General features: G+C 64.1%; 44 protein-coding genes and 1 pseudogene (1 of these 45 running past the window's edge). 22 read left to right on the top strand and 23 right to left on the bottom strand.

Annotation, left to right across the window (positions count from 1 at the left end; genetic code table 11):
• The 11 genes in view from traC to KYX69_RS09595 are tightly spaced (at most 36 nt apart) and all read left to right on the top strand, a layout consistent with a single transcriptional unit that may run on beyond the window.
• On the top strand, positions 1–1,921 hold the 3' portion of the coding sequence (gene traC, locus KYX69_RS09645) for a type IV secretion system protein TraC (protein WP_300496534.1). Its footprint begins 650 nt before the window's first position; the window shows 1,921 of its 2,571 coding nt (coding positions 651–2,571); its start codon lies beyond the left edge, outside the window; the stop codon is at positions 1,919–1,921.
• A gap of 6 nt (positions 1,922–1,927) precedes the next feature.
• Positions 1,928–2,320 carry a hypothetical protein gene (locus tag KYX69_RS09640; protein ID WP_300496532.1) on the top strand — a complete coding sequence of 131 codons (393 nt, stop codon included), beginning with the start codon at positions 1,928–1,930 and terminating at the stop codon, positions 2,318–2,320.
• A complete protein-coding gene (locus KYX69_RS09635; RefSeq protein ID WP_300496530.1) occupies positions 2,317–2,724 on the top strand; it encodes a TrbI F-type domain-containing protein in 408 nt (135 codons plus the stop codon). The genes KYX69_RS09640 and KYX69_RS09635 overlap by 4 nt, the downstream gene beginning before the upstream one ends.
• Entirely contained in the window at positions 2,711–3,235 is a 525-nt protein-coding gene (locus tag KYX69_RS09630) for a S26 family signal peptidase (protein WP_300496527.1), read from the top strand. Before KYX69_RS09635 ends, KYX69_RS09630 begins: the two co-directional genes overlap by 14 nt.
• Positions 3,235–3,879 (top strand): type-F conjugative transfer system protein TraW, encoded by a 645-nt coding sequence (traW, locus tag KYX69_RS09625; RefSeq protein ID WP_300496780.1) that lies wholly within the window; start codon positions 3,235–3,237, stop codon positions 3,877–3,879. Before KYX69_RS09630 ends, traW begins: the two co-directional genes overlap by 1 nt.
• Entirely contained in the window at positions 3,876–4,901 is a 1,026-nt protein-coding gene (traU, locus tag KYX69_RS09620; RefSeq protein WP_300496526.1) for a conjugal transfer pilus assembly protein TraU, read from the top strand. The genes traW and traU overlap by 4 nt, the downstream gene beginning before the upstream one ends.
• Complete coding sequence (trbC, locus tag KYX69_RS09615) at positions 4,898–5,662, top strand: type-F conjugative transfer system pilin assembly protein TrbC (RefSeq protein WP_300496524.1); 765 nt, start codon at positions 4,898–4,900, stop codon at positions 5,660–5,662. The genes traU and trbC overlap by 4 nt, the downstream gene beginning before the upstream one ends.
• A complete protein-coding gene (locus KYX69_RS09610; protein WP_300496523.1) occupies positions 5,659–7,368 on the top strand; it encodes a conjugal transfer protein TraN in 1,710 nt (569 codons plus the stop codon). The genes trbC and KYX69_RS09610 overlap by 4 nt, the downstream gene beginning before the upstream one ends.
• Complete coding sequence (locus KYX69_RS09605; RefSeq protein WP_300496520.1) at positions 7,349–8,182, top strand: conjugal transfer protein TraF; 834 nt, start codon at positions 7,349–7,351, stop codon at positions 8,180–8,182. The genes KYX69_RS09610 and KYX69_RS09605 overlap by 20 nt, the downstream gene beginning before the upstream one ends.
• 1 nt (position 8,183) lies before the next feature.
• Complete coding sequence (locus KYX69_RS09600; protein ID WP_300496777.1) at positions 8,184–9,608, top strand: conjugal transfer protein TraH; 1,425 nt, start codon at positions 8,184–8,186, stop codon at positions 9,606–9,608.
• A 36-nt stretch (positions 9,609–9,644) separates the two neighbouring features.
• Positions 9,645–12,347 (top strand): conjugal transfer protein TraG N-terminal domain-containing protein, encoded by a 2,703-nt coding sequence (locus KYX69_RS09595; RefSeq protein ID WP_300496518.1) that lies wholly within the window; start codon positions 9,645–9,647, stop codon positions 12,345–12,347.
• 12 nt (positions 12,348–12,359) lie between these two features.
• On the opposite strand, the gene KYX69_RS09590 is transcribed toward KYX69_RS09595, so the two are convergent.
• From KYX69_RS09590 to KYX69_RS09555, 8 genes are all read right to left on the bottom strand, one after another.
• Complete coding sequence (locus tag KYX69_RS09590; RefSeq protein ID WP_300496516.1) at positions 12,360–12,587, bottom strand: hypothetical protein; 228 nt, start codon at positions 12,585–12,587, stop codon at positions 12,360–12,362.
• 99 nt (positions 12,588–12,686) lie between these two features.
• Complete coding sequence (locus tag KYX69_RS09585; protein WP_300496514.1) at positions 12,687–15,383, bottom strand: DEAD/DEAH box helicase; 2,697 nt, start codon at positions 15,381–15,383, stop codon at positions 12,687–12,689.
• Positions 15,361–22,509, bottom strand: a complete 7,149-nt coding sequence (locus tag KYX69_RS09580; protein ID WP_300496512.1) for a hypothetical protein — start codon at positions 22,507–22,509, stop codon at positions 15,361–15,363. The genes KYX69_RS09585 and KYX69_RS09580 overlap by 23 nt, the downstream gene beginning before the upstream one ends.
• A 228-nt stretch (positions 22,510–22,737) precedes the next feature.
• Entirely contained in the window at positions 22,738–23,451 is a 714-nt protein-coding gene (locus KYX69_RS23190) for a M48 family metallopeptidase (RefSeq protein ID WP_367280184.1), read from the bottom strand.
• A complete protein-coding gene (locus KYX69_RS09570) occupies positions 23,444–26,827 on the bottom strand; it encodes a type I restriction endonuclease (protein WP_300496509.1) in 3,384 nt (1,127 codons plus the stop codon). The genes KYX69_RS23190 and KYX69_RS09570 overlap by 8 nt, the downstream gene beginning before the upstream one ends.
• The gene (locus KYX69_RS09565) at positions 26,824–28,086 is read right to left on the bottom strand and encodes a restriction endonuclease subunit S (RefSeq protein ID WP_300496506.1); all 1,263 of its coding nucleotides are present in this window, start codon (positions 28,084–28,086) and stop codon (positions 26,824–26,826) included. Before KYX69_RS09565 ends, KYX69_RS09570 begins: the two co-directional genes overlap by 4 nt.
• Positions 28,079–30,508, bottom strand: a complete 2,430-nt coding sequence (locus KYX69_RS09560; RefSeq protein WP_300496775.1) for an N-6 DNA methylase — start codon at positions 30,506–30,508, stop codon at positions 28,079–28,081. The genes KYX69_RS09565 and KYX69_RS09560 overlap by 8 nt, the downstream gene beginning before the upstream one ends.
• A 22-nt stretch (positions 30,509–30,530) precedes the next feature.
• The gene (locus tag KYX69_RS09555; protein ID WP_300496505.1) at positions 30,531–30,761 is read right to left on the bottom strand and encodes a type I restriction-modification system subunit M N-terminal domain-containing protein; all 231 of its coding nucleotides are present in this window, start codon (positions 30,759–30,761) and stop codon (positions 30,531–30,533) included.
• Between the two features lie 477 nt (positions 30,762–31,238).
• Here KYX69_RS09555 and KYX69_RS09545 point away from each other — a divergent pair, with 477 nt between their 5' ends.
• The 4 genes and pseudogenes from KYX69_RS09545 (at position 31,239) to KYX69_RS09530 (ending at position 32,831) form a co-directional block, all read left to right on the top strand.
• Positions 31,239–31,883, top strand: coding sequence for a S24 family peptidase (locus KYX69_RS09545; protein WP_300496499.1), 645 nt, complete (start codon positions 31,239–31,241; stop codon positions 31,881–31,883).
• Between the two features lie 12 nt (positions 31,884–31,895).
• Positions 31,896–32,321, top strand: coding sequence for a hypothetical protein (locus KYX69_RS09540; RefSeq protein WP_300496496.1), 426 nt, complete (start codon positions 31,896–31,898; stop codon positions 32,319–32,321).
• On the top strand, positions 32,318–32,623 hold the full coding sequence (locus KYX69_RS09535; protein ID WP_300496493.1) for a DUF5818 domain-containing protein: 306 nt from the start codon (positions 32,318–32,320) through the stop codon (positions 32,621–32,623). The genes KYX69_RS09540 and KYX69_RS09535 overlap by 4 nt, the downstream gene beginning before the upstream one ends.
• Positions 32,623–32,831 (top strand): annotated as a pseudogene (locus KYX69_RS09530) (hypothetical protein). The gene KYX69_RS09535 and the pseudogene KYX69_RS09530 overlap by 1 nt, the downstream one beginning before the upstream one ends.
• A 19-nt stretch (positions 32,832–32,850) precedes the next feature.
• Here the strand turns inward: KYX69_RS09530 and mobF are convergent.
• From mobF to KYX69_RS09515, 3 genes are read right to left on the bottom strand one after another with little or no spacing between them, the layout of a single operon-like run.
• A complete protein-coding gene (gene mobF / locus KYX69_RS09525) occupies positions 32,851–35,775 on the bottom strand; it encodes a MobF family relaxase (protein WP_300496491.1) in 2,925 nt (974 codons plus the stop codon).
• Positions 35,776–35,812: 37 nt separating this feature from the next.
• On the bottom strand, positions 35,813–38,170 hold the full coding sequence (locus KYX69_RS09520; protein ID WP_300496488.1) for a type IV secretion system DNA-binding domain-containing protein: 2,358 nt from the start codon (positions 38,168–38,170) through the stop codon (positions 35,813–35,815).
• Positions 38,167–38,493, bottom strand: a complete 327-nt coding sequence (locus tag KYX69_RS09515; RefSeq protein WP_300496485.1) for a hypothetical protein — start codon at positions 38,491–38,493, stop codon at positions 38,167–38,169. Before KYX69_RS09515 ends, KYX69_RS09520 begins: the two co-directional genes overlap by 4 nt.
• 438 nt (positions 38,494–38,931) lie before the next feature.
• On the opposite strand from KYX69_RS09515, the gene KYX69_RS09510 reads away from it, so the two are divergent.
• Positions 38,932–39,147, top strand: a complete 216-nt coding sequence (locus KYX69_RS09510) for a hypothetical protein (RefSeq protein ID WP_293682540.1) — start codon at positions 38,932–38,934, stop codon at positions 39,145–39,147.
• Between the two features lie 81 nt (positions 39,148–39,228).
• Here KYX69_RS09510 and KYX69_RS09505 read toward each other — a convergent pair whose 3' ends face one another.
• A complete protein-coding gene (locus KYX69_RS09505; RefSeq protein WP_293682542.1) occupies positions 39,229–39,465 on the bottom strand; it encodes a hypothetical protein in 237 nt (78 codons plus the stop codon).
• Between the two features lie 329 nt (positions 39,466–39,794).
• Between KYX69_RS09505 and KYX69_RS09500 the strand changes: the two genes are divergently transcribed.
• Entirely contained in the window at positions 39,795–40,025 is a 231-nt protein-coding gene (locus KYX69_RS09500) for a DUF6437 family protein (RefSeq protein ID WP_300496482.1), read from the top strand.
• Positions 40,026–40,140: 115 nt separating this feature from the next.
• On the opposite strand, the gene KYX69_RS09495 is transcribed toward KYX69_RS09500, so the two are convergent.
• The 8 genes from KYX69_RS09495 to KYX69_RS09460 all read right to left on the bottom strand — a co-directional run bounded on the left by KYX69_RS09495 (position 40,141) and on the right by KYX69_RS09460 (position 47,682).
• Entirely contained in the window at positions 40,141–40,530 is a 390-nt protein-coding gene (locus tag KYX69_RS09495) for a single-stranded DNA-binding protein (RefSeq protein WP_066672064.1), read from the bottom strand.
• 302 nt (positions 40,531–40,832) lie between these two features.
• Entirely contained in the window at positions 40,833–41,264 is a 432-nt protein-coding gene (locus tag KYX69_RS09490; RefSeq protein WP_066672066.1) for a hypothetical protein, read from the bottom strand.
• A 10-nt stretch (positions 41,265–41,274) separates the two neighbouring features.
• Entirely contained in the window at positions 41,275–41,736 is a 462-nt protein-coding gene (locus tag KYX69_RS09485) for a DUF6878 family protein (RefSeq protein ID WP_066672070.1), read from the bottom strand.
• A gap of 120 nt (positions 41,737–41,856) precedes the next feature.
• Complete coding sequence (locus tag KYX69_RS09480; RefSeq protein ID WP_066672073.1) at positions 41,857–42,810, bottom strand: DUF2493 domain-containing protein; 954 nt, start codon at positions 42,808–42,810, stop codon at positions 41,857–41,859.
• A 293-nt stretch (positions 42,811–43,103) separates the two neighbouring features.
• Positions 43,104–43,523, bottom strand: a complete 420-nt coding sequence (locus tag KYX69_RS09475; RefSeq protein ID WP_066672075.1) for a hypothetical protein — start codon at positions 43,521–43,523, stop codon at positions 43,104–43,106.
• Between the two features lie 12 nt (positions 43,524–43,535).
• On the bottom strand, positions 43,536–44,471 hold the full coding sequence (locus tag KYX69_RS09470; protein ID WP_066672077.1) for a zincin-like metallopeptidase domain-containing protein: 936 nt from the start codon (positions 44,469–44,471) through the stop codon (positions 43,536–43,538).
• 153 nt (positions 44,472–44,624) lie between these two features.
• Positions 44,625–46,616 carry a ParB/RepB/Spo0J family partition protein gene (locus KYX69_RS09465; RefSeq protein WP_300496478.1) on the bottom strand — a complete coding sequence of 664 codons (1,992 nt, stop codon included), beginning with the start codon at positions 46,614–46,616 and terminating at the stop codon, positions 44,625–44,627.
• Between the two features lie 613 nt (positions 46,617–47,229).
• Complete coding sequence (locus KYX69_RS09460) at positions 47,230–47,682, bottom strand: MarR family winged helix-turn-helix transcriptional regulator (RefSeq protein WP_066672083.1); 453 nt, start codon at positions 47,680–47,682, stop codon at positions 47,230–47,232.
• A 75-nt stretch (positions 47,683–47,757) separates the two neighbouring features.
• On the opposite strand from KYX69_RS09460, the gene KYX69_RS09455 reads away from it, so the two are divergent.
• Both KYX69_RS09455 and KYX69_RS09450 read left to right on the top strand, forming a co-directional pair.
• The gene (locus KYX69_RS09455) at positions 47,758–48,642 is read left to right on the top strand and encodes an alpha/beta hydrolase (RefSeq protein ID WP_066672084.1); all 885 of its coding nucleotides are present in this window, start codon (positions 47,758–47,760) and stop codon (positions 48,640–48,642) included.
• Positions 48,639–49,052: a hotdog fold thioesterase gene (locus tag KYX69_RS09450; protein ID WP_066672086.1), complete on the top strand. Its 414-nt coding sequence runs from the start codon at positions 48,639–48,641 to the stop codon at positions 49,050–49,052. Before KYX69_RS09455 ends, KYX69_RS09450 begins: the two co-directional genes overlap by 4 nt.
• A gap of 31 nt (positions 49,053–49,083) precedes the next feature.
• Here the strand turns inward: KYX69_RS09450 and KYX69_RS09445 are convergent, their stop codons facing one another.
• Complete coding sequence (locus KYX69_RS09445) at positions 49,084–50,679, bottom strand: AarF/UbiB family protein (protein ID WP_300496473.1); 1,596 nt, start codon at positions 50,677–50,679, stop codon at positions 49,084–49,086.
• A complete protein-coding gene (locus KYX69_RS09440; RefSeq protein ID WP_066672090.1) occupies positions 50,672–51,148 on the bottom strand; it encodes a MarR family winged helix-turn-helix transcriptional regulator in 477 nt (158 codons plus the stop codon). The genes KYX69_RS09445 and KYX69_RS09440 overlap by 8 nt, the downstream gene beginning before the upstream one ends.
• A 121-nt stretch (positions 51,149–51,269) precedes the next feature.
• Here KYX69_RS09440 and KYX69_RS09435 point away from each other — a divergent pair, with 121 nt between their 5' ends.
• From KYX69_RS09435 to KYX69_RS09425, 3 genes are read left to right on the top strand one after another with little or no spacing between them, the layout of a single operon-like run.
• Positions 51,270–52,397, top strand: a complete 1,128-nt coding sequence (locus KYX69_RS09435; RefSeq protein WP_066672098.1) for an HlyD family secretion protein — start codon at positions 51,270–51,272, stop codon at positions 52,395–52,397.
• 6 nt (positions 52,398–52,403) lie between these two features.
• On the top strand, positions 52,404–53,960 hold the full coding sequence (locus KYX69_RS09430; RefSeq protein WP_300496469.1) for an MDR family MFS transporter: 1,557 nt from the start codon (positions 52,404–52,406) through the stop codon (positions 53,958–53,960).
• A gap of 7 nt (positions 53,961–53,967) precedes the next feature.
• The gene (locus KYX69_RS09425) at positions 53,968–55,449 is read left to right on the top strand and encodes an efflux transporter outer membrane subunit (RefSeq protein ID WP_066672093.1); all 1,482 of its coding nucleotides are present in this window, start codon (positions 53,968–53,970) and stop codon (positions 55,447–55,449) included.
• Positions 55,450–55,768: 319 nt separating this feature from the next.
• Here KYX69_RS09425 and KYX69_RS09420 read toward each other — a convergent pair whose 3' ends face one another.
• Positions 55,769–57,508 carry a strawberry notch C-terminal domain-containing protein gene (locus tag KYX69_RS09420; protein ID WP_300496772.1) on the bottom strand — a complete coding sequence of 580 codons (1,740 nt, stop codon included), beginning with the start codon at positions 57,506–57,508 and terminating at the stop codon, positions 55,769–55,771.
• Between the last annotated feature and the right edge of the window lie 163 nt (positions 57,509–57,671).

The following is a 57,671-nucleotide window of genomic DNA, read 5'->3' as shown; positions in this document are numbered from 1 at the left end:
CGCCGATCCGATAGCGGCCCAGGCGATCCGCCACGACATCGAGCTCGTCGTGCACGAGGACCGGATGCACTTGCGCACCGAGCGCTTCCGCCCGACCGGCAGGACCGAAGGCGGCGTTCCCGAGATCGGCACCGTCTATCCCGACGCGTTCGACGTGCGGCATTTCGCGGTTCGCAACATGCCGCAGCGCTGGGCGCCGTGGGAGTGCGCGCGACTCATCGGCGACCTGTTCACCGACAAGCTTCGCTTTCCCTGTCCGGCCGCGACCATGCTGTGCCTCGTCTATCCCGACCAGGAAGCGGCGAGCGCCAAGGCCGGCTTTAAGTTCATGCGCACGACCAGCCTCGCCGGCGCCAGAAGCGCCCGCTTCCTCCCGCGCATCGGCGAGCAGGCCGCCGAATGGCAGCACGTCCAGGCCGAGCTCCAGGAAGGCCGCCGGCTCGTCCGGGTGTTCTATGGGATCACGGCCTATTCGCCGCTCGGGGCGGGCGACCGCCACGAACGGGCGATCAAGTCGATCTACAAGGCCGCGGGCTGGGATCTCGCCGACGAGCGATATTTGCAGGTCCAGGGCCTGCTCGCGGCCATGCCGCTGACGCTCGCCGACGGGCTCGGCGCCGATATGGAGCGGCTGAAGCGCTTCAAGACGGTGCTGTCGACGACCGCCGCCAACATCGCGCCGATGCAGGGCGAATATCTCGGGAGCGCGCAGCCCCACCTGCTGTTCGTCGGTCGTCGCGGCCAGCCCTTCTTCTGGTCGCCGTTCGAGAACGACGCCGGCAACCACAATGTCGCGATCTGCGGCAAGTCGGGCTCGGGCAAGTCGGTGCTGCTGCAGGAGATGTGCGCGGCGCTGCGCGGCGCGGGCGCCCAAGTCGTGGTGATCGACGACGGACGCAGCTTCGAGCATTCGGTCAAGCTCCAGGGCGGCCGCTTCGTCGAGTTCACGATGAAGGCGGGCTTCTGCCTCAACCCCTTCTCCATGATCGACGCGGCCCGCGCCGAGGAGGACGAGGACTATCGTCTCGACTGCTTCGGCATGGTCAAGGCCATCGTCGGGCAGATGGCGCGGCACAGCCAGAAGCTGAGCGACACCGAGCGCGGGCTCATCGACCGCGCGGTCAACGCGGTGTGGAGCGAGCATGGTGTCGCGGCGACGATCACCGGCGTCGGCGAGGCGCTGGCGGCACAAGGCAACGGGGCCGCAGCGGACCTCGCGACGGCGCTCGCGCCCTACATGGCCGGCGGCACCTATGGTGCCTTCTTCGAAGGCCAGGCGAGCCTCGCCCTCGATGCCGACTTCACGGTGTTCGAGATGTCCGACCTGGCGAGCCGCGAGGAGCTGCGGGCGGTCGTGCTCTCGGCGATCATGTTCATGACCAGCCAGGCGATGACCCGCTCGCCCCGCCAAGTGCGCAAGCTGCTGCTGATCGACGAGGCCTGGTCGATGCTGAAGGGCGGCTCGATGGGCGAGTTCGTCGAGACCTACGCCCGCACCTGCCGCAAGTACGGCGGCGCGCTCGCCACCGCGACCCAGTCGCTCAACGACTACTACAAGTCGGACGGGGCGACCGCCGCGCTCGAGAACAGCGACTGGATGCTGATCCTCCAGCAGAAGCCGGAGACCATTGCCGACTTCAAAGCCAGCAAACGCCTCGACATGGACGACCGAGCCGAGACGCTGATCCGCAGCCTCAAGCGCTCGGGCAGCGACTATTCGGAGGTGTTCATCAAGGGGCCGGAGACCGAGGCGATCGGCCGGCTCGTGCTCGACGACTATTCGGCGACGCTGTTCTCGAGCTCGCCCCAGACATTCGCCGCGATCGATGCCGAGATCGCCCGCGGCCACCAGCTCGCCGACGCGATCGAGCGGATCGCCTTCGCGGGCCGCACCTCAATCCACCCTCAAGCAAGGACCTGAAAACCCATGTCACTCCACCTCGTCACTCCCTCCGAACCGGCGCAGGAGCTTGCCGCGGAGGACGAACTCCCACCGCCCGGCAAGGGCTGGCGCGGCCATGCCGCCGACACCTGCTATATCCTCCTCAAGGCGGGGGGCTTCCTCGCCACGACCTACCTGATGACGCTCGGGCTGCCGCTGCTGTTCTTCCTGATGATCTCGGGCGGCGACGTGGAGCTGTTCTTCGCGCAGCTCGCCAATTTCGCGGACCGCTTCCTCGGCGCCGATCCCGACCGCCAGGTCGGCTTCGTCAATGAGCTCAAGTTCGGCCTCATCAGCCTCGCCACGCTGGTCGCCTGCCTGCGGCTGCCCGGCTTCCTGTGCGAGGTCAACGAAGGACTCCGGGAGGAAAGGCCGTGAAGAACATATTGGCAACATTCGTCCTGCCGAAGTGTCGCTTCGGCGTCAGCCTGACCGCTATCGCGCTCGCGGTGAGCATGGTCGGCTCCACGCTCTGGGGCCTGTGGGCGACCGACAAGCTGCTCGCGCTCGAGAAGCGCGAGGTCGTCACCGTCCAGCTGAGCGGCATCATGGGCGACTTCGTCGAAGCCGAAGCGCGTGCCGGGCGCAGTCCCGAGGAAACCCGCCAGCGGGTCCAGGCCTATCTCAAGGCGGTCGAGGCTTCGGTGGGCCAGCTCTCGCGCGAAGGCCGCACCGTCCTCGTCGCCGAAGCGGTGGTGGCGGGGAGCACCCCCGATCTCTCCGAAGCGGTGCGCGCCGACGTCGCGCGCCGGATGGGGGCCTCTCCCGATGCGCGCCGCTGATGCCTCGGATCGCTTGCCGACATGGCCGCGCCTCGCGCTGTGGGGCGGCCTTGGCGCCGCGGCGCTCGCGCTCAGCTCGCTGTCCGCCTTCGCCCGCGATCACGCGCTGATGATCAACGCGAGCCCGAGCCTGCCCTACTGGGCGGTCTGGCTGACCCGCGGCGCCGTGCCGCAGCGCGGCGACATCATCCTGTTCGATCCGCCGGCCTCGCCGCTGCTCGTGAAGCACTTCGGCCACGAGCCGAAGCCGTTCGGCAAGAGGGTGAGCGGGGTGCCGGGCGACGTCGTCACCGAGAGGAACCGCGCCTTCTTCGTCAACGGCAGGCTGGTGGCGCGGGCAAAGCCGCGAAGCCGGCTCGGCGAGCCGCTCGCGCTGGGCCCGACGGGCACGGTTCCCCGGGGATGCTACTTCGTCACCACCGAGCACAAGGACGGGTTCGACAGCCGCTATGCAGCGATTGGCTGGGTCTGTTCGCCTCGCATCCTTGGCGTCGGGAGGCCGATCCTGTGATCCGCGCCGCGCTCATCGCCGCGCCGCTCCTCGCCTGCCTCGGCACGGCGACCCCAGCGCTCGCCCGCGACTACGGCCAGCAGGGCGCCGTCTGGCCGATCGTCGAGCCCGACCTGCTCGCGCAGATCCACGCCCGGCTGACCCGGCTCGAAAAGACCGGGGAGACGGCGCGGCTCAACGAGGAGCTGAAGCGGCGCACGATCGCGCGCGTCAACCGCCCCGAGCCGGTCGCCGGCCTCGGCCCGGCCTCGGCAACGCGCCGCTGGCGCTTCGATCCGACGATCACCGTCGAGCGCAACATTGCCGACGACAAGGGCCGGGTGATCATTGCCGCGGGCACGCGGGTCAATCCGCTCGACACCGTGCCGCTGCGCGCACCGCTCGTGTTCCTCGACGGCGACGATCCGGCGCAGCTTGCCTGGGCGGCACGCCGCTTCGCAGCGACGCGGGCAAAGCTGATCCTGGTGCGCGGCGCGCCGCTCGAGCTGATGAAGGCCCGCCAGCGCCGGTTCTACTTCGACCAGGGCGGCAGCCTCGTGAAGCATTTCGGCATCCGCGCGGTCCCCGCGACGGTCGAGCAGCAGGGCCGCGTCCTCCTGATCACCGAACGGGCGATCGAGCCGCAGAAGGGCAAGGCCTCATGACTCGCAGGAACCTCCATTCCCGCATTGGCGCCCTGTTCCTGCTGCTGGCCGCTAGCCTGCTGGCCGCCAGCCCCGCGCGGGCCGAGGCCGGGCCGGGCCGCTGCACCGGCAAGTTCGTCAACCCGATCACCGACATCTGCTGGTCGTGCCTGTTCCCGATCTCGGTCGGGGGCTTGAAGATCTGGCCCTCGGAGCGGCCCGACACCGACAATCCCGATTCCCCGGTCTGCCTGTGCGGCTTGAGGCCCGGGATCGCGATGGGGTTCTGGGAGCCGGTGCGGCTCGCCGACGTCAGCATGAAGCCGTGGTGCTTCGTCAACCTCGGCGGGATGAAGCTCGATCCCGGCATCGACATCGGATTCAAGACCATGGCCGGTCCGTCCGCGGTCGGCGGCGCGACGCAGTACAACTCGCAGTGGCACGTCCACTGGTACGCCTATCCGCTCATCTACTGGATGGAGATCGTCGCCGACTTTCTGTGCCTCGAGTCCGGGTCGGTCGACATCCTCTACATCACCGAGATCGATCCGCTCTGGCAGGACAGCGAGCTCACGGCGATCATCAATCCCGAAGCCGTCCTGTTCGCCAATCCGCTCGCGCTCGCCGCCTGCGCCGCGGACTGCGTGGCGGCGACAGCGAAGCTGCCGACGGACGAACTGTTCTGGTGCGCGGGCTGCCAGGGGACGATGTATCCCCTGAACGGCAATGTCTCGGCGACGATCGGCCATGTGCAGGCCTCGCGCCTCGCGCTCGCCCGCTTCTCCTACAAGCTCCACCGCGAACTCGTCGCCTGGGGCACGATGGGCGGCAAGGGGCTGTGCGGCAAGTACCTGATGCCGGTGATGCGCAAGCAGCAATACCGCTTCCAGGCCACCAACCCCAATCCGCAGACGAAGGGCCGCTACGCCTGCGCGCCCATCGGCGCCTCCACTACCTTCATGTCGGCAGGTCAGGTCTATCCCGCCATCGGCGAGGACATGGGCTACCTGGTCTGGCGCAAGCGGAACTGCTGCGCGCTATGAAGACCGTCCTCCATCTTCTCACCGTGTCCTTGCTCGCAGGCGCCGCGGCCTTTGCCGGCGCTGCCGCGCAGACCGCTGACCAGGACCTCGACCTGGAGGCAATCCGCGCCCGCGCCGCACAGGAGACAGGCGAGGCCGAAGCCCTCGCGGCAAGCGCCCGGGCCCGCGCCGAGCAGCTGGCCCGCGAAGCGAAGTCGAGCGCGAACGCGGCCGAGGTCCACGGCCGCCGCTTCGCAGCACAGGCGGCGAAGAGCGCCCGGCCCGATCCGGCGCAGACGTTCGACTTCGACGCGATGGTCGCCGACGCCGGCGCAATGGCCGAAGAAGGCATGGGCGAGGCCCCGCGCTTCGTCGCCTTCGCCAGCACGTCGATGCCGCCCGCCGCGCTTCGCACGATGATCGACGATGTCACCCGAGCAGGCGGCGTGGTCGTGCTGCGCGGCCTGCCGAACAACAGCGCCAAGGCGCTGACCGCCGCGCTGTCAAAGGTGGCGCGTCAGGGCGAGCAGCTGACGGGCGTCGGGATCGATCCGCGGCTGTTCCGGGCGTTCGGGGTCGCGGCTGTGCCCACCTATGTCGTCACCGGCAGCGACTTCGACCTGTGCGACGGCTTCGACTGCGTGAGCGCTGTGCCGCCGCACGACCGCATGACCGGCAATGTGAGCGCAGCCTACGCGCTCGAGACCTTCGCGCGCGGTGGCGGTCCCGGCGCGCTCATCGCCGCGCAGCACCTCGCCCGACTTGAAAGGCCCAATCCATGAAGCCCCTCAGGCTTGCCGCGCTGTCGCTTGCGATTACCTGCCTCACGCCCGGTGCCATGGCCCATGCGCAGACCACGACCGAGGCCGCCAAGGCCGACGGCAAGGCCTTCGCCCGCGACAAGGCCGCCGCCGCGCAGGATGCCGCGACCACGCGGCCTGACACTGAGCGGGTGCCCAATTTCGGCGGCGTGCCGGGCCAGTCGGATTATTTCGACGACCCCGATCGCATGAGCCGCGAGGCCGCGAGCCAGGCGAGCTCGAGCACGGGCTATCGCACGATGCGGGATTCGATGGACCGGCGCGCCCGCTTCGCGCCGCAGGATCTCGACGCCGTGATCGCGCGCAGCAAGACGCTGAGCGAGGACCCGCTCGCCTATACCAGCGGAATGGCGATCGGCGGCTCGCAGGGCCGTTGCGTCCCGCTGCCCGAAGGGTCCGGGAGCGCCGGGCGCTACATGGCGACCTGCAACACCGGCTACACCGCAAGCGAAGAGGTGAAGAGCTGCCCGATCTCGCTCGAGGCAACGACGACGTCCGTCACCGAGTATCTCTACTACTGCCCGCGCTTTGACCCGGACTGCGCGACCTTCGATCTTCCCGCCTGCCGCTACACGGGCAGTCATCCAGGTCCTTGCCTGCAAGGATACAAGGACGCGTGGGGATTGCGTTGCACCGAACCCGGTGACCCGATCAGCGAATATACGTGCTCGGAGCGGGTTCCAGGACAGCGCATTATCAGAACGTCTTCCCGGACACAGCTGACGACGCGGCGCAACGAAAGCGGATGCGCGGACCTCGCCGCCGACAGCAGCTGCCGGCAGGACGCCGAGACCTGCACCGACAGCGACCCGGTCGCCCGCATCGTCAACGGCGTCGCGGTCACCCAGCCGTGCTGGGCCTGGTCGCGCAGCTACACCTGCGCGCAATACACCGAGGCGCAAGACTGCCAGACGCTGGAGAGCACCGCGGGATGCAACGTCGTGCGCGAGGATTGCCTGACCGACGAGCCCTGCCGGACGTGGGAGCGCGTCTACGATTGCCCGGTGCCCGACCAGCCCGCCAGCGCCAACCAGTTCATCTGCGACGGCGACGTCTACTGCATCGACGGTTCGTGTGAGACGATCGAGCGCGAGGCCAATGACGAGTTCAAGGACGCCGTCGTCGCATTGAACGCGATGAACCAGGCCCGGCGCGAGTTCGACCCCGACACGCTCACGCTGTTCAGGGGCACGCGCAACACCTGCTCGTCCAAGGTCTTCGGGGCGCTCAATTGCTGCCGCGGCAAGGGCTTCCCGCTCATTCCGGGCATCCAGCTGCTCATGGCGCTCGGCTGCAGCCGCGAGGAGGCGCTGCTCCACCAGCGCGATGCGCAGGGCCTGTGCGCCTATGTTGGAAGCTATTGCTCGGACAGCTTCCTCGGCGTCTGCCTGACCAAGAAGAAGGTCTATTGCTGCTTCGAGTCCAAGCTGTCGCGGATCCTCCAGGAACAGGGCCGGCAGCAGCTGAACAAGCCCTGGGGCAAGCCCAAGACCGAGCAGTGCCTCGGCTTTACGATCGACGAGTTCTCCCGGCTCGACCTCTCGAAGATGGACTTCAGCGAAGTCTATGCCGAGTTCACCGAGGCCGCCCGCCTGCCCGACGAGCTCGAGGCGGCAACCGAAATCCAGCAGAAAATCGAGGACTATTATGCCCGCGCTCGTCAGTAAGGCCGCCCGGCGGCTCGTATCCGCCTGCCTCGCCCTGACCATCGCTCCGCTGCTCAATGCCGCTCCGGCGCTCGCGCAGGAGGCGCCGGTCGCGACCGGCGAGGGCGGAGACCGCTTCTACTGCGAGGAGCGTCGGCTCGGTTACTGGTTCTACTGCACCGGGCCCCGGCCGGCCGAAACGCCCGAGCCCGCGCCGCCGCCGGCGGCGAGCGCGACCAGCCAGCTCGATGCGATCACCGCGCAGCTGCGCGAGCTCAAGGCGAAGGCGATCCTCGAGCCGACGCCGGCCAACGTCACCGCCTATATCCGCTTCCAGCGCGAACAGCTCGACCGCGCGTCGCTGTTCAGCGATGTCTGGCAGCGGGCGATCTGGCAGGACCCCGAGCTCGACTACACGCTGCAGCGGCCGGTCTCGACGCTCGGCAAGATGCAGTGGCAGGACGCGCGCAGCGCCGAGCGCAGCGCCGTGATGGCGCAGCTCGGGGCGCGCTACGGGCTGTTCTACTTCTTCGCGCAGAGCTGCGGCGCCTGCGAGGTGATGTCGCCGATCGTGCAGTCGGTCGCCTCGACCTGGCACATCGCGGTCCGCGCGATCTCGACCGACGGCGGGCCGTCGCGCCATTTCCCCAACTACACCGTCGAGACCAACCAGCGCACCCGCATGGGCCTCGAGCCGAAGGTGACGCCGGCCGTCGTGCTCTGGGACGCGCTCAAGGGGCAGGCCATCCCGATCGGCTACGGCGTCATGTCGGCCGACGAGCTTCAGGACCGCATCTACCTCCTCACATCGAAGGAAGCCGGACGTGACTACTAGGATGAAGCGCATGGTCGCCGCGCTGCTGGCGATCACCCTCCCGGTCGCCTCGGCGCAGGCCGACGTCGGCAGCTCGATGGACGCCTTCCTGAAGGATGTGGGCGGCGCCTCGAACATCAACGGACCGACCGCGTTCGAGGGCCAGTCCGCCGGCTACTACAGCCTGGGCAATGTCTGGACGCGCTTTCCGCAGAAGACGACGAACATAGCCAACCTGCAGCTGCCGCGGGCGCGCGCGGGCTGCGGGGGCATCGACATCTTCGCCGGCTCCTTCAGCTTCATCAACGCGAGCGAGCTCGTGGCGATGTTGAAGGCGGTGGCCAACAATGCCGTGGGGTTCGCCTTCAGCCTGGCGATCGACACCGTCTGCCCGGAATGCTCGAAGATCATGCAGGAGTTCAGCCAGAAGGCTCAGCTCATGAACAATCTCAACATCAACAGCTGCGAGCTCGCGCAGGGACTGGTCGGCGGCGTCTGGCCCAAGGGCGACCTTGCCGACAAGGCGATCTGCGAGGCGATCGGCAATTCCGAGGGCATCTTCACCGACTATGCCGCCGCCAAGCACGGCTGCGGCACCAAGGGCCAGCGCGCCAGCACGACCGCGCAGGGCGACGGCGAGTATGCCGACGTCAACCCGGCGGTGGCGCGCAACTACACCTGGACGATCCTCAAGAAGTCGGCCTTCTTCTCGCCGAACGGCACCTTCGACCGCGAGCTCGCCGAATATGCGATGACGCTGATCGGCACGATCATCTACGTGCCGCCGAAGGACGACGAGGCGGGCAAGTTCGTGCCCTTCGCCGGCGATGCCTCCTCCACGCTGGTGACCGCACTGCTCGACGGCACGGCCGGCAGCACCGTCAAGGTGTTCGACTGCGACGAGCCCGACCAGTGCCTCAATCCCACGTTCAAGACCCTCAGCGTCCCGGCATCCAAGGCGCTGCGCCCGCGCGTCGCCGCGCTGATTGCCGGCATGGTCCAGGCGATCCGCGACGACACCGCGATCACCGAGGGGCAGAAGGAGCTGCTGCAAGTGGCCTCGGTGCCGCTCTACAAGATCCTCACGGTGCAGGCCGCCTACGGTCGCGGCATGCCGACCGACGATCGCGAGACGCTCGCCGAGATTGCCAGCGTCGACCTCCTGTTCGCGGTGCTCGACCGGATCGTCAGCGAAGCCGGCCGCTCGATGTCGAGCTTCATCGGCGCCGACGAAGCCAAGATCGCGATGTGGCAGGGCCAGGTGAACACGGTCCGCCAGGCGCTCGCCGACCGCCAGGCGAACACGCACCTCAAGGTCAATGCGATCATGCAGATCATCGAGAAGACCGCGTTCATCGAGAACGTGCTCGCCGCCTCGATGTCGCCGGGCATGGCCGCCTCGCTCGACTGGTCGCGCGGCGTCCAGACCCGCGCCCTGACACACTGAGCCACACCAGCGCGGCACAAGGCGGGAGCCAGGGATATGGTCGAGATTTTCACGGTCGGCGGCGGGGACTATCTGGTCAACGTCTTCCAGGCGGTCGCGGCCTGGACCGGCAACGGCGGCTACAAGAGCCTGATCCAGGTCGTGCTGGTGATGGGGCTCGGGCTTTCCGCGCTGACGCTGGCGTTCAACCAGGACTGGCGCGCGTGGATCAACTGGTTCCTTGGCGCCACGCTGATTTACTCGTGCCTGATGGTGCCGCGGCTCGACGTCCATGTGACCGATCGCCTCAATCCCGGCCTCGCCCCCGCCAACGTCAGCAACGTGCCGCTCGGCCTTGCGCTGATGGCGAGCTTCACCAGCCAGGTCGGCGACTACCTGACCGGTTCGGCAGAGGTCGTGTTCGGCCTTCCTGGCGACCTCAATTATTCGAAGAACGGGATGATCTACGGCGCGCGGCTCTACGACGCGACGCGGTCCTTGCGCATCTCGGATCCGGAGTTCGCCGCCAATCTCGACGAGCACTTTCGGCAGTGCGTGTTCTACGACGTTCTGCTCGGCCGCTATTCGATGAAGCAACTCGCCGAGACCAACGACATCTGGGCCACCATCGCGCCAGGGAGTCAGGCCCGCGCGCAGCGCTTCCTCACGCGCGACCCCTCGTCGGGGCAAGTCAGCTCGAGCATCGTCACCTGCCGGGAAGCCTACACAGCGCTGAACGCCCAGTGGGCGGGCCTGATCGACGGCATGGGAACCCTGTTCGGGCGGCAGCTCTACCCGAACCAGACCGCCGCGCTCGCCAAGGCCAAGCTGTTCGCCGACCTGCCGGTCGCCTATCAATACCTCGCCGGCGTCTCGGCCAATGCGACAGGCATCTTCAAGCAGACGCTCACCATCAACGCGATGAGCCAGGCGATGCACTCGATGTCCGGCAGCAGCGGGGCCGGCAATGTCGACGTCTATGCGCAGACCCGTGCCGATATCCAGACCGAGCGCACCTACAGCTCGATCGCCAGCAACGCGATGAAGTGGGTGCCGCTCTTGAACGTCGTCTTGACGGTGCTGTTCTACGCGCTGTTCCCGGTCCTCTTTCCGCTGTTCCTGATGCCCAAGACCGGCCCGCTCGCGCTCAAAGGCTACGTCACCGGCTTCTTCTATCTCGCTGCATGGGGTCCGCTGTTCGTGATCCTCCACATGATGCTGATGGTGAAGGGCGCGGCCGACATGACCGCGGTCGCGGGCGCCAGCGGCCTCAGCCTCGCCAGCTTCACCGGCATGGCCGACGTGAACAGCGACATCGGCACCCTCGCGGGCTACCTCATCGCCTCCGTCCCGTTTCTCGCCGGCGGCGTCGCCAAGGGGGCGATGGCGATCTCGCACCACGCGACGAGTTACCTCAACCCCAGCCAGAACGCGGCCGAGGAAGCCGCGCGCGAGGCGAGCACCGGCAACGTCGCGCTCGGCAATACCAGCTTCGAGAATTCGAGCGTTCTGACCCGCCAATTCGCGCAAGGGACGATCGCGCCGAGCTTCACCTACGGGGCAGGGCAGACCCGCACCTTCAGCGACACCGGTTCGATGACCACGAGCTTCGGCGAGGCCAGCTACGACCAGCTTCCGAACTCGAGCTATCCTTTCACGCCCACGCTCGGGCAGGAATTCACATCGCGGCTATCAACGATGGCGTCACAGGCCCGCTCCAACAGCGAGACCTATGCCAACATCGCCACGGAATCGACGACCAGCGCCGTCACTAGGTTCCGCGAGCTCCGCGACCAGTTCAGCCGCGGCAGCAGCTTCGAGACCGCCACCGGCCAATCGAACTCGGACGGCATCCAGACGGCCTTCAGCGAGGTGGACCAGGCCTCCACCAACCTGCAGCGCCAGTTCGGGCTGTCACGTCGCGCGGCGGACGACATCAGCACCGCCTGGTTCCTCGGTGGTGAAGCGGGCATAAAGGCCGGCGGAGATGCGGGTCTTCTGTCCGGTAGTGTCGGAGCAAGGGGAGGCGGCAGCCGTACGTGGACAGATAGCGACATCGGCATCGCCTCCGAAGACCGCTCGCGGATCATGGGCAGTCTCCAGCAGATGTCGGACAGCCGAAACTGGTCGAGCACTCGCGACGAATTCATCCGCTCGGTGAGCACCTCGTCTAGCTCGTCGATCTCGGCGACAGCGACCGGCATGAACGCGTCCCTGACCGAAGCGCAAAGCTACAGCCGCGAGGCGCGGCGTGCGGAGGAACTGGCGAACCGGTTGGAGACCCAGGCGTCGTTCTTTGAAGGAAACAGCGCGGCCGGGAGCCTGAACCTGTCGCAGGCCTATCGTGAGTGGGGCCTGGTTGAGATCGAGCGCAATCGGGATTTCTATGGAAGCGTTCGCTTCGACGACGTGGCGTTCCAGCTCAGCCCGGAAGGCCAGGCGTTGCAGGCCAAGTTCATCGAGAGCTACGCTGAACAGCTTCGGGACGGGATTGAGGGTCGTCTGGTGCTTGCGCCCGGACAGCCTGTGTCCCGACCGAACGTGGATGAGGCCGAGGCAGTTCGAAGCCGAGCCTCCGTCGGAGGGAATATTCCATCAGCGGTGCCACAAGTGAACGCCGGCGGCATTCGGGATGAGATCGAACGGGTTCAGTCGGCCGGCCGGCAGCGCATTGACAAGCAAAGGGATCGCCTGGATGCCGTGACGAAGGACGCTCGCGGCGCAAGCGCGGAAGCAGCCGATGAGGTCAAAGAATGGTGATTTGGACTTAGATCACCACAGTCCAAAGGACGCGGCGATCAGATACGCGAACACCGCGAGGATCACGAGCGAACCCACAATGGTAAGCTTCCTCGCCAACGGGTCCGCCCACGATTTCCTGATCCGATATTCCGTCAGTCGATTGTCACGTATTGCCTGATCGATCTCGGACAGCCCCTCCCACCTCGGGGGACGATGCTCGGCAGCTTCGATGTCGAACTTGGTCATGATCGCATTCATCTCGCCTCTCCTCAGAACATAGCAGAAACAAGGGCTCAAGCCAGCAAAACATGCTCCACGAGAGACGCGCAGCCTTTCCTCAGAAACGGGAGATGGTGATCAGGAAGCGTCGTCTTGATCCGGTAGGAGCATGATCTCGCTACGGATGCCGGGCCGGGTCATCATGTCGGCGACAGCCGGCAAGCTTGCCGACATTGCCGAAAGAAGATCCGCCTCCAGTTCCTTCAGTTGCTCACCGTTCAAGGAAGGGAGCTTGGGATTGTCTGCTCGTCCCAACGTGTTCAGCATCTGCAGAACCTCCCAATCCCGCAGGACATGGGTCCGGCCTCCCGGGTCCCGCCATGCCCCCAGCACAATCCTGGTAACCGAAAGGTCCTGCCCGGTGACCTGGTCCTCGACCGAAGCTATGAGTAAGGGTGCGGGCAATCGCAGGCAGATTGCCAACGTGCTTTGCAGCCCCTCTCCTTCCTTCAAAGCACGATCGAAAAGCGTGTGCCCCACACCCATAAGACGCGTCGGGCCTTCCCGATTACCCAGCCGGGCGCTGCGATCGAACAGCAGGCCCTTGTACCGATCCTGCATCGCGTAATCTTCATCGACCCATTTCTCAGGTGTCAGGACATCCAGCCCGTCGTCCCTCCGGAACACGCGCCGGCCTTGGAATTCCATCATCATCGCGAAAAAGCGCTCGAGATCGGGAAGATCGACTTGCGGGAGATTTCGTCCAACTTGAGCAAAGTCGAAGCGGGTCACGTTCCCGAGCATCGTTTTGACCTTGTCGACCAGATCTTCTCCGCCAATGGTGGCGGCCTCCCGGTCGAACCACTGGTCAAGGTTTTCGCGCGATTGCGTCTGCCCGACCGCAAATATCTTCTCAAACGCGCTCGGACCGGTCATGCCGATGACGAGCTGACTGATGTCTTCTCGCTCGTCCATGGCCTCGTCGAGGGCGCGCTGTATCCGCTCCAGCTTGGCGTTTAGCAAATCCCAAATTCGCGCCTCGACCGTGTCCGGGTTCCTCAGGATGAAGACCTGGACAGGCCTCGTCTGACCATAGCGAGATAGCCGGCCAACGCGCTGGTGCAGACGCATCGGATTCCAGGGCATGTCGACATGGATGAGAGTCGCACAGCGCTCTTGAAGGTCGATACCTTCGCCGGCCGCCTCGGTTGAAACAAGAAAGCGGATGGTGCCCTGGTTGAAGGCTTCTGCTGCCGCGTCGCGGGACCAACTCTTTGGGCCCCGCGACCCGTCTGCCCGGTTGACCTCGTCCAAGCGCTCATCGCCATTGATGAATCCACAGCAGCCGTGACCAAAACGCGCGTGCAAGGCATCGACCACCAGAGCTTGGGTGGCCTTGTACTCGGTGAAGAGGAGTACGGGCTCGTCAGCAGGCAATTCGCCGTCGATGAGATCAACCAGACGATCGATCTTGCGCTCTTGCTGAATGGGTTCGGCCAACTCGAGCAGTTCATCGAGCCGAGCGATCTCGCCTTCCACAAGTTCGGCGAGCATTTTGCTCCATGCTTCTTCATCGGCCCGGGCGCGATCATCCAATGTCTCGTCCTCGTCTCCTTCCGTTATGGTCGGAGAGGGAGCGCGTGCCTGTTCGGCAACATCGGCCAGCTTCGCCCGGCGCTTGGTCAGAGCACTGCGAATGGCGGCAATCGAACTGGCGGCCAGCTTTTGCAGGGCAATAAGCAAGAGCATGCGCGCTGACTGTGCCCGGCCATCGAGGGTTGACGCATAGGCTCGCCCATCGATGATGAAGCTGCTCAACGTTTCGTAGAAGGCGCTTTCCTCTGGGCTGAAGGCGTATTCTCGCGTCTCCACTGTGACCGGAGTGAAGAGCCGGTTCCCTTTGAGGTCGGTGACCGTCGCCTTGTTGTTGCGGATCATGACTTCGGGAAGCTTGGTCAACTGCTCGTCGATGTCATGTTCGGGTCCGAACTGATCCGAATCGAGCAGGCTGAGCAGCGACAGAAAGCCGTAATCCTTGCCGCGGTGCGGGGTGCCAGTGAACAGCAAGAGCGAGCGGATCTTGTGCCGTTCCTCGAGCGCGCGCAGGAGCTGGAAAGAAAGGGTCTCTCCAGTCCGTTCATCGGCATGGAGGTGATGCGCCTCGTCAACTACGACCGCGTCCCACGGGTCGGCGGAGAGGAATCGACTGCCTTCGGACCGGCTGTCTGCAACTTCCCGGCGAAGTGTGTGGACGGACGCGACCACCATGTTCGCCGTATCCCAAAAATCCACCGCCGGCGTATCAACCGAGCGGTCGTAGACCTGCAGGCGGATATCGAACATCTGGCGTAACCGCTTTTGCCATTGGGGGACCAGTTTCGCGGGGGCCAGCACCAGCAAGCGACGGATTTGCGCCCGAGCCACCAAAGGCATGAGCACAAGACCAGCTTCTATGGTTTTTCCCAGACCCACATCGTCGGCCACCAACCATCTGAAGGGGAAGGTCCGGTTGACCTTGTGGCAGACCCAGAGCTGGTGTGGGAGCAGCTGCACGCGCGATCTTGAAAACACCCCCCACTGATCGTTAACCGACCGTATCGCCATGGCGCTGGCGCGCATCAAGGTTTCCGCACTTCCATCGAATGTACCGGTCGCCAGTGCCTGATCGAGCGATCGAGCGAGCGTGAGTTCCGTGCGCAGAACCTGCTGGATGGCTGCGCCAAAGCGGGCGACCACGAATTCGCCGGCATCTGCGATCACCTGACCCACGCCGTGGCGTGGGTGGTTCACCCTTGTATCGGCAGCCAGTGCTTCAGGCATCTTCATCGTCGGCATCGTCCCAATCGTTGCCAGGCCGCCAGTCCTCGACATCCGCATCGTAGAGGATCGAGGCGAGGTCATCGCGGTGCTTGGCAAGCGTGATTACGTGCAATGGCAGATCACCATCGCCATCGAATTGAGCGCCGCCGCCTATAAGACGTTCAACTGCGCCATGCAGGACGCGTCCCTCGTCAATGCCGCGCTCGAATTGGCCCAGGCCGAGCGTGTATGCGAGACGACGAACACGCTCCGCCGTGCTCCACCCGTAAGGCATGATCCGTTCGGTCTGTGCCTGCGAATAGATGCCCTTGCGGGCCAATTCTCGTACGAGCCAGTTTGCGCCGATGCCGAGCGATCGTGCCAGAGGCGCTGCTTCAATACCCATGCGAGCGGCAGCGTGAGAGAATGCCGGCCGCAAATGCCCGCGCAGGCTTACATCGCCCTCTTGGGCGACCACCGCCGGCAATTTGGTAAATAGCCTTTGATAGTTCTCGAGATGCCGCGCGATCATGCACAGATCAGGAAGGCATCTGCGCCAAATCAGGTAGCCTTCATCCGCATCCGGATCGCTCCAAGCTCGTAGGCGCTCGACGAAAGGCCTCAATTCCTCGTCACAAGGATCAATTGTCGCGAGTTCGTGCCACCAGCCATCCTGGATCGCCTTGGCAACAAACTGCCGGGACTGCGCTGGCTTAATCCTCCCCAGCGTCTGGAACGTTGCGAGCGAGAGCATGGTGAACCAGGCAGGCTTATCCCCCTCAGCCAAGGCTGCGGAGGAAAAGTCCTCGGGATACACCGCGCGATCATACGCATGGCGCAGATCCCGCTGATTTTCACGCCACCATTGAGCGATACCCAAGAGCGCCTGCTCAGCATCAGGTTGCCAGGCGGTGGTCGGTTCGACCGAGCTCGGAGACGGGCCGAACGAATACCCAAGCTTTGCAAGTAGTCGGTTTTTCTCGTCCTGCCGAAGTCCGGCGAGCAGAGGGGAGTTCGCCAGTTCGTCCACACCAGGGAGCCACTTTGCAGCGCTCGCCAGCTGAGAAACAGTGCGATCATCCGCGCCGACCAAATAGCGAATGAGTCCTTCTTGGCGCGCGGTGCTGTCACCTGCACTCTCGGCCCATTTCTCCCAGACGTTCGGCGTGTGGCCTGCCTGCTCGCGTGCGAAGGCAGCGAGGTCAAAGGCTGCGCCTCCGTAGTTCGCAGCCAGGCGCCCAGAAGCAGGAGCGAAGGCCGCCCTCTCTTGTTCATCGCTATCGCCCTGCGGAAAAGCCAGCAGTCGGATTGGCTGCCAGCTTCCATCTTCGGCAAGCCAGAGCCGCTCGCGCAGGAACTTGCGGAATCCTGATTCTTCCTCACCGGTCATGGCGAGCGATACGGCTTCGCCGCAAAGACAGGAAAGGCGCTCCGCTAGCACGCAGTCTATGCCCTCGGCTCCAGCAAGCGTTTCAGCCAAGGCGGCGACATCCAAGCTCTGCCCCGAAGGTAGCCCGACTGATCTCAACAGCTGCCCTGTCTCCTCGGTGACAACTGCATTCTCGAGTTCGTCGCCGGTGAGCAAACCCGAGATCGCGCTTTGCGCATCGCGATCGGCCAGCGCTCCCGACAAGCGCCATTTGACATCAGCCGCACGGGTTGCGCCCCCAAATGCCAACGGCACCAACGGGCGTTCCGCCCATAGTCGAGCGAGTCCATTTCCCGGCTTGTGCAGCGATCGCTCGGATCCCTGGCTTGCAAGGTCTTGCGCAAAAAGCTGCACGAGCTTTCGCCAGAAATCCTCGCGCCCTTCCAGGTCCAAGCCCGTAGCGCGCGCAAAGCTTGCCCAATCGGCAAGGCAACGGTCATAGAAGGAAATGAGCCGCGCACCGAGGGCGAGTCCAAGCCGGGCAAATCGGCTATCCTTCTCGTCGGCCGTACCAGACAATTGGGTACGACCGGGATCGACCGGAAAGCGGCCTTCCAACAGCCAGGCTCCCCGGCGGCGTTCGCCAACGAGCGGAACTAGGTGCCAGAACTGCGGCACATCGTGCGGCAAGGCATGTGGCCCATTTCGTCCAAAGGGCAGATAAAGCCGGAAATCGTTCCCCAAATCGAAGCGCAATAGGTGCCGACTGCTATCGATTGTCAGCCAGCTTACGCCATCAACTAGGAGATGCTCCTCGTGTCGGAACACCGTCTCGCCTTCAGGGCCCACCAATTCGATGGATGCATCCTGACCGAGCGAAGCTAAGAACGGAGCCGCATCCCGAAACGCTTGCCATGCCTCGAGCGCCTGTTCTGATCGAGCAGGTGCGACCGGGATTTCAATGAGAGTCGCTTTGCGTCCCCTGTCATGGAATGGGGTTACCGTCCTGCCTCCCGCATCCCAGTCGGTAGGGATCATGCCGCCCAAGATGCGAATGGCTATGCCCCCGCTGGCCAGCCGAACCTCGTCGGCGAGCATGTGCGCGGTCTTGAATCCAAGGCCGAAACGACCGGTTACTCCATCCCCATCTTTGGCAGAGTGATTGATGGCGAGCATATTCGAAAGGTCGCGGCGATGCCCTTCTTCTTCTGCCTTGAGCGGGTCACTCCCCGGCTGATTGACGGGTCGCCCCCAATGGATCACCCGCAAGCAGGTAATCACCTCATCGCCATCGTAGATGGCTTCGACGCGGAAGCGTCCGTTACCGTGCCACTGTGCCTGGGCATCGACGGCATTCTGGTATAGCTCGAACAAGACTCGATGTGGGGCGTAGCCCATCTCGTCGATCTTCTGGCGGGTGGCTTCAAGGAGTTCCCTCGCTCCTTTGTCCGACTGCGCGGCTGCCCAAAGTGCGTTGCGAGCCTTGTCCCGGTCACGAGGCGCATCGCGATGATACTCATTCAATGCTGCGCGCATCACAGGTCCGGTCTTAATGCCTTCTAGGCGATCGTGGAGTACCTCCTGCAATTCCGCGCAGGTGTCTGCGAGTGTCCGCTGATCGTTGGCAAAATAGCTCGCTAGAAGTTCGGACAGTGCTGCCTTATGCCGCTCGAAACCCAGCATCAGAGCAATGGCCAGCTTTCTGACAAACTGATCCAATAACTGCCGGGCCTCGGCCTCGTCGCATGGTGAAATCGGGCCGAGCACGAGGTCATACACGTGTCGATAGCCGGCATGGTCGCGCTCGATTCCTCGCTGGATACAATCCAGCAGCAGGGCGTCGCCTTTCCCAGAGAGAGGAACCGTACAATCCGTGCCAGCCGCGGACCGCACATTGACCAGGCCCTGCTCCGGGAACTCAACTGCGAAACGCAATTCAGCCAGCCGCTCTCGATTGGCATTGGCCATGCCGCGTTGCTCGTCAGCGAGCATGTCGAAATCGTCGCAGATTCGGTGGAAGGAACGCTGACCTTCCCACTTGGTGGCGAGAGCCTGAATCTGTTCATCCCTGCCGAGCATGGCCAGAGCCAGCAGGATACCGTCATGCACATCATACTGGCTGAGCGGCGAGAGGGCGCGTTCGATGGTGCTGAGCCAGTCAGCCGCTGCGGGCTTTCGGATTGAGTTGAGGGGCGTCGCCTGAACTTCGGGCTGATCGAGCTTGTCCGCATATTCGCGCGCCAGCAGCGCAGAAGACTCGATCCCCGCTGCACTTAGCGCAACGCTGTCTGCCCTGCCGAAACCACCTGCTTCGGTCGGAACGTGCAAATCCGCAGGAAGATAGCTGGACCCATTCGTCAAAGCAGTCAGATTTCGGCCAAATGCTGCACGGTAAAGCCGCCGCGCCGCTTCAGCATTTGTGCCGAGCCCGCTCAGGTTGGCCAGCGCATTCAATTGAGTAACGATGCCCGCCCGAGGGGGCGCATTTAGAACGTCGGCCATTCCTGCAACGACCGCATCCGCCATGCCGTCGCGCAAGGCTGCAGCGATCAGCGGCCACGCTTCCGCATCGAGCTCTGCATTCGACCTCGTCAACTTCGCCAACTCATCAAGATGCTCCACGACATCGAGGCACAAACCGGTTGCACCGTGGTCAGCCGCAAGCTGGGACGCCAAGAGAAATGACTCGGATCGATCGGGTTGAAGGCGCCCGAGGTGCCTCTGCACATTCTCGTCGCGCAGGCAGCTAGGAAGCGCGCTGGCAAATAAGAGCCCACCGCGGTCAAGGATCAGATTCTTGAGTGCATGTTCTGCATCCAGAGGCAGGTCGAGGACATTGGTTGGTCTCCATCCACTGCCGCCCGCACGGATCCACGCCGTGTGACGAAGCGCCTCAATCAGGTCATCGGGCAGGTTCTCAATTTCGCCCAGTGCCGCAGCAATTTCCGAGGTGAAGCATTCAGGGTTCGGCGCGAACAGTGCTGTGCGAATTGCCGCTTCAGGTCCCCAACGCGCGATCAGCCTATTCTGAACCGCGGCTGCTGGCGGATCTCCCCATAGCTCGACCAGACGCGTAAAGGGCAAGAGCGCGGGCGCGATATCCGACGTGCGACCGCGGAACAGGTCTGTGGCTGAAAGCAGACCTTCGTGCCCATCGGATCGGTGCAAGGGCAGCGCTTTCAGAATATCGTCGTCGATACCCGATTTGAGCAATGCCATGGCCTTGGCATCGTCCATCGGCGGCATGGTGCCGCCGCTCTGCGCATCCTGAAGCCAGGTTCCTAGTTCGGAGAGATCGATCCGACGTAGGCCGATGCGGTCGCGCAAGGCCTTTTTCAATTCCGCCGTCGTAGCGGCGGCAACGAGGCGATCCTCCCTGTCTTGCAACAGCGCCTGCACAAGTTCGTCGAGTATCCCGCCGAGCTCATCGAGCTCGATTAGGCTGACATGCGAAGGCAAAGCTGGGTCGCGCGCAACGAGCCGGCGCAATTCGTCACGAGGCGCATCTGGACCGAGCAGCTCCGCGAGCTCGCCACACCTGCCAGGATCTCCAAAACGATTGGCCTGCCTTAAGACGGCCAAGAGGGATTCCGCCTTCTTCGCCGAAGCCAGATTCCCAAGACCGCCATCCTTCAAGCCAACGCGGTATATCGCGGGTGACGCTACTGCCCCGGCGAGCACAACCAGTTCCCGATTTGGCGCGGCATCGAACAGCAGGCCCAGCCGCTTAAGGGCAGAGATAGCACCCAAAGACAGGCGCACATCTGCATCGTCCTGCATCAGTCGCGCGGGGATGACCTGCAATTCGCTAGCTCGAGCGTCCCCGGCCAGTGCATCTAGTGGAGGACCATTGCGCAGGAGATGCGAAATTAGAGCCGATGCTTCTTGGGCCGCCGCACCTCGAATCGCGAGGAACGGTTCTGTCGCGGCCAACATTTCAATCGTCTCGTTCAGCCCCAACTTCCGAGACATTGCCCCGCCCTGATCCGCCCAAGCCGCCTTGACCGGAATGCTCCTTCCCGCTGCAGCCAGCGCCCGAAGCAGCTCCCGGTTTTCTACGCTAGGGGGAAGGATAAGGATGCGATCCTGCGGCAAGTGCCGAACCAGCGACTTAAGCTTCTCGGCGCTTGCGAAACTTTGCTCGACCATCGAGATGGCGCTGCGGCAGGTTTCGGCCAGCGCCGCCTGTGCGGCTTCGCCGGGCTGCGCCGCATCGAGCACCGCCGCCAGCGTTTCGACCACTTGCCCTCTCTGGAAAGCAGCTGGGCCGGCAAGGCGCACCAAGTTAGCGAGTTCCTCATCCGGCCAGCGCGGATCGGCATCAGCCAGCACTGTGCCGAAAGCCAGAACGATCCCATTCTCGCGGCACCAGTCTTCAAGGCCGGGAAAAGCGGCTTTGAGGCGGGCCAACGACGTTGCATCGCCCCTCACTACCGGACGCAGCGAGGCACCAGAACGAACCTGCCAGCTTTCCGCCCTGTCACCCGGCCAGCACCGAGCAAGCGCCTTGCCTTGGCAAGCCTCAGCGCGGTGATCATGCCACCAAGGAGTGCGCTGTAGGGCTCGTATCAGCGCATGGCGCTCAGCGTCGCCGGGCAATCCGGGCAAGGCATCCGCCATTGCATCGAGCAGCAGCGGTAGCGCGGCTTCGCGGCGCAGGGCTTGGTTCCAGCGGGTCTCGATATGATCGTCGTCGCGGAGCTTGCGCCGATCGCTGGACACAAAGAAATAGCCGTGCACCAGCACATCGATATTGTGGGCGCCGCGTTCGAGTGGCTCGGTGAACAGAGGTGTACCCAGCGGCAAGTACACCGCGTTACGCAACCGCAACTGGCCCGTCCCCTCCCGCGCGGCCGAACGGCACACGATCGCGGCCCCGTGCGGGTTGGCCTTGGGCGGAATGAGTTTGCCTTGGATATCGAACACCTTGTCCCACCCATCTGCCTTCAGCAGCTGCGCGGCTTGCCCATCAGGTTCCCAGTGCTGGCGTCCGCAGAAGCTCAAATCGAAGCCCGCTCCGTCGACTTGACCACCGATAATAGGTGCGCCGCCTTCCACGCCTGGGCCCGATAGGCGCCGTGCGCCACTGTGCATCGAAATCCTGCGTCGCTCGCCCGCGATCGGAATGATCTCTATGCTTTCCAGGTTGCGCAGGCAGCACAAGGTCGCGGCCAGTTCCTCACCGGCGAGGATATCTGCGATGGCGCTGTCGGGCTGCCAGTTCGTATCCGACAGGCACAAGGCCACCCCAGGACGCAGGCTGGGAGTGCGCAGCGGCAGGAACAGTGCCATGCCCCGGTTGATGCCAAGCGTCGTTACATTATCGAGCAGCATCTGCCCTTCGGTAGCCGAGAGTTTGGGCCATTCGCGATGCGCCGCATCCGCTTCGGCGACCTGTTCCCACGGGTTCATTATAAGAGTCTGCGGTTGGCCGCCGCGATCCTCCACCCGACCCATCGCAATGAACGCGTCGCACAAGTGATAAACCGATTTCTGGCCCAGACCGAATCGCCCCACGGCCGAGCGTTCGTCTGCTTTGCTACCGCCGCTGGCGCGGGTGACGGCGTCCATATGCCGCGCAAGGACCGGGCCATCGTTTGCGACAATCAGGCCAGGTGTTCGTAGCAGTGGATTTGACGCCTTAGGAAACCCACCATGACCGGCCACAACCATTCGCCGGGCACCGGCGTCTTCGGCATTCTGGAGCAGTTCCTTGAAGATCGTGAAGCCCGAAGCATAACCTTCACGCAATATCTGCTGCAGTCGAAGTATGTCGCTTTCCGCCGAATGCACCAGCCCGCTCGATCTGACCTCCATCTCGGCAGAGAAAGATCCGAGAGCGTCAGAATCAGCCGCACTTCCCCCAGTCACATAGCCCCCTTCAGCATTCAACTCTCATGTCGTCGGCGAGGACGTCGACGCTCCCCACATCGAAAACGTCTATTCCATGCTTGGAATTTCAGAGTCGACCTTTGCTGCCACTATCACCAAATACGTTGCCAAACGCTAGGACTGCGCGGACTAGAGATCGCCACCTCTAGAACGAAGCCACTCCTTTCTATCAGCATACGAAGGCATTACACGACGAACTTCGGACCAAAATGCCTCAGAATGGTCGCTATATTTTAGATGCACAAGCTCGTGCACAACTACATACTCAATAACCTGCGGCGGCAGTTGCATTGATCTCCAGTGGAAATTCACAGTCCCATTAGGACTACAGGACCCCCACCTGAATCCTAGGTCCATTATCTGGACATATTTCCGTGGCTTGACGCGAACAATCTCTTTCCACCGGTTCACTAGCTCGTTCAAATATGGGTGGGCAGCCCGGGTATAGTATTCTTCTATTCTCTTATTTCCAGATTGGATCTGATCACGACGGAACAGAAGGCGGTCCCCTTCGAAGCGGATCGTTGGCGTTGGAGGTCCGTCGGGGTCGGTGTCTACGAGCTTCAGCCGAAAGTGCTTTCCAAGAAAATGAAAGCCCTCACCATCGATGAATTCAGGTTGTCGGAAAACCGTCTCGCGACCAATGCCTTTGTGCCCTGCAAGCTTCTGGTGAATCCAGATCATCCTCGTCTGGATCAGCTCGCGCGCCTGATCGAGGTCCGCATCCGATGGGAGATGAGCGACAAGGGACGCATCGCGTTCGACTGTAAGGCCGATCGTCTTGCGGCGCACGCTGCGCTTAACAAGAAAGGTGAGGTCATCGACACAGATAGTTTCAATCATGGGCGAACCCGGCGCGATTGGCCCTAGCGACGCCCATGCAATCAGCCGCAATGACGTCCAGCTCTGGAAACGGGAACAGATTGCAGCTGTCGAGCTGGCGAAAAACCCACCGCCTAGCTTCCTCTTGGCCCACGGGATTGTCCCAGAAGCCAGCTACAGCGGCCTCTTGGCGCAAGTACCGAACAATTTCCGAAGCCAGTTCAGCGAACTCGGCGTCCCGGTCGCTGTTCCCGTATCGCATCCGGAGAATGCCGAAGATCGGTCCGTCTGTGTACCGGTCGAGCCCGTGATACGCCGCTGACTCGGTTGACGCCGCCAAGGCCTCGTCGATGAGCTTCTGCAGCTGACTGGCGATTGCGTTCCAGTCTTCCTGATGACTGGTCAGAATCCCTTCAAGCCTCTCACTAAGGCTCTTGAATTTCGCCGGGTCCTTATCGAACGAAATCGAGATGTGGTGACGGAGAGCATTCTCCATGTCGGCCGCTTTGGCACGATCGGTCTTCTTGCGCGAAACCTCTGCGGCAAAGTTAGGATCGAGGATCTCGATGGGCGGGATCTTGGGATCTATGCCATGCGCCTCGATGAAGGCATCGAGCATGGCTTGGACCTTGTGCGCCACCCCACGCACATCCAGCGTGCCATCCCTATATAGGTTCGCCGCAGCCTTTGCGATAAAGGCAAAAATCTTGACGTCCTTGGTGAAAGGCCTCGCTTCGGGTCGCGGCATCAGCGTATCGAACAAGCCGATGAGGCGCTTCACCAGGACAAGAAACTGCGCCCGGAACTTTTGCTCCTTTAGTTTCCCGACGCACGCATCGACGTAGGCCTGCAGATCAGGGCCAAGGGTTATACCAGCATCGGCAAACTGCTTCACCACTGCATCCCTGGCTTGCCGAAGCTCAGGCAGCAGCTCTTCAGGCTTGCCGATTCCGCCTGTCAGATCGCTCTGGTCTTCGGCGTCATAGAGCGCCAGCGCGTCGGACAGGTTCTTTCCGACACCATAGTAGTCAACGACAATCCCAAACTGCTTTGCTTCTCCGGCCGTGCGGTTGGTGCGGGCGATGGCCTGCAACAGCTCAGCGCCCGCCATGGCGCGGTCGAGATACATCGCCTGTTCGACCTTCGCGTCGAAGCCCGTGAGGAGCTTGCTTTTCACAACGAGAATCGCGAGCCCATCGCGTGATAGCGGCTTCTTAAAGCGTTCGATCCGTTGCTTGGTCTCGGTCGCGCCACCCCATGCCTTCAGGTGAGGCAGATCGTTGTGGTCCACCGAGATAACAGCCGCAAACTCCAGGGCTCTGATCGTAACAAGGTAAGGCAGCGCGGTGGTCAGGAACGCCACATCTCCACCGGCATTCTGCGCATCCTCGGGCGCGATATCCTTCAAGATCTCCGCAGCGCCCTCAATGGCGGCGACGATTTCGTCGCGAGCGTCGTTCAGGGCATCGACATACTGGACCGCCAGTTGCCGGCTGGAAGCGACAAGCTGCGCCTTCAGAAAATTGGGGAGAATGTTGACGATGTAGTGCCGGAGCACGTCTATCGCCTTGGCCTTCAACGGGTCGGCCGCATTCAGAACCCGCGCGCGCGTCGCATAGCGATCCTTAATCGCCTCCCGCTCCTCGGTCGACTTCCCGGCGAAGGTCGCATCGAATAGTCCATCCAACGTGCCCTTGTCGGTCACATCGGCTTTCAGTTCGCGCCCCTCGTAGAGGATCTTAACGATCGCGCCGTCAGCCTCCGCATCCCGAAGCAGGTAACGGTCGATGTAGGTGCCGAAGATCTCCCGCGTCTTCTTCTTGCTCTTCTCCTCGATCGGGGTTCCGGTGAAGCCGATCCGCGCTGCGTTCGGCAGAGCGTCCAGGAGGTTCTGGTGCAGCCCGCTTGTGTGCGACCGGTGCGCCTCGTCGATGAGGACTAGGACGTCATCACTTTCGTTCAACACGGGGAAGGCCTGTCGCTCGCCGATCTTCGCAACCAGCTTGCCCGAACGCAGCTGATCGGGCTTAGAGGGGAGCGCATCACTCTCCGCGACCTGACGCTCGTCATTCTCGGCAGCGAACACGATTTCCTGCTCGTCACCGCCGCCGTTCCGCTCTTGCAGCTTCTGGATCATCACGAACACCAGGTCAGGTTCTTGGCGGCCCAGATGCGCTTTCGCGCCATCGGCATTTCGCGCCACTCGCATAACCTGACCGGCGAGCTTGGCAGTCTTCGACAGCTGGTCCTCGAGATCGATCCGGTCAGTGACCACGACCACCTTGAACCGCCGAAGCTCCGGGAGTGTCCGCAGTTTCTTGACCAGGAACACCATAGTCAGGCTCTTTCCGGAGCCCTGGGTGTGCCAGATGATACCGCCCCGCCGATCCGTCATGCCATCCTGGCGGCGTGTCTTGCCCTCGCGTAGCCGATTGAGCGCGATATGAACCGAACGGAACTGCTGATAGCGGGGCACGACCTTGATCCGAACGCCATCGTCCGTTGTCATAAAGACGGTGAACGAGCGTATCGCGTCCAGAAGATACGCCGGCCGCAGAAGGCCCGCGGCGAGCACCTCCTGCTGCACCAATTCCGTGCCGGGCGCCTTGCCGATCTCGCGGCACACCTCGTCGTTGGCGGCGCGCGTATGCTCAATACCGATCGGCTTGACCGAGCGCCACGGCAGGAAATCGTCGGGCCGAGCCGTGACGGAACCGACACGCGCGTCGTAATAGTCGGTGGCGACCAGAAGGTGGTTCGTCCAGAACAGCCGCTCCGCGCCCTCATTCTTCTCGGGAACGCGGCGATTGGCGTAGCGGCGCATCTGGTCGATGGCGGTGGCCATGGGGTCGGTGACGGCGGGGCTCTTGGCCTCGATCACCACGAGCGGCAGACCGTTCACGAACAGGACGACATCCGGCACGATGAACCCTGACACGCCGCTTGCGCCGGGCGGGTCCACACGGAACTGGCTTACGGCGACGAATTCGTTCTCGTCGTCCGGCTCGAAGCCAATGAAGCGCACGCGCCGCTCATGCTCGCCGTCGGGGCCAGAGACATTGACGCCGCGCACGATCTTGTCGTGCAGTTCCTCGTTGATCGCGATGAAGTCCCTCGCGGTCGGCCGTTCAAGTTGCGAGATCGCCTGTTCGATGCGGCGATCGTCCAGCCACTCAGACCCATCGTCGTTGCGGTTCAGGTGGCGCAGCGCGGCCTCAAGCCGGTCGCGCAGCAGCGTCTGCTGAAAATCGGCGCGGCCCAGCAGATGATAGTCCTTGCGGCCACTGGCCGGGTCTTCGTCAGCACCCTCGACATGGCGCCAGCCCATCGCGCCCAACTGGTGCAGCAGCGGGCGCTCAACGACGTTCAGTTCATCCAGGCGGTCCAGCTGGCTCACTCGGCCGCCTCCCGAATGGCAGCGAGGGGCGTGCGGCCGCTGAGGAGGTCATCGCGCAACCCTTCACGAAGTGCCGCGAGCTTGGCGCTTTCACAGCGGTGATCCTCGATCGCTGCAGAAACACCGTTCACGCGTTCGATGATGGCGCGTTGTTCTTCCAAGGTATTCGGCACGGCGATCAAGGCCCGCCGGAGGTTCGTGGGATTGATGTTGACCTGCTGGACGCCCGGCGTCGCGAACTGCCGGATGGCGCGCTGCACTGGAGCCCAGTTCAGCCAGAGATGAAGGAACTCGGGCAGCAATTCGTCGCCGCAGTGAAGGCGCACCAGGTAGGACGCGAAGGCGGGACCAGGTTCGTCGTGCCGCCAGATGGCGGCCTTTCCAACATGCTCCCAGCTGTTGGTGCGGTTGAACAGCACATCATCGCGCTGCACCCGGAACCGCTCGACCGCATGCGCCGGCGCATATTTCAGATCGGACAAGTCGAACTCACCGTCTTGGATGTTGTTCATCCGCAGAACAGGAATGCCGCTGCTGATGTCGCCCAAGGACAGGTTGGTGCCATACTCCGCGTTGATGACGAAGCGGCCCAGGTTCGCGACTTTCCATGTCGCCGGGCGTAGGCCGACCACTGTCTCGACCAGTGCGGATGAAGCCCGGGGTGAGCCGTCATCCGCCAAGCCTCGCGTGAGCAAATCGTCGATCATGCCAACGCGGACTGTCCTCAATTTCTCGAACAGTGCATCAACTTCGAGGATGGCGTCGTCGAGCGCATCAAGAATGTCGGCAATCGCCGCTTGAGACGGTCTCTCAATCCTCGGGATCTCGAAGCTTTCGAAGAATCCAGCTTGCACGCGGCGCTGCCCCGCCGAGCCAGTCATCGACGCTTCACCCGCACGCAGAAAAGCCGGGTGCCGTGTCCAGTGATAGATGAAACGGGAATCGTGACCGGGCTTGGCCCGCAAGACGTGAAATTCAGTGCTGCCAAGGCCGAAGTCGGTTTCGAGCGCCGAAAGCAGCGCGACCTTCCCATTCTCGAAGCAGGGTGTGATCTTCGCAACGATCACATCGCCGCGCTGGAAAAGGGTATAACCCCTCCTTCCATCCGAAATCGGACGGTGCTCCGTCGCATGCCACCCGCCTCCCTCCGCAACGGCGGCCATCGGGATGAACGCGACCGGCGCATCGTTTGCCACCCCGTTGGTATCCGTCACCGGATTGACAGACGCGAAGTCAGACAGCTTGGCCGCCTCACCCATACCTGAGTTCCTTCAGGTAGCCTTCCAGCCGCTTGGTTGCGTCAGTCCTTCGCCCCTCGATGTGCTTGAGGCTGACCCGATACTTGTCCCAAAGGCGATCGAGACCGGATACTAGTGTGCCGACACGACGCGTACGGGCACGCTCGAGTCGGTCGAACAGCCGCTCGCGGTCAATGGCGAGCACCAGCTCGCGGCAATCATCGTCGTCGAGTTCGGCCCGCGCTGCGGTCAGCCGCTCGACAAAAGCCGCTTTGAGCTGCCGCAACGTCGCGCGCGCCGCCTTCAGCTCCTCTTTGATCGCCTCATAGGGTGCGAGCATCGCATCGATGGCCTCCGCCTCTTCGACCAGCGGCGCGAGGCGGCGATTGAGGTCGGCAAGTTCGGCCTCAAGCTCCCGCACGTTCATGCCCTGCGCCCGCATCCAGTCGATGGAGCCCTTGGATGGCTTTCCGACGGGTGTGGTCTTCACTAGCTCCTTGCGGCGCTTGTCATCCTCGCCCATCTCGGCGCGCAGGTCCTTGCGACGCTTCTCCAACACCTTGGGCAGCGTGGCGCCGTCCTCGGCCCCGTCCATCCAGTCCTCGGCGCCATCGACACCGTCGCCGGTTTCCCAGGCTTCCTTCTCGGCCTTGATGCGTTCCACCTCGGTCTGTGCTGCGGATAGTTGGCTCACATAATCGGCCATCCGGTGCCGGACGAAGGGATGCGCGAGCAACTCCTCTAGCGTCGCCTTCACGGTCTTCTTGACGTCGCTGTCCTCGTCGTCGTCGGCCTCTTCGTCTTCGAGTGCGGAACGCAGCGTTTCAACCCAGCCGTCGACAAGCTCCGCGAAACCGTTCTCGACGATGACGCGCAGCTCGTAGCGGATTTCGTCCCACCAGCCCGCGATGGCGCCCATCAGCGCATAGCGATCGACGCAGCCGACCGGTAGCATCGCCGGCTCGAAACTGTCGAGCAGCTCCCGCCGCAACGGCATGAGGCGCTTGGTTTCTGGCAGATCAGCCAACCCTGTCTGCGCCGAGGCCCACCAGGTATCGAAGGCTCCCAGCATCTCTCCGGCCCGGGCGGCGACGCCAGCATCGGTTTCCATCAAGGCACGGATGTCGGCCCGCTTTGCCACGGTCTGGGCGAATTCGGCATAGTCGGGATCGCGGTCGGAGAACGGCGCGCCAACGTCGAAGCCCTGGGCCATTGCCTGCGGGCGGATGGCTTCGATCTCGCGCTTTGGCACGCCGCCATGAAGGTGCGCGCGAACGTCGTGCGTCTCTGGCGGCGGGCTGCTGTCGGCGTAGCGACGGATGTTCAGGTTTCCGGCTTCGTCCTCGATGATGGCCTTGTTATCGACCACGGCCGCGAAGCCGGAGACATCGGCGAAGGCATCATAGGCGCTGATAATCTTCTCGATGTGCTCCGGATCGATGAAGTTCTGCGCACGGCCTTCGCGATACTCGCGGTCGGCATTGATAAAAAGCACCTTGCCCTTGCGCGCATCGGGCTTGCCCGCCGGATGGCGCATCACCAGGACACAAGCAGGGATACCGGTGCCATAGAAGAGATTTTGGGGCAGGCCGATGACCGCCTCGATGCAGTCTTCCTTGAGAAGCGCGATCCTGATCTTCTTCTCTTCCCCGCCGCGGAACAGCACGCCGTGCGGCATCACGACCGCCATCTTTCCGTTCTGCTTCAGGCTCGCCAGCATGTGCTGCGCGAACATCAGGTCGCCCTTCTTGCCCGTCGTCGGGCACCAGCCGAAGCGGAAGCGGTCGCCGAACTGGATGCCGCGCTTGGAGTAGTTCTGGCTGAAAGGCGGGTTGGCGATCACGCGATCAAAGCGCATCAGGCGCCCGTCCTCGATGTGCTTCGGCTCGAGCAGCGTGTCGCCATTTCGGATGTCCGCGTCGGGAACGCCGTGCAGCAGCAGGTTCATCCGGCAAATCGCCCAGACAGCCCCGTTGTCTTCCTGTCCATAGAGGCGCAGACGCCCTCCGTGCTGGAGGGCATGTTGATTCCCCTGGTTCAGCATGCCGCCGCTGCCACAGGTCGGGTCGTAGAGCGACGTGCCACCCTGCGGATCGAGGATCCGCACCATGAGCTGAACGACGCCCCTTGGAGTGTAGAACTCGCCGGCCTTCTTGCCGGCTGAGTCGGCAAATTCGCTGATCAGATACTCGTAGGCAGCGCCGAGCAGGTCCGGAAACTCGAAATCCTCATCGAGAAGCCGGTACTTGTTGAAGTGGCTGATGAGCCGCCGCAGCCTCTCGTCGGGGATTTCAGATTCGCCGATCTTACGGGCGAAATTGATGTGACCCAAGACACCCGACAGCGCCTGATGGTTCGCGTTTTCCAAGCCCGCCAGAGCCTTGTTTAATTCGTTGGCGACATTCGAATGGACGTCGTTCAGCAGCCGCCCCCATCGGGCGATGGCAGGAACGAAGAACGTCTTTTCATACGACGAGGGATGATCGGCCCTTTGGAGCCTCCTCGTTCGTCCGGCCCTGAGTGCGCTGCTTCTGGATGATCCTATCGCGCTGCTGCTCGAACACGTCCGAGCATCGCTTCAGGAACAAGATTCCGAAGATGTATTCCTTGAACTCCGAAGCGTCCATTTTGCCGCGAAGAATGTCGGCTGCTGCGAACAGATGGCGTTCGAGTTTTTCAAGGGTCAGCTTCGCCATTCTCATTCGATCCTATCGGGAGTGGTCAGCTCGCGATCAGGTATCGTCGATTGCCCCCAAGCTCGTTGACTTAGCCTTGGGGCTGAGCCCCCGCAACTATCCAGCTCTGAGCGTCCACCTCACATTCAAAGGTTCTGAACGAGCCCGAGGCTGCTCGATAGCTTGCTGGCCAACGTAGGGACACCACTCAGCCGATCCGCGCTAAGCTTTGACCCAGGTAGCGTTGCAACCGGGCGCGCGTTTTTTCCCTCGGACGTCTGCCCGATCGAAGGTCAGCGACCAACCTCGGATCTCCTGCTACCAACCTGCCGAAGGTACTCGCCGGCATGCGGGTCTGCGCCAGATAGCTCTCGATCTGCTCCAGAAGCTCCATTGCTCGACTCGCATCGCTCTTGCGTTCCTGTTATGTTCCTACTAGGAAGGCATCCTAGAGTCTAGGATCGGATTTCCTAGATGCACTCAGTGGGACCGCCAGCGATGGACGAAGCACGCAAAGCCCTGGACGAGCTGATTCAGCAACGAGGATACAATTACTCCTCGGTTTCCCGCCTCCTCGGGCGCAATGCGGCCTATATCCAGCAGTATATCCGGCGCGGCAGCCCGCGGAGCCTGGACGAGCAGGATCGCGCAGTGCTTGCCCGGTTCTTCGGTGTGGACGAGAAGGTCCTTGGGGCTCCCGACCGCCGCTCGGGGCCGGTTGTCGAGCTGGTCCACGTGCCCGTGCTCAGCGTCGAGGCTTCCGCCGGTCATGGGGCACTGGCCGAGATGGAATCCAAATGCTCCCAGTTTGGCTTTGATGAGAAATGGCTCCGCCGGCTGACCGCCAGCAAGGCGTCGAGCCTTTCCATCATCGGCGTGCATGGGGACTCGATGGAGCCGACCCTGCACGACGGGGACGAAGTCATGGTCGATCTCGCCGACGGGCAAGGGCGGCTGCGCGACGGCATCTACGTCCTGCGCATGGACGACGCGCTCAACGTGAAGCGGATCGCGATCGAGCCGCAGGGCCGACGGATTTCCGTGCTGAGCGATAACCCGGCCTATCCGAGCTGGCGGGGCCTCGAACGCCGCAGCATCAACATTGTCGGGCGGGTGCTTTGGTTTGGGCGTGCGCTGCAGTAAGCCCGCCGTTCCATGCTGACCTTCCTTGCCGCCTCGATCGTTGCCGCCGGGCAGACCTTCACATGCACCCCGACCCACGTGTGGGACGGGGATGGACCCATCTGGTGCGCGGAGGGACCGCACGTCCGGCTCTCCGGTATCGCGGCGCGCGAAATGGACGGCAGCTGCCGAACCAACCAGCCCTGTCCCGACGCCTCGCCGACCGAAGCCCGGGACGCGCTCGTGGGCCTGCTCGGCGGCGCCCGCGGACGCAATTCGACGGGCCACATTGCCGTCGCGGGCCCCAGGATGACGTGCCGCTCCGAAGGTTCGGCGGGGGGGAACAGGACAGCGGCTTGGTGTCGGTTGCCAACAGGCACGGACCTGTCGTGCGCCATGATCCGCACGCGCACGGTCCTGCGTTGGGATCGCTACTGGAAAGGCCCGGACTGCCGGTGAACGCCGACCTGCACCTGCGCGGCCGTCTCGAACGGGGAAGAGTGGGCCCGGTCCTTAGGGCCGACGGCGGCGGCACATGGGAGCTCGACGCCGGAGGGCGAGCGCACCGGCTGGTCGGCCAGGAGGTCGAGGTCGTGGGACAGCGCGCCGGGTTCAACGGGGTCGCCTGCGAGCAGGTGTGGCCCGCCGGCACACCGCGGCCGCGACAAAGCAGGGTTAGGATCGAGTATCTCCTGGCCGGGGGCCTCGTCGCCTACGGCGTCATTGCCTTCCTCGTGGGGCTGGTCGGCTATTTCCGCTGATGCTGAGCGAATGGGAGCTGTGGGCCTGCGCCAATCGGGTGCTGCAGACCCACGGCGAAGAGGCTGCGCTCCATGCCGCCGAGCAGATCGGCGCCCTCGTTCTGCAAGGCGATGCCGAGGGCGTCCGCACTGGCAGGCGATCGCCGCCCGCATCGCGCAACTTTCCGCAACCGGCGGGCAAGCACCGCCCATTGACCGGATGAGTTGATCGGGCGGCGAGAAGGGCCTTAGATCCCGATTTCGAATGGCTTGGTGAGCGACCGATCGCGCTCGGGCGGCTCGCGCTCTGGTAGCGGCGACCTCCCTTTCGCCTGGCCCTTGGCGGCGGCGTCGCGAAGGAGATCCACGGTCTCCAGCGCCGAGCGCTTCATGCCGGGGTTGCGCTCGACGGCCGCCTCCAGCTTGCCGGCATTGTCGACGAAGAGGGTGAGGCCGTCGCGCAGCCGGGTGATCGTCACCAGGAAGGTCTGCTGGTTCGAGAGATTGCGCTCGTGGCTGTCCATGACCGCAATGCCGCGATCCGAAGTCAGCCCCTGGGCCATGTGCGCGTTGAGCGCGTAGGCAAGGTCGAGCCGTTCGAGCATCGGGTCGCCGCGCGACAGGCGGTGCTCGGCCCCGAGCGAAGTCTTCACCGTCACGCGCCGGTCGTCGATCGCGACGATGCGCGCCTGGTCGGCATTGAGCAGTCCGCGCTTGTGGTCGGTTTCGGTCCAGCGGATTCGGTCGCCGACGTGAATGTCGAGCGGGCGGACCTCGAACAGCCGGAGCGGGTCCTGCTCGCCTTGCGGGCGCAGCGGCCCGGGACGAAACTCGAAGCGCCGGCCGCGTTCGTTCTCGAGCGTCACCCGCTCACGGACGGCGTCGGTGTCCACGACCCGGTACTGGCCCTTGAGCAATCTCTGCCCGCGCTGGCGCCGGTCGATCTCGACCACCATTCCTGGGCCATAAGTGCGGGCATAACGCAGCTCCTCGCGGGTGACATTGACTCGGGAGAGGGTGTCCACCCTCATGCCCACGGTCCCGAGCTCCCCGTTGGCGCGCAGGCCCGCCTGCACTGCGTCATTGACCTGGCTCCGCAATGCCCGGCCGGAGGCATAGATGGACGTGCGCTCGCGCTCCTCCGGCGACAGCGACAGCCAGGCGGCAGCGGCCTCGACGGCGGCTCCCTGAGCCACCTCCACGACATGCTTGCCCAAATGCCGCAGCGCCTCGTCGATCTGCCCGCCCTGGGCCGCGTACTGCGCCCGGCGAAGCGCCTGCTCCCGAGCGCGGACATTGATGTTCATGACCGCGGTTTCGACCCCGGCCTGCTGCATCACGTCGAACGGCTTGCCCGCATCGACCGCGCCGAGCTGCTTGCGATCGCCGATGCTGGCGAACCGATCGAGCTCGAGCAGGTTCGCGAGCCGGACGAGCTTTTCCTTGTCGGCATTGCCGACCATCGATGCCTCGTCGAGCAGCACGACGGTGCCGCGCATGGAAGACCGGGCGTCGGCAAACCGCGCCGGATCACCGCCTTCGAGGAGGTCGCGGTGGCGCCGAAGGAAGCGTGTGACGGTCATCGACGGGATGCCGGTCTCGCGCTCGAGCATCTGCACGAGCGTGTTCTGCACGGCCAGGCCCAGCACCGCCCGACCCTCCTCGCGCAGGATGTCGGCGACGGGCTTGAGGACTGTGCTCTTGCCGGCGCCGGCGATGCCCTGGATCGCCACGATGCGGTTGTGCGAGCCGAGCAGCAGGCGCCCTGCATTCTCCTGCCCGGGATTGAGTGTCATCCCGTATTTGAGCTGGGAGAGCGCCTGCAGCCGCTCGCCGGCAACCTCGGACGGCACGATGGCGGGAGCAGTTCCCCGGCCGCTTTCGACGCTCGCGATGATGCGCTGCTCAAGGCCGATCGCATCGCGCGTCGTCACCAGCTCGCGGTCAGCCCCTTTGCCCCTGAGCAGGTGGCCCTGGCGCAGCAGCTGGTCCACGCGGTGCTCGATCTCGGGCATCGAGGTGGGCAAGGCGAATCCAAGCGCCGTTCGATAGATCTCGGCGCGCGGAAATGCCGCCTCGCGCTCGCCGAGGTGACGAACGGCTGAGGCAACGGCGTGCACCGCGGCGATCTGCTCTGGTGTCCGCTTGCCCATGTGCGAAGGGACGAGCGGGTCGCCCTCCCGCAGCCCAAGGCGCTCGGCAAAGGAGGCGGCGAGGGAGCGCCCGCGCTCCACAAGCGAGCGGACCGTCTCGCCCAAGCCCGGCACGTTCCCGAGGTCCTGGGCCGCCCGCGCGTTGGCCCTGGCAATCACCGCCGCAGGGTCGAAGCCGAGCTTGGCCGCAGCCTCCTTCCACTGGCGCGCGAGCGCATCGCGGTCCTCGATCGTCGCCTTTTCCGCTCGCGTCATCAGTGTCGCGGCATCGAGCACGCCGGGTCCCCGATGGTCCATCTTCGCAACGGCTTCGAGTATCTCGGCGCGGCGGGTGCTGAAGGCGTCTCGGTTGGATTTAGGAACGCCCACGGCTTCGAAATTGCCGTGCTTGCCGAACTCCCCGACCTCGTAGCCGAGCTTTTCGACGGACAGGCGAAAGCGCGCCATGGCCATCGCATTGAGCAGCGTGTTGTGCTCCCAGAGCCTGTCGTTCCTGAGCGCCCGCCATTTGCCGTCCGGCCCTTGCGTCACGTTGGCGACGACGGCGTGGATGTGCGCATTGGGCTCCTGGTTCCGGTTGGTGTCGTGCTGGAACAGGCCGATCACGAGGTTGCCGGTCGCGATCACCCGCTCCTTCCCTCGGACCTCCATCCGGGTCTCGGCGAGGTTCTTTTCGGCCCAGGCCAGCGTCTCCTTCACTGCCGCGGAGTAGGCGTCGAGGATGCGCCGATCCCCGCCCACAAGCGCAAGCAGCGACCAACTCTTGGGCATCGAGAAGGTGAGGTCCGTGCCGGCGCGGTGCACGCGGTTGTCGCTGCCGACGCGGCTTCCGTCCGGCAGCAGGCCCTTGAGCACGGCCTCGAACTGCCGAGCCTCGATGCGACCCTCGAGGCCGAGCGTGCGGGCGCCCTTTCCAAGCCATTCGCCGGAGCGATCGGCATCGGCCCGCGTGTAGTAATTATCGGCGGCGAAGTAGTTCGCGGCGCCGCCGGCCGTGCGGACATTGGCTACCGAGAGCATGGTCCGGACCCCGACCGGGCAGCGCCTCCTGCCATCGTCAAAGCTGCAGGTCGCCGAGATCGGGTTCGTCGCGCGGCGGGGCGTCGCGCTCGGGCATGCCGTCCTCGAGCATCAGCTTCCGGGCAGCGGCATCGGTCGGCCGCCCGACCGGCCGATCCGCATTCTGCGGCCGGCTTGCGGGATCCTTCACGACAGGAGCGTCGGGCCGGCCGGGCTCCTGCGCATCGCGCGCGGGGTCGTTCCCGGCAGACGATGTGCCCGCGCGAAGCACGGCGTCCTTGGGAAGCGTAAAGGCAGGTGGAGCGGGGCTCGCCTGGGCGGGAACATCGGCCGCATGTCTGCCGTGTGCCCCCGTCGCCGGGGGCTCTCCGACGTCGATCCTCAGGTCCGAGGGAGGGTCCTGCGCGGGCGACATTTCGCTCCTCGACTTCTCGGTCACGTCGCGCGGTTCGAGAGCCAGCACGCCCTGCTTGGGGACCACAGGCTTGCCCGCGCCGTCGTCGTTGGTCGACGGATGTTCGGTGGTCCCCGAGGCTGGTTGGGCTGGCGGCCGGAGGGGCGGCGCCTCCCGCGGGAGCGTTCCTGCCGATGGCCGATCGTTGGCCCGGCCGATGAAGGTCTCGGCGACCCGTGGGCGGCTCACCGGCTTCAGCTTGACGGGTGCGGCGGGGAAGCCATCGGGGAACTTGATGTACCCCGACAGCCGCGGCAGGTTCATCAGCTGGTCGGGCAGGAGGAGCGGCTCGATGTGCTTGCGCGGGGTCAGGCTGACCGCATCGCGGGCATTGTTGTAGCCGTAGGTATAGGCTTCCTCCATGTCGCGGACCTGGCGGTGGCCGATGAAGTCCGAGCACCAGGTCGCCGTCTCGCGATCGGCTGTGCCGAGGATCAGCTTGGTCCGCGCGAGCGACGATAGCGTCATCGCCATGTTCTCGCCGTAGACCTCCTTGAGCTTGGCATACGCGTGCAGCCCGAGCACGATCGCGCCGCCGAAATTGCGCGCTGTCTGCAGCCCTTTCTCGAGCGCCGGCAGACGATGCAGGGCGCCCAGCTCGTCGATGAAGAACCAGCATTTGAGGTCCTGGGTGCGCGCGGTCGTCATCAGCGTGTTCATCGCCATGTCGAGCCAGAGCGTGAGCAGCTGCGCGCAGACGCTCATGTCGACATAGCGGGCCGAAATGAACACCACCGAGCCCCTGCGGTCGTCTTCCTCGACCCAGTGGCGGACCGAAAAGCGCGGTCCCGTGACAGGCAGCAGCTTCAGCGCCTTGGCGTTCACGTTGAACACCGCGCGGATCGACTCCGCCATGCGCGCGGCCTCCGGGGCAGTGAGCGGATCGGCGATCGTTCCGCGCATCATGGCATGGACGCGAGAGAGGTCTGCGGTCATCAATTCTCGCGCGAGCGCGTCATTGGTGGCGCGGCCTTCGGCCACCAGCTTGAGGCAGAATTCAACGAACAGGGCGCGCGCGGCGATCACCCAGAACTGCGCCTCGCCGCCGCCGTCGTGGGGCACGAGCGCCTCGGCCGCGGCCCAGAACTCGCCCTCGCTGCGGCACTCGTCGAAGAGGTTCCATTGCGGACAGCGCGCGTCGAGCGGGTTGAGGATGATGTCCCGGCCGCTGTCATGGAAGTGTTCGATGAATGCGCCGGTGAGGTCGAAGACGACGCAGCGCTGGCCCTTGGCCCGGGCCTCCGCGATCATGTCTGACATCGCGACCGTCTTGCCCATTCCGGTGGTGCCGATCAGCATCGCGTGGCTCTGCTCGAGCCGCCACGGATAGACGACCGTCGCCAGGTGCGATGGCTGATACGGAAATGCGGCGGCGAGCTCGCGCGGACTGCACAGCCGCCACTTCCAACCCAGGGCTTCCGTCAGCTCGCGAGTTCGTTCGCGCCTGTTGTGCACGCGCAGCTCATCGACGAGATCGGGAAGCGTGACGAGCAGCGCGCCGCGCTCGTGCTTGCGTTCCTTTGAGCGGCTGCCGAAGCGCGCGGCGAACCAGTAAAAGAGCGCGAAGGCCGGCACCAGCAGCAGCGCCGAACGGGTCAAGGCGGCGCCCAGCAGAGCGAGCATATGGTCCCACGCGCGCACCACGGGCAGGAAGCTGTCGAGCATCGCGATGGGAAGCTGGACGGTCCCGCCGAACGCTGTCTCGAGCGCGATCCGCTTCTCCGGATCGAACTCCATGAAGCCGTAGATCGTGGCGTAGATGCGCATCCAGACGAGGTAGGCCTCGTGGTCGGAGAGGCTCCCCGAAAGCGTCCACCACGACGTACATCCGATCACGGCGCAGGCGACGATCAGGGGCCCCTTGAGGCCCGCCGCGAACATGAAGCTGAAGTGGCCGAGGAGCTGGCTGCCGCGGGTGAAATTGACGAGATTGCGTTTCATGCTTCGCCTCCCTCGTCGGTGCTGGGAGCGAGGCCGAGTTCACGAGATTTGCGGGCATAGGCCTGATGCGCGCGCTCGCGCAGCGCGTGGTCCGGATGCCCCGCCAGGAGCGCATCAACGCCCACCATCAGGAAGACGGAATGGCGGGCAATGCGGTTGACCGAATGCTCGAGGCGGGAGACGTAATTATCGTCATCGCAGGCCTGCGAAAGGAGCGAGCGGATCCACTCGCTGACGCTGATTTCCCGTCGCCGCGCAGCGGCCCGCACGCGCACAGCAAGGTCGTTCGACACATGGACTTGCAGAGAGATTGGCCGTGACATCCACGGACTCCTCGAATGTGGAGCCCGGTGTCGCGCTGCGAAAGGCCTGTCCTCACTAGGTCAAATCAGAGAACATGTCAAGAACATCAGAAATGCCGGATTTGTGCGGCCCTGGCTCAGCTCTCATTCGAATCCGATTTGAAAACCGGCGTCATTCGAAACTGATTGAGAAGCTGCCACTGGTGAGTTTCCCGCTTATCCCTTTGTGTTTACGCCATTTCCCTCTGCGACCAGTCGCGTAGGGTGTGCCCCCTGTCCCCAACTTCGCAGGCAGGAACCAGTGTGTTGGCCTGGACCGGACCGAGCGGATTTGCTCCCGCTGACCGGCGGCGCGCGGGCCGGGCAAGCCGCCTGTCGGAGGGAGGCGAAAGCTATGGGAATGGAGCAGTCCGGGGAGATAAGATCACGTGCAAGAATCCCCCGGACAAGGAGTGCGGGATGGCCAGCGTAAGCTTGAGCGCGACGCCGAAAGGCAAGGGCTACCAGGCAACCGTCACCTATTCGGACGGCGTCGCGATCAGCTCGGCCGAGGCCTTTCCGACCCAGGCGGAAGCGATCTCGGCGGCCGCGCTGAGGCTGCTCGACCTGCCCGAGCGACTGGAGCGGTTCGACGCCCCGGAGGGCGCATCGACGGACGCCGGAATGGCCTCCTGAACCTCCCTAAGCGTTGGCTCAAAGGAGCCGAGCAAAAAGAATGGAGGAAGCCCGGAACGGACTTCCTCCTGTGGAGCGGCATCAGAATTCGTCGGTCAGTTTGGTCGGCACGGTGTCGACGACTCGGTCCAGCATGGCCTTGGGCAGCGCGCCATAGTCACCCTCGTCGACCGCGATGTAGCCGGCCTCATCGTCAATCAGGACATACTGGGTGAAGTAGCTGTGAAAGGACCTGGCATGGGCCCGGTCAAGGGCAGCAACGAAGGCTGCCTGATCGGCCTGGTAAACGGCACGGGCAATGTTCGGTGAAGCGTACATGACTGTCCTCCTGATGTTCGATGCGTCGCATCAGGAGATTCGCGATGTGGGTGACGGGCCGGGTCAGGGACCGCGTGGAACACGCGGCCGCGAAGCGGCGATGGGGGAAACGATTTTTGTCGGGGCTCGCCCCGGCAAAAATGGTGGGGCCCCGTCGTCCTTGACGCGGCCCCCAAGCCCGCATCACACTTGGAAACTCTGCGAGAGAGACCTCTCCCCCACGGTTGCGGGTACGCGTTCGGGCAACCTCACAAACCGTTTTCCTACACGCCGCGACAATGGCAGAATCGGTTCTGGAGGGGACCAACGGCCAGCGAAAGGTACGACACATGGCCAGGTCCAAACCGAGCGCTCGGGATGCGCTCAGGAAGCTGCTCGAACAGCGCGAAGAGCTCGATGCCCGTGAAGCCCGGCTCCGCGAGGAAGCGGCCGCCGAACTCGGCAAGCTGCTCGTCGAATGCGGCGCAGAGACGATCGAGCCGGCGCAGCTGCGCCAGCTCGTCCGCGCATCGATGGCGCTCGGGATCGACGAGACGCTGAAGCGCATCGCTCCCGCCTGATGGGCAAACGCGGCGGTGCGCGGGTTCGATGCCCCGCACCGCCGCCAAGCAGTCACGCAAAAGAAAAGGCCCCGATGGTCTGTGCCACCGGGGCCTTGTCGCGGGATCGGGACAATCAGTCCTCGTCGATGTCGGGCGCGCCCTCGTTGGCGCTCGAACGGCCCTTGGAGAGGAAATCCACCTTGTCGGCGATGATCTCGCAGCCGTAGCGCTTGACCCCGTCCTTGTCGTCCCACGAGGTGTAGTGAATCCGGCCCTCGACGGTCACCAGCTGGCCCTTGGTGCAGTATTTGGCGACATTCTGGCCGAGCCCGTTGAAGCAGGTGACGCGGTGGAACTCGCTTTCCTTAGCGGTGTAGCCGTTCTCGTCCTTGTAGGTCTTGCCGTCCTTCCTGGCCGGACGGTCGGTCACCACCGACATCGAGGTGATGCTGGTTCCGCCCTGGGTGGTGCGGGCTTCGGGATCGCGGGCGATACGGCCGACGAGAATAACGAGATTGGTCATGGGTCTTCTCCTGATCGAGCAATCCGGGTCCATCCCGGCTGCAAACCCGAGCAGAAGCGGCCCACGGCGAAGCGCACCGAAGGGGAACCTGGAGACGGTTCGGGTGGTGCGGGCAGCCGGGCGCAAGCCCGGCAACACGGCCGGACCGGGTCCGGGTTGCGCGCCTCGACGGGGCTGCTTCAGGAACAGGTTTGCTTGAGAGCCGGGTTGGTCACGGATGCCGTTGACAGGACCGCCATGCCCGTTCGGTTTCGAGCGGCCGACACCGGTTCGCCCGCATCTGCAACCGCCGCGGAGCAGCTTCAAATCGCGATGCGAGACCGGCCGCCCACGGAAGAAGAAGGGCCGCTGGATGGGACGACGTCACCGCGAGCCGCACGATCGCCTGACAGCTCGACGGACTCGTCGAGACGATGCCCGCGAAGCATCCAGGCTTGGGGAGTGATGAGGCGCGCCCAGTCCGCGAACGAGGGGATCGATCCCAGGTCCTCACGCACGTGCTGCTCGCCGACAAGGCGCACCGGGACCGACCGACCGTCGGCGTTGACGATGGTCGCTCCGAACAGCGTTTCGAGCATGAATATCCCCTCGGCATGGTGCCGCAGCGCGCGGTGCCTGGGATCGGCCAGGATCGCTTTCGACTGGTCGAACCATTGGTGAAGCGGGAGATAGTCCTCCACGTTGCCGCCCCATTTCCGCACCGAGGAAAGCGCATGGTAATAGCAATGCGCCATCTCGCTTCTCCTACAGCTCGGTCGAGTGATCTTCGGAGGCAGTGAAGCGCAGGCTGCAATCGAGCGTGAAGCTCGCGTCCGCCACATCGATGACGAGTTGGCCGTACGCGCCGTCGTTGAGCTCCCACCCGGGATGGTGGCGTTCGAGCGCGAGACAGCCGAGCGATTCCAGCGCCGCCGCCAGCGATTGCGCCTCGGCCTGCGCGTTGCCCTCCGAGGCCTCCGGACGGAACGGTTCCACAGCAGCGTCGGGACAAGCAACCGAAGCGTTGGCGGCATCGTAGCAGATGCATTCCTCGACGGCGCCGCTGTCGCCATACCCGTCGAAGCGGACTTCGACGCGGGCGATTCCCGCTGTCCGCAACGGGGGGATGACGACAGCCTTGAGATGCTGGATCTCGATCTGCTCCCGGGCGTCACGCTCGGCCTGGCGAACCGCGAACTCGGCGATCGCGGCTTGGAAATCTGTCATGAGAAGTTCTCCTGTGCTGCCGGCTGGACGTCCACCGCCCAGCCCGCACAGGCAGAAGATGCCTCCCCTCTGGTGCAGCTGCCAGCGCCGAGTTGGCGCTGGCGCGAAGGCGCGCGCGCCCTACTCGGCGGCGACCGCCGTGCTGCGCGGGCATGTCCCGAGCGGACCCCGCCGATCGACCACGGTGATCCGGCGCGCCTTGGCTTCGATCACGAGCCGCTCGAGAACACCGTTTCCCGGAAAGGCGACCACATAGCGGGGGTCGAGCGAGAGCATGCGCTCGTTGCGCTTGAAGCCGGCGCGAGCGCCGAGCCGCATGTCGAGCGAGAACGTCACCTGCGGCACCTGCCGCCGCTCGGCCCAGGACGAGGCGAGCCGGTCCACGCCCTTGCTGTCGCCGCCGTGGATGAGGACCATGTCGGGCACGCGGTCGCGGACCTTGTCCAGGGTTGCCCAGACGTTGTTGGCGAACGCGAGCGCGTCGGCTTCGGTCGCATGGCGGGTACGCCCGCCGGCGAATACCACCGGGGTTCCTTCGGGCATTGCAGCGCGCCGCTTGGCTTCGGCGCGGGCGCGCAGGAAATCGCGCCCTTCGACCAGGGCGGAAGTCAGCATCGCGCTGTGATTGAAGCGCGAGCTCGAGACCGGCTTCCACGAAGAGCCGAACTCATTGAGGTAGAGCGCCGCGGCGACCTCGCGCATTTCCTCGAGCGCCAGCATCGCCGCTTCGGCGCATTGCGCACGCTCGACCTGGGTCTCGAGTTCGTGCGTCTGGACCTCGGAACCGTCCGCGGTGGCGATCAGGGCCCGGACCTCGTCGGTGGCGCGGTCGAGCGCCGTCGACTTGCGGGTCGCGGACCGGTGAAAGATGTTGACGAAGGCCCAGCCGAGATCCTCGGCGTCGGCCTCGAGCGCGGTTCCCGAGATCATGGCAAAGAGATCGGACCAAACTGCTTCGAGCGTCTGCACGACCGCTTCGCGAAGCGGAAAATCGTCGGAAGAGACCGGCGCGGGACCGATCGAAAAGCCGGAAAGGTCGAGCCCGGCGAGCTGATCTGCGAATGAGCTGTGCATCTTGTCCTCCTGACTGGTGGCGCTGCCAGGAAGGCCGTCATGGCCGCGGCAGCGAGAGCCCGTCAGGGCCAGCTTCAAGGCCGGGCTCCGCACCCGGAGGGGAAACCCGCATCGCCAGGCTGGCGCGGGCCGGAACGGGCCCGCAGGGACCGGGCCAACACGGGCCTGGCGAGGCCGGGTTGCGGACCCGGCCGGCTGGCCCAGGGCCTCTCTTGCGTGGCGCGTGCCACGACTGGAGGAAGCGGGCGCCCGCAATGGAAAGGGGCAGGGGCGTCGCTTTTCCCGCCCCGGGGTCAGGCACGCTTGCGATAGACGGCTTCACCGTTCGACATGCGTCCGAGGCAGTCGTAGTCGCCGAACAGGTGGTCGAAGCGGCTGGCGATCTGGCGGAGCCAGCGTTGTGCTCGCGGCGACCGGGCAGTCCTGCAGTCAGCATCCCAATAGGCGCCGTCGTCGCGCTCGGCGATCCACACCGCGACGAGGCCACCGTAGATCGAGACGCCGAAGTCGGCATAGGCGTTGCGCAGCAGGATCCGATCCTCGCGGCCCCGCCAGGCGTCGTGCTGCAGGAGCGAGGGGAAGGCGGCCGCCGCGCGCTCCGTGAGGTCATCGCGCAGCCATTCGTATTCGAGCTCCCAATCCTCGGCGCGCTCGACCTCGAGGACGGTGAAGGCGACAATGGCGCCGTTGGGATAGCTGACGGATCGGCTCATGGTGCCCTCCCTTCAGGCGGCCAGCGCGTCGTCGCCGGGCTCTTCGGCCACGGCGGTCTCACGGCCGCCGAGCTTCAGGAGAAGGCTCGACGCCTCCTCGGCCCGGGCCGCGGCGGTCAGGATCGCGCGGTCGTCTTCCCTGAGCAGCTTGAGCCAGTGGTCGATGTAGCTTGCGTGGCTGTCGAGATGGGCCACGGGAAGACCGAGTTCAGCTCCGAGCATGGCGCTCGAAAGCTCGGCGACGAGCTCTTCGGCCGCGTAGGCGGCCGAGCCGAAGCGGTTCCTGAGGTCCCGCCCGAGGCGGGTCGAATGACCCGTCCAGTGCGAGAGCTCATGGGCGAGCGTCGCGTAATAATGGTCGAAACCCGAAAAGAGGTGCGACGGTGGCATCGTGATGCGATCCGCGACGGGCTCGTAATAGGCCTCGTCTCCCTGGTGCCGGAGTGCCGCCGGAATGCCCGCGAAGAAGGCGTCGAGTTCGCGCTTGCGCCCCTCCGGCTCGACGATTTCGATGGCCCCGGCCGGATGAAACCGCGTGGGCAGGCCGTCGACCTGAGCGGCGTTGAAGACCGGATAGGCCTTGAGGACGCGCCGTGTCTCTTCGCCCGGTTCCCAGGCATCGCCGCATTCCACTTCCTTGACGTAGCTCTTGTAGAAGATGGCGATCGTCGATTTCTCGCCCTTGCGGACCTGTCCTCCGAGTTTGTTCGCCTGGTTGTAGGTCATCCAGAAAGGCGAGGCGTAGCCGCACATGTCGGCGACCATCCACAGCCAGAACACGTTCATGCCGCGATAGGGCGTGCCGCAGGCGCGCAACGGGCGCGAGACGGGCAGCCCCCGCCAAGGCTTGATCCAGGGCCGGGTGCCGGCCTCGAGACGGGCAATGATCTCCTGGGTGATGCGGGCGGCGGGGGACTGCCCGCCAGGCTGGGACTTGCGAAAAGCCATGCTGGGTCTCCTGATCGGGCCGGCCGGAGCGTTCGCCGGCATCGCCGCAGACCCGCGCGCTTCCTCTTCTCTCGGTCCAAGCAAGAAGCGGCCCCCTGCGCGAAGGCTGGGGACCGCTTCGCCGGAACGAGTGGGCTGCCTGTCAGGAGGAGGTCAGGCGGCCAGCTCGTGCGGGGTCTGGTGGTCGTCGCCGACCTCCGAGACAGCGTCTTCGCCGAGACAGGCCTCCGCCTCCGGCTCGCTGGGCGAGGAGTTCGCGAAGCGCATGACGTCCGGCACCCAGGCGAGCGCCCGCTCGCGAACGTCGGCCTCGGTGATGTACGTCCCGGCAAAGACGCGCTCGGCGCTCGCCGCAAGGTCGGCCTTCTTGACCGAGGCAAAGCGGGCGGAGAGCTCGGCCCCGCCGACATCGGCGAGCGCGTCGAGGATCACCTGCTTCGACACCCGGTCGAAGTAGTTGGCGGCGGTGGGCCGCCACCACTGGGCGGTGTCGATCCCGATCAGGGAGCCGAGATGGTCCTGGAAGGCAATCCGCCGTTCCCCGGCCATGTTGAGGCTCGCCTCGAGCGTGCGCGCAGTGACGAAGCCGAGCCACGCGGCCCGGTCTTCCTCCGAGAGGAGCCGGAACGCGTCGAAGCGCGCAGCGGCGTCCTCGCCGGAGCGCCAGCTCTCGTCGAGTCCGGTCCGGAGCTCAGCGAGGGCGGCGGTCGCGGGCGCATCCTTGGCCTCGAACCCGACGATCGGACCAGCCGGCGCGCCGCCCCGCAGCGTCGTAGCCGAACGCGAGCGCCAGTCGTGGGTGTCGGCATCGGCAAGCGTGAAGACCATGAAGTCGAGCGCAAGGCCGGGTTCGGAAGCCATATGAAGCGCAAGCACGTCGCGGCGCTGCATCGCGAGCTCGTCGACGAGCCGCTTCGACAGAGCCGAGCGCCGACGGCCTTCGCCGCCATCCCCGGCAACGATTTCAATTTCGCCGTCCTCGGCTTGGCCTTCGACTTTGCGCTCGCCGTAGAAGACCGGCTGGAGCACCGGAGTGCCGTCGCGCGACAGGGTCAGGATCATTCCCGCCTCCGTCTTGAGTTCCGGCGCGAGCACGGGCGGGCGACTCCGGATCTCCTGGCTCTCGCGTTCGATCGCCTCGAGCGCCGCTTCGGCTGCCGCCACCGCCTCCTCGGCGCTTTCCTCGTCTTCGAGGATCGCGGCGTGCTCGTCGTAGGAGGCGTCGAGGTCGTCGAGCCGGGCGATTTCCGCCTCGGTCAGCGGCGCAGGCTCTGCGGGGAGCCGCACGAGTCCGCTGACAAGGTCGTGGCTGGCGTAGGTATCGAGGGTCGGCTTGACCCAGGCAAGCCCCTGCTTGGCGGCGACCGCCCTGGCGTGCTCTTCCATGCGCGCCTGGGCCAGGCTTTCGAGCAGGGCCACGTCCACCCAGGATTCGCTGTCGTCGTCGTCGAACAGCTCGCGCTCGAGGCGGCCGCCGGCCGCGACATAGGCGTCGCGTCCGACGAGCCGGGCGCGCGGATCGCTGCCGCGGACCGTGCCCGAAAGCACCATGCGACGGATGCTGTCCGGGCTGGGAGCGTAGTAGGACGAGGTGACCTGCTCGAACACGCGCGCCTGGATCTCCTGGTCCGAAGTCGCGCCGAAGGCCTTGGCCATGTCGAGGGTGATCTCGCCCGAAGCCAAGGCCTCGAAGACAATCGGAGCGAGCCGCGCAAGGCGCAGCCGGCCTTCGACGAAGCGGACGGTGAGACCGAAGCGACGCGCGACGTCCTCGGTCGACGCCCCGCCTTCGACAAGCGAGGCAAATGCTTGTGCCTCGTCGGCCGGGTTCATTGCGAGACGGTGGAAGTTCTCGGCGAGGCTGGTCTCGACGGCCGCCTCGTCGGCATCCTCAAGCACGAGGCAGGTGACCGCATGGTCGCGCGGAAGCAGCCTGTCGGTGACCAGAGCCAGCATCGCGCGGCGACGGCGTTCGCCCGCCTCGACCTCGAACTTGCCCTTGGCGGCTGGCCGCACGATGAGATTCTGCAAAAGGCCGTGGGCAGCAATGCTGGCCTTGAGCTCGACATCGGCTGCGGCGTCGGCATGTCGGCGCACATTCCGGGGCGACTGAAAGAGCTTGTTCAGCGGGATCGCCTTGATCATGGGGACTTCTCCTGACTGCGAGCCCGGCACGCCGACCATCGACGACCTCGGGGCTCGATCAGGGGCAAAGCCCACTCTCCTCTATTGGACTGCTTTGGGGCCTACTGGAGACTGGCGGCTCGCAGGAATTCGAAGCGATGGCGCGGACTTTCTAGCCCGAAATCTCATACAACCATCGGCCACTACGGCATCGCCGCCTCCGCAAGCAGCATTGCTACGTCGCAAGATACACCCGCCAAATCGATGCCGTGAAAGTCTTCGACAAGCTCCGCGCTAAAACTGCGGTGATACGCCTTGCAGGGGATCGTCAGCAGCAGCTCGAAGGTAGCGATATCCCTGCCAACCCTATGGCCGGAGCTAGCCCGCGAATTCACTGAGAGACGCAGCGCCGATAGTCGAACATCGGGTACGTCCCGTATGCGCCGAGTAAGCCAAATGCGAATTGCAGGAGTGGCGCGTCCCGCGAAGGCAGCTCATCACGTCACGCGAACACGGGAGTCGCCGTTGCCATCCACAATCGCCACAATCCGAACCGGTTAGACGAATGTACTCGCGGGCGCTCTACCAATACGAGGGATCTTTTCGGATCGAGTGGATGCGTGCGTCGCAACATCTAATCCTCGAGATTTCCTAACATTGTTTTGAATAGAATTTTCAGTGGCAGTAGTTCATGGCTCGATATGCCAGATAGCAGGCGCGAGTAAATCGCATCTGCTTCATGCCGCAGAAATGGAAGTATCTCGATTGCCCGTGGCAGCAGATGAAGTGTCCATACCCGGCGATTGCCTTTAATCGAGCGCCGTTCGACATATTTGGCCTTTTCAAGCTGATCGATGACATGCCCTACGCTGGCGCGCTCGAGTTCGAGGCATTTGGCGAGTTCGGTCTGAGTCAGTCCTGGCGAGCGGAAAATGTAGGCAAGCGCGCGCCATTGGGTGCGGGACAGGTCCATTTTGGCGGTTGAGGCGTCGAACAGCTTGCGCAGCTTGCGTGGGACTTCCTCGACGAGAAAGATAATCTCGTCAGTTTCGGTCAGGTAACTGTCCCGGTTGATTTCCTTCGCCATTCGACAAGAGCCATAGGCGACAAGCTGCCTACTGAATAGTCTTTACTGTAAGACATCTTACAGTAAGAAATCCTCATGGAAGGTGACTCGATCAAGCTGCAAGGTCAGACCGGCCATGCCATTGCCGCCACCATCGAAGGCGCAGGCGATGGAATGCCGGTCATTCTCGCGCACGGCGGCGGGCAGACCCGACGTGCCTGGAAAAGAATTTCGACCCTGCTCGCCAGCCACGGCTTTCGCACCATCGCCATCGATCTGCGCGGTCATGGCGATAGCGATTGGGCCAGCGACGGAGCCTACGACATTGCCGACTTCGCCAGCGACCTAGTCGCCATCGCCGCCGGGCTGGATCGCAAGCCAGCGCTGATCGGCGCGTCGCTGGGGGGGCTGGCCGGAATAGTCGCCGAAGGGCAGCTTTCCCCCGGCAGCTTCGCCTCGCTGACGCTGGTCGACATTACCCCGCAAATGGAAGCAACCGGCGTTGCGCGGGTTGTCGGCTTCATGGCCGCCCATGCGCGCGAGGGCTTTGCCTCTGCGAACGAAGCCGCGCGCATCATTTCCGAATATCTGCCGCATCGCCCAAGCCGCAAGGCATCGGCGGGCCTTGCCCACTACCTCCGCCAGAAGCCCGACGGGCGCTACTACTGGCACTGGGATCCCGCTTTTATCGATGGAGTGATGCGTCGCCATGCGCAGAACGGCGATCTGGGCGATCACGGGAGGAGCGAACTCAGCAAAGCCGCCATGAACCTCGCGCTTCCAGTACATCTGGTCAGGGGCGGTTCGAGCGATCTCGTCTCGCCGGAGGCGGTGGCGCATTTCCGGAGATTGGTCCCACATGCCGCCTATAGCGACATTGCCGATGCCACGCACATGGTGGTCGGCGACCAGAACGATGTCTTCGGCGCGGCGATTGCCGACTTCCTGATCCGAACTCATGCCGCGAGCGATGCAAGATGACTAGCCGCACCGAGAGGCCCGAACTCGCCGAACTCCGCAAGATGCTCCACATCGCGCCGTTTCACCGCTGGCTCGGCCTCGATATTGTCGATTTGACCGAGCGGGAACTGGTCCTCGAAATGCCGTGGCGGGACGAGATCGTCTCCAACCCGATGATCGGGTCGGCGCATGGCGGCATCTTGTCGGCGTTGATCGACCTGACCGGACTCTACACCGTCAACGCGCTGGGCGGCACCGCACGGGCGACCGCCGACCTTCGCGTCGATTTTCACCGTCCTGCCACCTCCGGTCCACTGCGCGCAATTGGCAGTCTCGTCAAACTCGGCAAGAAATTGAGCGTCGCGGAGACCAAAATCGAGGATCGGACGCAGCGACTGCTCGCAAGTGGCCGGGGTGCCTATGTTGGCTGATTCGGCAATTCTGGACGATATCCAGGCGTCTTCATTTCCGACGAAACCATCCGACTGCGATTATCGCAGTCGAGAGAAATGCGCATGCTCCGGCCAGCGTTGGCTGTCCCTCTGATAGAATGGCTGCCGCGATAATAAGGGCAGCAGAAATGACATGATGACCAGCGAGAGGCCGATGGCGACCGCCGCTCACCAGAAACTCTAGATCCCGGCGGTCGAGGCTGATCGGCAACCGGCCCGATCGCACGATCTTCTCCAGCTCTGACACGAGTTCGGGGGCATTCAGCACTGCCCGCCCCAAAAGCGCGGCCGTGCGACGCGCCTTGTCACGCAGTTCTCCAAATCCGACGCGTTCGCGAAGCAATTTCCTAGCGATCGGGGCCAGTTCCGCGCCGATGTCGAACCGGGGGTCGATGCGCCGCACGAAACCTTCCGCCGTAAGCAGCGTGCGCAACATCAACGCGAGGTCTGGAGGTAGCGACAGCTCGAACTCCCGCAACAGGCGGAACACGTCGGAGAACACCTCGCCGAGATCGATCTGGTCAAGCACCGACGCCTTAAACCGATCAATCAGTCCCGCAAGTGCACGGGCGAGTGCTTCGCGATCGACGGGAGGGTCGCCGGCCCAACGCAGGAGAATGCGTGCCAGAGTGGCCGTGTCTTCACCCGCGATCGCGAGCGAAAGGTCTACGAGTTCGTCGCGGCGATGAGGCAGCAGTGTCCCGACGGCGCCGAAGTCAATGAAGATGACGGTGCCGTCCGTTTTGATCAGGATGTTGCCGGGATGGGGATCCGCATGAAAACGACCGTTGATCACGATCATTTGCAAGACGGCCTGGGCGTAGGTTCGCGCCACTTGCGCCATGTCGATGCCCGCGGCGCGCGGCTGCTCCAGCTCGGTCGCAGGCAGGCCATCGACCCGCTCCTGAATATTGATGCTCCTTCCGGTGGCCTCCCAATCAAAGCGGGCCGTCTCCACGCCGAGACCGGCCAGGAATGCGCCAATCTCGTCGCTGGCGTTCCCTTCCGCTGAAAGATCCATCTCGCGGTCCAGGCTCTCGGCAAAGAACCGCAGAAGTTCATCGGGGCGCTGGCGGGCGATCGCGGGATTGACCCGCTGCGCCAGACGGGCAAGCCGCCGGAGCAGACGAAGGTCGGCGTCCACGATCTCCTCGATACCGGGGCGCCTGATCTTGATGATTACAGGAGCGCCATCCCTGCGCACTGCGGCGTGGACCTGCGCGATGGACCCTGCAGCAAGCGGCGTCTCGTCGAAGTATTCGAAATAGTCGGAGACCGGCGCGCTCAATGCCGCTTCAAGCGAATGCTGAACTTCGGCAAATGGCACGGCCGGGACTCGATCTTGCAGAGTCGCGAGCGCAGTGGTCCATTCGGGTGGGAGCATGTCGCTCCGCATTGCCAGAACCTGGCCGAACTTGACTGCGACAGGGCCGATCTCGCGCAGTGCAGAAACGACCGCGTCGGGTCGCGGAGGAGCCACATCCCCGCGGCTCCGCCCGATCCCGAGACTTGCCGAAAGGCCGTTCAGACCGTGTCTTCCAAGAATGCCGATCACCTGCGCCAGACGGCGACTATCGCTCAATGTCGGAACAGGCGGGTCAGGCATCTGCGAGCAGTCCACGTGCGTTTGCGCTCATGATTGCCAACACGTCGGCCAGAGCATCTTTCTGTGCTGGGGACACCCCTGCCCATAACTTCTCATGTGTCGCGTCAGCGGCGCTCCTGAGTTCGGGCAGGATGTCCTCAACCTTCCTCGTCAGGTCGAGCTGCCAGGCCCGGCCATCGCTCCTGTCGCGGCGACGGATGATGTATCCCTGATCGCATAATGCCGTGACAGCGAGACCAACAGTAGCCGACTCGAGTTCGAGCTGCCTGGCGATGTCCGATTGATTTAGCGACGGATCCTTAATGAGCTGGGCCAGCACCCTCCACTGAGTACGGTTCAGCCCCATGGGCTGGGTGCGTTCGTCGAATGCTCTTCGTGCCGCCCGGCTGATTTCGTCCATCAGGAAAATGGCGCGATCATCGTCGTTTACGATGCTTCCGAGATTGGGGCTCGTCGTCTGGCCAGTCATAAACGGCAGGCTACCTTGAGGCTGGAATTAGTAAAGGGCTTTCATATATGCGTGAAAAGCCTATGTGGCGCGGACGCGTCAGGGGCGCAGCTACGGAGTGCGAAGGCATATGGCCGAAGACATGGGACAGGCAATCGACGCCGAAGTCGATAACGAAAAGGATAAACCCAAGGCGCTCTCCAACCCAAAAGTTCGGCGCGGTCTGGTGCTCGCCGGGCTCCTCGTACTCATCGCGGCCGCTATCTGGTACTACCGGAATGAGACATACGGACAGTATCAGCAATCGACCGACAACGCCTATGTTGCGGCCGACAGCGTGGTGGTCGCGCCTAAAGTGGCCGGATATGTCGACCGCGTGCTGGTCACGGAAAACCAGCCGGTGAGGGAAGGCGACGCGCTCGCTCAGCTAGACATTCGCGACTACCGCGCGCAGTCGAACCAGGTCACTGCGCAGATTGCCGCGACACTGGCGGGCGCAGACACGGTTCGCGCTCAGCAGCGCGAACAGGATGCCGCGATCGATCAGGCCCGCGCCCAACTGGCGGCAGCCACGGCGCAGGCGGCGCTCGCAGGGGAACAGGTCGCCCGCTATCGCCCGCTTGCTGCGACCGGAGCCGAACCTCGAGAAAAGTTGGACCAGCTACAGGCGCAGGCCCGTGAAGCGCAGGCTCAAGTTGCGGCGGCGAGAGCCGGGCTTCTGGCTGCGCAGAGGCGACTAGGTACTCTAGGCGAGCAAATCCAACAGGCTAATTCACAAGCGAACGCCGCGCGCGCGCAGCTCGAAGCCGCGCGTCTCAACTTGTCGGCGACAACGCTGCGCGCGAGCATCACTGGGCGGGTCGGCGATTTGACGGTTCGCGCCGGCCAATACGTTCAGCCAGGGCAACGGCTCATGAGCGTGGTCCCGACTGATCGGATTTATGTTACCGCGAATTTCAAGGAAACCCAGCTTGGTTTGATCCGGCGCGGACAGCCGGTCGCTCTGGAGATCGACGCACTTCCCGACCTCGAACTCGAGGGGCGAGTTGAAAGCATCGCACCCGGGACCGGTGCCGAGTTCTCCATCCTCCCGCCGCAGAACGCCACCGGTAATTTCACGAAGATTGTCCAGCGGATCCCCGTTCGGATCTCGATACAGGCGACGCCCGAGGTCCGGCGCCTGCTGGTGCCGGGCATGTCGGTGGTGGCAACGGTCGACACCCGCGGCGCGAAGGGCGAACTCAACGCGCTCAGCGCGCGGGCGCGCTGACCAACGATGGAAGCGGCATCGCCGACACGCATCGCCGGTTCTTCCGAGCGCGCCGACGCAACCGCATGGATCGCGGTGGCTGCCGGTGCACTGGGCGCAATGCTGGCGACGCTTGACATCTCGATCGTCAATTCGGCGCTGCCCACCATCCAAGGCGAGATTGGTGCGACCGGAACGGAAGGCACCTGGATTGCGACTGCCTTTCTCGTTGCCGAAATCATCATCATCCCGCTGAGTGCTTGGCTGGAGCGGCTTCTCGGACTTCGGACCCTGCTGATCATAGCGGTGAGCGCGTTCACCGCGTTTTCCATCCTCTGCGGCATCGCGACAGATTTAACCACAATGATCATCGGGCGCGTCGGCCAGGGCTTTATGGGTGGCGCGCTTATCCCGACCGCGATGACGATCGTCGCCAAACGGCTGCCGCCATCGCAGCAGCCTATCGGAATGGCCTTGTTTGGCATGACGGTAATCCTCGGCCCAGTCATGGGACCGTTGGTCGGCGGGTGGCTGACCGAGAATCTGAGCTGGCACTATGCCTTCTTCGTCAACGTCCCGGTCTGCGCCCTGCTTCTCCTGTTGCTGTTTATCGGCCTGCCGCACGAAAAGCCGGACTGGGTCTATCTACGAGAGGCGGACTGGGCAGGCATTCTGGGAATGATCCTCGGCCTCGGCGGCTTGACGGTGGTACTGGAGGAGGGACACCGCGAAGAGTGGTTCGAATCCGCGATGATCATTCAGCTCACGATCGTCGCGGTCGTGGGGTTCGCGCTGCTGACTTACGGCCAGCTCTACGCGAGAAAGCCCGTATTGAAGCTTCGTCTGATGTTTAGCCGGCAATTCGCAAGCGTGGTCGTCATGGCCCTAGCGCTCGGTATGGTGATGTATGGATCCACTTATGTGATCCCTCAATTTCTGACGATCATCTCCGACTACAATGCTTTGCAGACGGGCCTCGTGATCTTCTGGATGGGCGTGCCCGCCTTCCTGATGATGCCCTTTCTGCCGTTCATGATCCGTAGGATTCACATCCGTATCGCCGTGGGAGCCGGGATGCTGATCATGGCGCTCAGCTGCTTCATCTCGATCAGCCTGACAGCCGAATCGGGCGGCGGCGTCTTCACCGAAAGCCAGTTCCTGCGCGGCATCGGGATGATCCTGACGATGATGTTCCTTAACCAGGCGACCGTCGCCTCTGTTGCCAAGGAAGATGCGGGGGACGCTTCGGGGATCTTCAACGCCGCACGCAATCTGGGCGGGTCTTTCGCCCTCGCCGGGCTCGCCTCGTTTCAGGACCAACGGCTCTGGCATCACAGCAGGCGGATGGAAGAAACGCTCAACGCGAATGGCAGTCGTTTGCAGGAGTACCTCGATGGTCTCGCTGCGTCGCTGGGCAGCCCGCAGGCGGCCCTGCAAACGCTTTCGGGCACCATCCAACGCGAGGCCTTCGTCATGACCTACAACGATGTGTTCTTCGTCATGGGGGCGATCACGCTCGCAACCGTTCCACTTGTGATGTTTCTTCGGGCGCTGCCCAAGAACGCCTCACTTTCGATGCATTGAGATATTCATGCGCAAGCTGATTCCGCTCCTTTCCACTTTTGCTCTTCTCGGAGCATGCACAGCCGGTCCCGATTATGCCGGACCGCCTACGATCAAGACGGTTGGGGCCGATGGCTTTCTGCGTGCAGGTTCCGATGTGGATCCGCAAGCGCCGCTCGCTAGCGACTGGTGGTTGCTGTTGGGCGATCCCGTGCTCAACGACCTGGAAGCACGCGCGCTTGCTGGAAATCCCGGCGTCGCCGCCGCGCGTGCTAGGATCGACCAGGCGCGCGCCTCGCTGCGCCAGGAACGTGCGAACCGGCTTCCGTCGGTCGCCGGCCAGGCAACCTCGATCCAGGCCAAGATACCCGGACTCGACCTGCAGAGCGGCCCACCGGCCGGAACGCCGGGGACGCCCAGCCAAACCGAGGAAGAGGACACGTTGAGCGTCTATAACGTGGGGCTCAATGCGAACTGGGAAATAGACTTCGCCGGAGGACAGAAGAGGCGCATCGAAGCCGCCAATGCTCAGGCCGCCGCGAGCGTGGCGAACGCGGAGGATGCGCAGGTCCAGCTCACGGCGGAAATCGCGAGGGCTTACGTGGGTCTCCGGGAGGCCCAGGCGCGGCTCAACCTTGCCGAGCAGCAGCGCCAATTGCAGCAGCAGACCCTTGAGCTGACTTACCAGAGGTACACGCAGGGCGCTCTTGCGTTGTTTCCCGTCGGCAACGCAAATGCCGAACTCGAACTTTTGAAGTCGCAGATCGCGGAAGCCACCGCGGATATCGCGGTCCTGAAAGACACCTTGGCGGTTCTCACCGGGGAAGCACCCGGCAGTCTCGACCAGCTATTGTCGAATGCCTCGGCCATCCCTCTCCCGCCGGCGCGCGTGGCCGTGGGCGACCCTGCCGCGCTGATCGCCCGAAGGCCCGACATTCGCGCCGCCGAGCGGACGCTTGCGGCAGCCAATGCCCGGATCGGAGTGGCCGAAGCGGCTCGATTCCCGAAGCTTTCCTTCATGGGCATTCTTGGCCTCGGAGGCACGCAGCCCGATGACATCTTCGATCTTGGCAATCTCTCGGCAATAGCCTTGCCGCAGTTGCAGTGGAACCTGCTTGATTTCGGGCGTACCGCAGCTTCGATCGACCAGGCCGAAGCCGGGCGGGAAGAGGCGTTGCAGCGTTATCGCGAGATCGTTCTGCGCGCGTTCCAGGACGCGGAGCAGTCGCTCGCCCGATTTGGTCAGCAACGCGCCAACGTTGCTGCTCTCGCGCAGATCAAGCGGCAGGCCGATACGGCCGCCGACCTCAATCAACAGCGATACAAGGCCGGTGCGATCTCCCAGACGGACCTCAATACCTCGTTGCGGCAACGCCGGCAGGCGGAAGCGGACTTGAACCGGTCTATGGCCGCCATGACCAACAGCTGGATAGCGATTCAGAAATCGCTGGGCCTGGGTTGGAGCGAGCCGGTAACGACGCCGGCTGTTGCGGACCGCGAAGGCAACTGAACCAACCGGCGAGATGTCTCGGCGGCATGGCAGGGCACAATTGAACCGCTGACTGAGGATCGCGAGCGTGAAGCCTGGTTAACAGAAGGAGAATGCGACAGGAGCTAGGCGCGATATTGCGTAATCTCAATTGCCTTCCGCCCACGTCTGCTGGTGCAGCTCCGTTCCGGACGTAACGCGCAAGACGGTTGCCACGTACGACGGAGTGGCCATGTCTTTCATTGCTGCCCAAAGACCTGAAATAGTTTTTATCTGCTTTTGGCTGCTGTCAGATCAAACACTAACCTCTTAGATAAGGGCGCAGAGCCGCCGCGAATGTTCATCGTCGTTTGCTTTCGAGCCTCGAAATAATGGCCACTCCCTCAGCGCGCGGCACAAAAAGTCGTGTCTGGTACCGAATGATCTCGGTGAAGCAGCCATGCGCCTTGTACCAGTCAAGCCGGGCTGCGCTCCATCCCGTCAGCTCGAGCCGCTGACTGCCGTTCACGAGGCTCCGCTTCAGGGTGATCTGCTCTGGGCCGGCCAATTGTATCGAGCGACCCGCCGTGAGAACGGCCTGCATGGTCTCGTCGGCGGAAAGATTATGGCCAACCTCTAGGCCCAGAGCGCGGCAGAGTTCGGGAACGCAGTGGAGCGGGATCTCGCGACCGAGCAGCGACCTGCCATCTCCGGCGCAAATCCTGCTGACGCGCACATGATCGGACGGAAGCTTGTCCCAGACCGGCAGCAGCAGGCCGGTCGCGAGATGGAGCCGCTCGCGCTTGAGGCTCGATGCCGCCTCGTCGGCTTCGGCCTGCCACAGTCGGCGAAATTCGTCCTCATCAAGAGGCTCCCAGCTGCTCTCATCCAACTGGTCGGCGGTGAAATACTTCCGCTTTAGCGGACGTTGCATTTCGAACCGCGCTATCCGCTCGCCCTCGTCACTCAGCAGGCTGCGCGCCGGCACAAGTAGGGCAACCCGGCCCGAACGGGAGTTGCGCAACTGCCGATGACCGAGGCTGCTAACGCCGTAGAGTTGGTCGAGCCTCGATAGTGTCAGCGGGTTCAGAGCTCGGGCGATCTCCAGCTCGAGGAGGTGCGTCGTCGCCCCCGACACGGCATCGGTGCGAAGCACAGTATCGGACAGTACCTCGAAGCTCTCGACCGCGATGGTTTCGACCCCGAGATCGAGCGTTCCCGCTTGCCGGGCCGCGTCGACCCGCGCTTCGACAAGGCCGAGAAACTCGTCGAAGATCGCGTTCTGCAGCGCGATCGGCAGGGCCAAGATGCGGTTGAGCCAGCGCTGGATCGTCGGCAAGTCGTCAACAATGCCGCCGTCGGGCCCTTCAATCCGCAATCCTGTCAATTTCTGGAACTTCGCCAATCCCACTGCCTCGAGCTTTCCGATGAACAGGAGCCCGAACCAGCGGGTGAGGGCTTCCTTCGCGTAACTGCTCTCCAGGTTGTCGGCGGGATCGAACAGATTCTGTCCACCGGTCTGGCGCTGTCCACGCGTGAGCGCGCCAAGGCTATCGAGGCGGCGGGCAATCGTGGAAATGAAGCGCCGCTCGCCACGCACGTCGGTAGTCACCGGCCGGAACAGCGGCGCCGAGGCCTGGTTGGTGCGGTTTGTGCGGCCCAGCCCTTGGATCGCCGCGTCAGCTCGCCAGCCTGGCTCAAGCAAGAAGTGGACCCGCCGAGCCCGGTTCCTGGCCCCAAGATCGGCATGATAGCTGCGGCCCGTCCCTCCGGCGTCGGAAAAGACAAGGATACGCTTTGCGCCATCCATGAAGGCCTGGTTCTCGGCCAAGTTGGCGCGCGGGCTTCGCGACTGGAGCTTCTGTCGCCCGTTGGGACCTAGCACGAGCCGCCGGCTCCGCCCGGTCACCTCGGCGACCTGCTCAATGCCGAACCGTTCGATGATCGCGTCCAGCGCGGTTGCGATTGGCGGCAGCGCGCAAAGCTGCTCGATCATTTGGTCGCGCGCAACCAGTGCCGAGCGGCACAGGACCGGCCGACCGTCGTCGTCAATCATCGGCTTGGAGCGGGGATTTCCGTTCTCGTCGGTGAACACCGCCATCAGGCGAACCGGGAAGCTCTTTGCGAGATAGTCGATGACATATTCTTTGCAGTCGCAGTTTATGTCGAGCGTGGTGGCGGGAGGCGCAGGTTTCCTTCGGTTTTCCATGATTTCACTCCAGATATTATGAGGGTTAGAGAGAGTGTTCGAAGACGGGTCAGGC

The sequence above is a fragment of the Sphingomonas sp. genome, from assembly GCF_030145815.1.
Lineage (GTDB): Bacteria > Pseudomonadota > Alphaproteobacteria > Sphingomonadales > Sphingomonadaceae > Sphingomonas.
Note: the sequence above shows the minus strand (reverse complement) of the source record. Positions and strands in the feature narration are given on the sequence as shown.

What these genes read in the sequence shown, in the direction of transcription:
- KYX69_RS09495 (WP_066672064.1), bottom strand. Translation starts at nt 40,530, where the DNA reads ATGACCAATCTCGTTATTCTCGTCGGCCGTATCGCCCGCGATCCCGAA.
- KYX69_RS09435 (WP_066672098.1), top strand. Translation starts at nt 51,270, where the DNA reads ATGGGACAGGCAATCGACGCCGAAGTCGATAACGAAAAGGATAAACCC.
- KYX69_RS09465 (WP_300496478.1), bottom strand. Translation starts at nt 46,616, where the DNA reads ATGATCAAGGCGATCCCGCTGAACAAGCTCTTTCAGTCGCCCCGGAAT.
- KYX69_RS09510 (WP_293682540.1), top strand. Translation starts at nt 38,932, where the DNA reads ATGGCCAGCGTAAGCTTGAGCGCGACGCCGAAAGGCAAGGGCTACCAG.
- KYX69_RS09440 (WP_066672090.1), bottom strand. Translation starts at nt 51,148, where the DNA reads ATGACTGGCCAGACGACGAGCCCCAATCTCGGAAGCATCGTAAACGAC.
- KYX69_RS09500 (WP_300496482.1), top strand. Translation starts at nt 39,795, where the DNA reads ATGGCCAGGTCCAAACCGAGCGCTCGGGATGCGCTCAGGAAGCTGCTC.
- KYX69_RS09565 (WP_300496506.1), bottom strand. Translation starts at nt 28,086, where the DNA reads ATGGGTGAGGCGGCCAAGCTGTCTGACTTCGCGTCTGTCAATCCGGTG.
- KYX69_RS09425 (WP_066672093.1), top strand. Translation starts at nt 53,968, where the DNA reads ATGCGCAAGCTGATTCCGCTCCTTTCCACTTTTGCTCTTCTCGGAGCA.
- KYX69_RS09450 (WP_066672086.1), top strand. Translation starts at nt 48,639, where the DNA reads ATGACTAGCCGCACCGAGAGGCCCGAACTCGCCGAACTCCGCAAGATG.
- KYX69_RS09545 (WP_300496499.1), top strand. Translation starts at nt 31,239, where the DNA reads ATGGACGAAGCACGCAAAGCCCTGGACGAGCTGATTCAGCAACGAGGA.
- KYX69_RS09585 (WP_300496514.1), bottom strand. Translation starts at nt 15,383, where the DNA reads ATGCCGACGATGAAGATGCCTGAAGCACTGGCTGCCGATACAAGGGTG.
- KYX69_RS09630 (WP_300496527.1), top strand. Translation starts at nt 2,711, where the DNA reads ATGCGCGCCGCTGATGCCTCGGATCGCTTGCCGACATGGCCGCGCCTC.
- KYX69_RS09590 (WP_300496516.1), bottom strand. Translation starts at nt 12,587, where the DNA reads ATGAATGCGATCATGACCAAGTTCGACATCGAAGCTGCCGAGCATCGT.
- KYX69_RS09520 (WP_300496488.1), bottom strand. Translation starts at nt 38,170, where the DNA reads ATGAAACGCAATCTCGTCAATTTCACCCGCGGCAGCCAGCTCCTCGGC.
- KYX69_RS09480 (WP_066672073.1), bottom strand. Translation starts at nt 42,810, where the DNA reads ATGCACAGCTCATTCGCAGATCAGCTCGCCGGGCTCGACCTTTCCGGC.
- KYX69_RS09540 (WP_300496496.1), top strand. Translation starts at nt 31,896, where the DNA reads ATGCTGACCTTCCTTGCCGCCTCGATCGTTGCCGCCGGGCAGACCTTC.
- mobF (WP_300496491.1), bottom strand. Translation starts at nt 35,775, where the DNA reads ATGCTCTCGGTAGCCAATGTCCGCACGGCCGGCGGCGCCGCGAACTAC.
- KYX69_RS09460 (WP_066672083.1), bottom strand. Translation starts at nt 47,682, where the DNA reads ATGGCGAAGGAAATCAACCGGGACAGTTACCTGACCGAAACTGACGAG.
- KYX69_RS09485 (WP_066672070.1), bottom strand. Translation starts at nt 41,736, where the DNA reads ATGACAGATTTCCAAGCCGCGATCGCCGAGTTCGCGGTTCGCCAGGCC.
- trbC (WP_300496524.1), top strand. Translation starts at nt 4,898, where the DNA reads ATGAAGACCGTCCTCCATCTTCTCACCGTGTCCTTGCTCGCAGGCGCC.
- KYX69_RS09605 (WP_300496520.1), top strand. Translation starts at nt 7,349, where the DNA reads ATGCCCGCGCTCGTCAGTAAGGCCGCCCGGCGGCTCGTATCCGCCTGC.
- KYX69_RS09610 (WP_300496523.1), top strand. Translation starts at nt 5,659, where the DNA reads ATGAAGCCCCTCAGGCTTGCCGCGCTGTCGCTTGCGATTACCTGCCTC.
- KYX69_RS09555 (WP_300496505.1), bottom strand. Translation starts at nt 30,761, where the DNA reads ATGGCGAAGCTGACCCTTGAAAAACTCGAACGCCATCTGTTCGCAGCA.
- KYX69_RS09430 (WP_300496469.1), top strand. Translation starts at nt 52,404, where the DNA reads ATGGAAGCGGCATCGCCGACACGCATCGCCGGTTCTTCCGAGCGCGCC.
- KYX69_RS09600 (WP_300496777.1), top strand. Translation starts at nt 8,184, where the DNA reads ATGAAGCGCATGGTCGCCGCGCTGCTGGCGATCACCCTCCCGGTCGCC.
- KYX69_RS09595 (WP_300496518.1), top strand. Translation starts at nt 9,645, where the DNA reads ATGGTCGAGATTTTCACGGTCGGCGGCGGGGACTATCTGGTCAACGTC.
- KYX69_RS09455 (WP_066672084.1), top strand. Translation starts at nt 47,758, where the DNA reads ATGGAAGGTGACTCGATCAAGCTGCAAGGTCAGACCGGCCATGCCATT.
- KYX69_RS09470 (WP_066672077.1), bottom strand. Translation starts at nt 44,471, where the DNA reads ATGGCTTTTCGCAAGTCCCAGCCTGGCGGGCAGTCCCCCGCCGCCCGC.
- KYX69_RS09490 (WP_066672066.1), bottom strand. Translation starts at nt 41,264, where the DNA reads ATGGCGCATTGCTATTACCATGCGCTTTCCTCGGTGCGGAAATGGGGC.
- KYX69_RS09420 (WP_300496772.1), bottom strand. Translation starts at nt 57,508, where the DNA reads ATGGCGGTGTTCACCGACGAGAACGGAAATCCCCGCTCCAAGCCGATG.
- KYX69_RS23190 (WP_367280184.1), bottom strand. Translation starts at nt 23,451, where the DNA reads ATGATTGAAACTATCTGTGTCGATGACCTCACCTTTCTTGTTAAGCGC.
- KYX69_RS09445 (WP_300496473.1), bottom strand. Translation starts at nt 50,679, where the DNA reads ATGCCTGACCCGCCTGTTCCGACATTGAGCGATAGTCGCCGTCTGGCG.
- KYX69_RS09475 (WP_066672075.1), bottom strand. Translation starts at nt 43,523, where the DNA reads ATGAGCCGATCCGTCAGCTATCCCAACGGCGCCATTGTCGCCTTCACC.
- KYX69_RS09640 (WP_300496532.1), top strand. Translation starts at nt 1,928, where the DNA reads ATGTCACTCCACCTCGTCACTCCCTCCGAACCGGCGCAGGAGCTTGCC.
- traU (WP_300496526.1), top strand. Translation starts at nt 3,876, where the DNA reads ATGACTCGCAGGAACCTCCATTCCCGCATTGGCGCCCTGTTCCTGCTG.
- KYX69_RS09515 (WP_300496485.1), bottom strand. Translation starts at nt 38,493, where the DNA reads ATGTCACGGCCAATCTCTCTGCAAGTCCATGTGTCGAACGACCTTGCT.
- KYX69_RS09505 (WP_293682542.1), bottom strand. Translation starts at nt 39,465, where the DNA reads ATGTACGCTTCACCGAACATTGCCCGTGCCGTTTACCAGGCCGATCAG.